The organism is Marinobacter sp., from assembly GCF_041984545.1.
GTDB lineage: Bacteria > Pseudomonadota > Gammaproteobacteria > Pseudomonadales > Oleiphilaceae > Marinobacter.
Map to the genome: position 1 here is coordinate 55,411 of NZ_JBHIXV010000009.1, position 55,709 is coordinate 111,119.

Annotated in this window: 57 protein-coding genes (2 of these 57 only partly in view); 24 read left to right on the top strand and 33 right to left on the bottom strand. The window is 60.6% G+C overall.

From position 1 onward, the window contains the following. A protein-coding gene (gene putA / locus ACFC20_RS06285) for a bifunctional proline dehydrogenase/L-glutamate gamma-semialdehyde dehydrogenase PutA (protein ID WP_375192253.1) crosses the window boundary here: on the bottom strand, nt 1-2,653 show its 5' portion. The gene continues 977 nt to the left of window position 1, outside the view; only the first 2,653 of its 3,630 coding nucleotides appear in the window; the start codon lies at nt 2,651-2,653; its stop codon lies beyond the left edge, outside the window. 167 nt (nt 2,654-2,820) lie between these two features. Then, on the bottom strand, nt 2,821-6,324 hold the full coding sequence (locus ACFC20_RS06290; RefSeq protein WP_375192254.1) for an NAD-glutamate dehydrogenase: 3,504 nt from the start codon (nt 6,322-6,324) through the stop codon (nt 2,821-2,823). Between the two features lie 157 nt (nt 6,325-6,481). Here ACFC20_RS06290 and ACFC20_RS06295 point away from each other — a divergent pair, with 157 nt between their 5' ends. After that, complete coding sequence (locus tag ACFC20_RS06295; protein ID WP_091987203.1) at nt 6,482-6,934, top strand: Lrp/AsnC ligand binding domain-containing protein; 453 nt, start codon at nt 6,482-6,484, stop codon at nt 6,932-6,934. Here the strand turns inward: ACFC20_RS06295 and ACFC20_RS06300 are convergent, their stop codons facing one another. Further along, the gene (locus tag ACFC20_RS06300; RefSeq protein ID WP_375183326.1) at nt 6,935-8,113 is read right to left on the bottom strand and encodes a YbfB/YjiJ family MFS transporter; all 1,179 of its coding nucleotides are present in this window, start codon (nt 8,111-8,113) and stop codon (nt 6,935-6,937) included. Nucleotides 8,114-8,159: 46 nt separating this feature from the next. Next, nucleotides 8,160-8,726: an elongation factor P-like protein YeiP gene (gene yeiP / locus ACFC20_RS06305; RefSeq protein WP_375192255.1), complete on the bottom strand. Its 567-nt coding sequence runs from the start codon at nt 8,724-8,726 to the stop codon at nt 8,160-8,162. Between the two features lie 165 nt (nt 8,727-8,891). Here yeiP and ACFC20_RS06310 point away from each other — a divergent pair, with 165 nt between their 5' ends. The 11 genes from ACFC20_RS06310 (at nt 8,892) to ACFC20_RS06360 (ending at nt 19,518) form a co-directional block, all read left to right on the top strand. Continuing rightward, entirely contained in the window at nt 8,892-9,815 is a 924-nt protein-coding gene (locus ACFC20_RS06310; RefSeq protein ID WP_375192256.1) for a LysR family transcriptional regulator, read from the top strand. 96 nt (nt 9,816-9,911) lie between these two features. Then, nucleotides 9,912-10,715 (top strand): putative hydro-lyase, encoded by an 804-nt coding sequence (locus ACFC20_RS06315; protein ID WP_091987211.1) that lies wholly within the window; start codon nt 9,912-9,914, stop codon nt 10,713-10,715. 39 nt (nt 10,716-10,754) lie between these two features. Next, nucleotides 10,755-11,819, top strand: coding sequence for a TRAP transporter substrate-binding protein (locus tag ACFC20_RS06320; protein WP_375192257.1), 1,065 nt, complete (start codon nt 10,755-10,757; stop codon nt 11,817-11,819). A 63-nt stretch (nt 11,820-11,882) separates the two neighbouring features. After that, the gene (locus tag ACFC20_RS06325) at nt 11,883-12,479 is read left to right on the top strand and encodes a TRAP transporter small permease subunit (protein WP_375192258.1); all 597 of its coding nucleotides are present in this window, start codon (nt 11,883-11,885) and stop codon (nt 12,477-12,479) included. Then, the gene (locus tag ACFC20_RS06330; protein WP_375192259.1) at nt 12,476-13,762 is read left to right on the top strand and encodes a TRAP transporter large permease; all 1,287 of its coding nucleotides are present in this window, start codon (nt 12,476-12,478) and stop codon (nt 13,760-13,762) included. Before ACFC20_RS06325 ends, ACFC20_RS06330 begins: the two co-directional genes overlap by 4 nt. A 49-nt stretch (nt 13,763-13,811) precedes the next feature. Then, nucleotides 13,812-14,489: a DUF2848 domain-containing protein gene (locus tag ACFC20_RS06335; RefSeq protein WP_375192260.1), complete on the top strand. Its 678-nt coding sequence runs from the start codon at nt 13,812-13,814 to the stop codon at nt 14,487-14,489. Beyond that, nucleotides 14,486-15,817 carry an amidase gene (locus ACFC20_RS06340; RefSeq protein ID WP_375192261.1) on the top strand — a complete coding sequence of 444 codons (1,332 nt, stop codon included), beginning with the start codon at nt 14,486-14,488 and terminating at the stop codon, nt 15,815-15,817. The genes ACFC20_RS06335 and ACFC20_RS06340 overlap by 4 nt, the downstream gene beginning before the upstream one ends. Before the next feature lie 157 nt (nt 15,818-15,974). Beyond that, complete coding sequence (locus ACFC20_RS06345) at nt 15,975-17,042, top strand: NADH:flavin oxidoreductase/NADH oxidase (protein ID WP_375192321.1); 1,068 nt, start codon at nt 15,975-15,977, stop codon at nt 17,040-17,042. 39 nt (nt 17,043-17,081) lie between these two features. After that, a complete protein-coding gene (locus ACFC20_RS06350; protein WP_375192262.1) occupies nt 17,082-17,837 on the top strand; it encodes a 5-oxoprolinase subunit PxpA in 756 nt (251 codons plus the stop codon). A gap of 5 nt (nt 17,838-17,842) precedes the next feature. Then, nucleotides 17,843-18,568, top strand: a complete 726-nt coding sequence (pxpB, locus tag ACFC20_RS06355) for a 5-oxoprolinase subunit PxpB (RefSeq protein WP_375192263.1) — start codon at nt 17,843-17,845, stop codon at nt 18,566-18,568. Further along, nucleotides 18,565-19,518, top strand: a complete 954-nt coding sequence (locus tag ACFC20_RS06360; protein ID WP_375192264.1) for a biotin-dependent carboxyltransferase family protein — start codon at nt 18,565-18,567, stop codon at nt 19,516-19,518. Before pxpB ends, ACFC20_RS06360 begins: the two co-directional genes overlap by 4 nt. Here ACFC20_RS06360 and ACFC20_RS06365 read toward each other — a convergent pair. Further along, entirely contained in the window at nt 19,515-20,567 is a 1,053-nt protein-coding gene (locus ACFC20_RS06365; RefSeq protein ID WP_375192265.1) for a threonine aldolase family protein, read from the bottom strand. The genes ACFC20_RS06360 and ACFC20_RS06365 overlap by 4 nt on opposite strands. Before the next feature lie 149 nt (nt 20,568-20,716). On the opposite strand from ACFC20_RS06365, the gene ACFC20_RS06370 reads away from it, so the two are divergent. Continuing rightward, the gene (locus ACFC20_RS06370) at nt 20,717-22,915 is read left to right on the top strand and encodes a LemA family protein (RefSeq protein WP_375192266.1); all 2,199 of its coding nucleotides are present in this window, start codon (nt 20,717-20,719) and stop codon (nt 22,913-22,915) included. Nucleotide 22,916: 1 nt separating this feature from the next. Here the strand turns inward: ACFC20_RS06370 and ACFC20_RS06375 are convergent, their stop codons facing one another. From ACFC20_RS06375 to ACFC20_RS06410, 8 genes are all read right to left on the bottom strand, one after another. After that, nucleotides 22,917-23,615, bottom strand: coding sequence for a crotonase/enoyl-CoA hydratase family protein (locus tag ACFC20_RS06375; RefSeq protein ID WP_375192267.1), 699 nt, complete (start codon nt 23,613-23,615; stop codon nt 22,917-22,919). 144 nt (nt 23,616-23,759) lie between these two features. Then, entirely contained in the window at nt 23,760-23,996 is a 237-nt protein-coding gene (brnA, locus tag ACFC20_RS06380; protein ID WP_375192268.1) for a type II toxin-antitoxin system BrnA family antitoxin, read from the bottom strand. Continuing rightward, the gene (locus ACFC20_RS06385) at nt 23,986-24,249 is read right to left on the bottom strand and encodes a BrnT family toxin (RefSeq protein ID WP_375192269.1); all 264 of its coding nucleotides are present in this window, start codon (nt 24,247-24,249) and stop codon (nt 23,986-23,988) included. The genes brnA and ACFC20_RS06385 overlap by 11 nt, the downstream gene beginning before the upstream one ends. A 235-nt stretch (nt 24,250-24,484) precedes the next feature. Then, nucleotides 24,485-24,925 carry a thioredoxin TrxC gene (gene trxC, locus ACFC20_RS06390; protein ID WP_375192270.1) on the bottom strand — a complete coding sequence of 147 codons (441 nt, stop codon included), beginning with the start codon at nt 24,923-24,925 and terminating at the stop codon, nt 24,485-24,487. Nucleotides 24,926-24,990: 65 nt separating this feature from the next. Then, complete coding sequence (locus tag ACFC20_RS06395) at nt 24,991-25,374, bottom strand: DUF2750 domain-containing protein (protein WP_375192271.1); 384 nt, start codon at nt 25,372-25,374, stop codon at nt 24,991-24,993. A gap of 19 nt (nt 25,375-25,393) precedes the next feature. Next, on the bottom strand, nt 25,394-26,188 hold the full coding sequence (locus ACFC20_RS06400; protein ID WP_375192272.1) for an SDR family oxidoreductase: 795 nt from the start codon (nt 26,186-26,188) through the stop codon (nt 25,394-25,396). Between the two features lie 18 nt (nt 26,189-26,206). Continuing rightward, complete coding sequence (locus ACFC20_RS06405) at nt 26,207-27,256, bottom strand: mechanosensitive ion channel family protein (RefSeq protein ID WP_375192273.1); 1,050 nt, start codon at nt 27,254-27,256, stop codon at nt 26,207-26,209. Between the two features lie 140 nt (nt 27,257-27,396). Continuing rightward, entirely contained in the window at nt 27,397-29,991 is a 2,595-nt protein-coding gene (locus ACFC20_RS06410) for an EAL domain-containing protein (RefSeq protein WP_375192274.1), read from the bottom strand. 219 nt (nt 29,992-30,210) lie between these two features. Here ACFC20_RS06410 and ACFC20_RS06415 point away from each other — a divergent pair, with 219 nt between their 5' ends. After that, nucleotides 30,211-30,702, top strand: a complete 492-nt coding sequence (locus ACFC20_RS06415) for a nucleoside deaminase (RefSeq protein ID WP_375192275.1) — start codon at nt 30,211-30,213, stop codon at nt 30,700-30,702. Here ACFC20_RS06415 and ACFC20_RS06420 read toward each other — a convergent pair. Next, the gene (locus ACFC20_RS06420; protein WP_375192276.1) at nt 30,672-31,538 is read right to left on the bottom strand and encodes a DMT family transporter; all 867 of its coding nucleotides are present in this window, start codon (nt 31,536-31,538) and stop codon (nt 30,672-30,674) included. The two genes, ACFC20_RS06415 and ACFC20_RS06420, sit on opposite strands and share 31 nt — an antisense overlap. Before the next feature lie 120 nt (nt 31,539-31,658). Here ACFC20_RS06420 and ACFC20_RS06425 point away from each other — a divergent pair, with 120 nt between their 5' ends. Further along, complete coding sequence (locus ACFC20_RS06425; RefSeq protein WP_375192277.1) at nt 31,659-32,570, top strand: helix-turn-helix domain-containing protein; 912 nt, start codon at nt 31,659-31,661, stop codon at nt 32,568-32,570. Between the two features lie 36 nt (nt 32,571-32,606). Here ACFC20_RS06425 and ACFC20_RS06430 read toward each other — a convergent pair whose 3' ends face one another. Next, nucleotides 32,607-32,981 carry a hypothetical protein gene (locus ACFC20_RS06430; RefSeq protein WP_375192278.1) on the bottom strand — a complete coding sequence of 125 codons (375 nt, stop codon included), beginning with the start codon at nt 32,979-32,981 and terminating at the stop codon, nt 32,607-32,609. A gap of 145 nt (nt 32,982-33,126) precedes the next feature. Here ACFC20_RS06430 and ACFC20_RS06435 point away from each other — a divergent pair, with 145 nt between their 5' ends. Further along, nucleotides 33,127-33,696 (top strand): NnrU family protein, encoded by a 570-nt coding sequence (locus ACFC20_RS06435; protein WP_375192279.1) that lies wholly within the window; start codon nt 33,127-33,129, stop codon nt 33,694-33,696. Nucleotides 33,697-33,719: 23 nt separating this feature from the next. Here the strand turns inward: ACFC20_RS06435 and ACFC20_RS06440 are convergent, their stop codons facing one another. From ACFC20_RS06440 to ACFC20_RS06450, 3 genes are all read right to left on the bottom strand, one after another. Next, a complete protein-coding gene (locus ACFC20_RS06440) occupies nt 33,720-35,435 on the bottom strand; it encodes a BamA/TamA family outer membrane protein (RefSeq protein WP_375192280.1) in 1,716 nt (571 codons plus the stop codon). Nucleotides 35,436-35,483: 48 nt separating this feature from the next. After that, nucleotides 35,484-37,367 carry a monovalent cation:proton antiporter-2 (CPA2) family protein gene (locus ACFC20_RS06445; RefSeq protein ID WP_375192281.1) on the bottom strand — a complete coding sequence of 628 codons (1,884 nt, stop codon included), beginning with the start codon at nt 37,365-37,367 and terminating at the stop codon, nt 35,484-35,486. Nucleotides 37,368-37,434: 67 nt separating this feature from the next. Then, nucleotides 37,435-38,295, bottom strand: a complete 861-nt coding sequence (locus tag ACFC20_RS06450; protein ID WP_375192282.1) for a LysR substrate-binding domain-containing protein — start codon at nt 38,293-38,295, stop codon at nt 37,435-37,437. A 187-nt stretch (nt 38,296-38,482) separates the two neighbouring features. Here ACFC20_RS06450 and ACFC20_RS06455 point away from each other — a divergent pair, with 187 nt between their 5' ends. Next, nucleotides 38,483-38,773, top strand: a complete 291-nt coding sequence (locus ACFC20_RS06455; RefSeq protein WP_375192283.1) for a hypothetical protein — start codon at nt 38,483-38,485, stop codon at nt 38,771-38,773. 100 nt (nt 38,774-38,873) lie between these two features. On the opposite strand, the gene ACFC20_RS06460 is transcribed toward ACFC20_RS06455, so the two are convergent. After that, nucleotides 38,874-39,197 carry a hypothetical protein gene (locus tag ACFC20_RS06460; RefSeq protein ID WP_375192284.1) on the bottom strand — a complete coding sequence of 108 codons (324 nt, stop codon included), beginning with the start codon at nt 39,195-39,197 and terminating at the stop codon, nt 38,874-38,876. Between the two features lie 265 nt (nt 39,198-39,462). Then, complete coding sequence (locus ACFC20_RS06465; protein ID WP_375192285.1) at nt 39,463-40,131, bottom strand: pyridoxamine 5'-phosphate oxidase family protein; 669 nt, start codon at nt 40,129-40,131, stop codon at nt 39,463-39,465. A gap of 52 nt (nt 40,132-40,183) precedes the next feature. On the opposite strand from ACFC20_RS06465, the gene ACFC20_RS06470 reads away from it, so the two are divergent. After that, entirely contained in the window at nt 40,184-41,611 is a 1,428-nt protein-coding gene (locus tag ACFC20_RS06470; protein ID WP_375192286.1) for a PLP-dependent aminotransferase family protein, read from the top strand. A 34-nt stretch (nt 41,612-41,645) separates the two neighbouring features. Here ACFC20_RS06470 and ACFC20_RS06475 read toward each other — a convergent pair whose 3' ends face one another. Beyond that, on the bottom strand, nt 41,646-42,041 hold the full coding sequence (locus tag ACFC20_RS06475) for a DUF2784 domain-containing protein (RefSeq protein ID WP_375192287.1): 396 nt from the start codon (nt 42,039-42,041) through the stop codon (nt 41,646-41,648). A 61-nt stretch (nt 42,042-42,102) separates the two neighbouring features. Here ACFC20_RS06475 and ACFC20_RS06480 point away from each other — a divergent pair, with 61 nt between their 5' ends. Then, complete coding sequence (locus tag ACFC20_RS06480) at nt 42,103-42,861, top strand: maleate cis-trans isomerase (RefSeq protein WP_375192288.1); 759 nt, start codon at nt 42,103-42,105, stop codon at nt 42,859-42,861. Nucleotides 42,862-42,867: 6 nt separating this feature from the next. On the opposite strand, the gene ACFC20_RS06485 is transcribed toward ACFC20_RS06480, so the two are convergent. The 3 genes from ACFC20_RS06485 to mtgA form a co-directional block, all read right to left on the bottom strand. Beyond that, on the bottom strand, nt 42,868-44,157 hold the full coding sequence (locus ACFC20_RS06485) for an MFS transporter (RefSeq protein WP_375192289.1): 1,290 nt from the start codon (nt 44,155-44,157) through the stop codon (nt 42,868-42,870). Nucleotides 44,158-44,241: 84 nt separating this feature from the next. After that, nucleotides 44,242-44,886 carry a DsbA family oxidoreductase gene (locus ACFC20_RS06490; RefSeq protein WP_375192290.1) on the bottom strand — a complete coding sequence of 215 codons (645 nt, stop codon included), beginning with the start codon at nt 44,884-44,886 and terminating at the stop codon, nt 44,242-44,244. Nucleotides 44,887-44,929: 43 nt separating this feature from the next. Further along, nucleotides 44,930-45,622 carry a monofunctional biosynthetic peptidoglycan transglycosylase gene (gene mtgA / locus ACFC20_RS06495; protein ID WP_375192291.1) on the bottom strand — a complete coding sequence of 231 codons (693 nt, stop codon included), beginning with the start codon at nt 45,620-45,622 and terminating at the stop codon, nt 44,930-44,932. A 113-nt stretch (nt 45,623-45,735) separates the two neighbouring features. Between mtgA and ACFC20_RS06500 the strand changes: the two genes are divergently transcribed. Continuing rightward, nucleotides 45,736-46,038, top strand: coding sequence for a 2OG-Fe(II) oxygenase (locus tag ACFC20_RS06500; RefSeq protein WP_375192292.1), 303 nt, complete (start codon nt 45,736-45,738; stop codon nt 46,036-46,038). Nucleotides 46,039-46,051: 13 nt separating this feature from the next. On the opposite strand, the gene ACFC20_RS06505 is transcribed toward ACFC20_RS06500, so the two are convergent. Further along, nucleotides 46,052-46,783, bottom strand: coding sequence for a DnaJ domain-containing protein (locus tag ACFC20_RS06505; protein ID WP_375192293.1), 732 nt, complete (start codon nt 46,781-46,783; stop codon nt 46,052-46,054). 46 nt (nt 46,784-46,829) lie between these two features. Beyond that, the gene (locus tag ACFC20_RS06510) at nt 46,830-47,525 is read right to left on the bottom strand and encodes a VWA domain-containing protein (RefSeq protein ID WP_375192294.1); all 696 of its coding nucleotides are present in this window, start codon (nt 47,523-47,525) and stop codon (nt 46,830-46,832) included. A 216-nt stretch (nt 47,526-47,741) separates the two neighbouring features. Here ACFC20_RS06510 and ACFC20_RS06515 point away from each other — a divergent pair, with 216 nt between their 5' ends. Then, complete coding sequence (locus ACFC20_RS06515) at nt 47,742-48,866, top strand: hypothetical protein (RefSeq protein WP_375192295.1); 1,125 nt, start codon at nt 47,742-47,744, stop codon at nt 48,864-48,866. 63 nt (nt 48,867-48,929) lie between these two features. On the opposite strand, the gene ACFC20_RS06520 is transcribed toward ACFC20_RS06515, so the two are convergent. The 4 genes from ACFC20_RS06520 to ACFC20_RS06535 form a co-directional block, all read right to left on the bottom strand. Beyond that, on the bottom strand, nt 48,930-50,855 hold the full coding sequence (locus ACFC20_RS06520; RefSeq protein ID WP_375192296.1) for a CocE/NonD family hydrolase: 1,926 nt from the start codon (nt 50,853-50,855) through the stop codon (nt 48,930-48,932). Between the two features lie 215 nt (nt 50,856-51,070). Then, nucleotides 51,071-51,499, bottom strand: coding sequence for an organic hydroperoxide resistance protein (locus ACFC20_RS06525; protein ID WP_375192297.1), 429 nt, complete (start codon nt 51,497-51,499; stop codon nt 51,071-51,073). Between the two features lie 79 nt (nt 51,500-51,578). After that, nucleotides 51,579-52,088, bottom strand: a complete 510-nt coding sequence (locus ACFC20_RS06530) for a MarR family winged helix-turn-helix transcriptional regulator (protein ID WP_375192298.1) — start codon at nt 52,086-52,088, stop codon at nt 51,579-51,581. Between the two features lie 96 nt (nt 52,089-52,184). After that, entirely contained in the window at nt 52,185-52,640 is a 456-nt protein-coding gene (locus ACFC20_RS06535) for a GatB/YqeY domain-containing protein (RefSeq protein ID WP_375192299.1), read from the bottom strand. Nucleotides 52,641-52,828: 188 nt separating this feature from the next. On the opposite strand from ACFC20_RS06535, the gene ACFC20_RS06540 reads away from it, so the two are divergent. After that, on the top strand, nt 52,829-53,497 hold the full coding sequence (locus ACFC20_RS06540; RefSeq protein ID WP_375192300.1) for a glutathione S-transferase family protein: 669 nt from the start codon (nt 52,829-52,831) through the stop codon (nt 53,495-53,497). A 77-nt stretch (nt 53,498-53,574) separates the two neighbouring features. On the opposite strand, the gene ACFC20_RS06545 is transcribed toward ACFC20_RS06540, so the two are convergent. Continuing rightward, on the bottom strand, nt 53,575-53,952 hold the full coding sequence (locus tag ACFC20_RS06545; RefSeq protein ID WP_375192301.1) for a nuclear transport factor 2 family protein: 378 nt from the start codon (nt 53,950-53,952) through the stop codon (nt 53,575-53,577). A 107-nt stretch (nt 53,953-54,059) separates the two neighbouring features. On the opposite strand from ACFC20_RS06545, the gene ACFC20_RS06550 reads away from it, so the two are divergent. Then, complete coding sequence (locus ACFC20_RS06550) at nt 54,060-54,263, top strand: hypothetical protein (RefSeq protein WP_375192302.1); 204 nt, start codon at nt 54,060-54,062, stop codon at nt 54,261-54,263. A 26-nt stretch (nt 54,264-54,289) separates the two neighbouring features. On the opposite strand, the gene ACFC20_RS06555 is transcribed toward ACFC20_RS06550, so the two are convergent. Next, on the bottom strand, nt 54,290-54,580 hold the full coding sequence (locus ACFC20_RS06555) for a type VI secretion system PAAR protein (RefSeq protein ID WP_091987325.1): 291 nt from the start codon (nt 54,578-54,580) through the stop codon (nt 54,290-54,292). 171 nt (nt 54,581-54,751) lie between these two features. On the opposite strand from ACFC20_RS06555, the gene ACFC20_RS06560 reads away from it, so the two are divergent. Beyond that, entirely contained in the window at nt 54,752-54,955 is a 204-nt protein-coding gene (locus ACFC20_RS06560; protein ID WP_375192303.1) for a DUF3185 family protein, read from the top strand. A 69-nt stretch (nt 54,956-55,024) separates the two neighbouring features. Here the strand turns inward: ACFC20_RS06560 and ACFC20_RS06565 are convergent, their stop codons facing one another. Then, nucleotides 55,025-55,709, bottom strand: partial view of a DUF3857 domain-containing protein gene (locus tag ACFC20_RS06565; RefSeq protein WP_375192304.1) — the end only. It continues 1,205 nt past the right edge of the window; 685 of the gene's 1,890 nt are visible here — the last part of the coding sequence; the start codon falls outside the window, past its right edge — the gene reads right to left on this strand; it ends in the stop codon at nt 55,025-55,027.

The window sequence follows — 55,709 nt, forward strand, 5'->3', positions numbered from 1 at the left end:
TCAGGAGCTTGCCGTTACGCTCGAACTTGTCGCAGTGATCGACAATCTTCTTGCGCGCGTTCTCGTCGATCACTGGCCCCACGTCGGTAGACAGCAACCAGGGATCGCCAATGCCCAGTTCGTCCATGGCGCCGTACAGCATTTCCAGCAGACCGTCGGCAATGTCTTTCTGCACATAGAGCATGCGCAGAGCGGAGCACCGCTGGCCGGCGCTCTGGAACGAGGAGGCCAGCACATCACGCACCACCTGCTCCGGCAGCGCGGTGGAATCCACGATCATGGCGTTCAGGCCACCGGTTTCGGCCACCAGCGGCGCATCCGGCGCCATGTTCTCGGTCATCACCTTGTTGATGCGCTGGGCGGTTGCGGTGGAGCCGGTGAAGCAAACACCGCTTACGCGGGAGTCCGAGGTAAGCGCGGCACCCACGGTGGCACCGGTACCGGGCAGCAACTGGATGGCATCTTTGGGGATGCCGGCCTCGTGCATCAGTTCCACGGCACGCACCGCCAGCAGGGAGGTCTGTTCAGCCGGCTTGGCAACGACGGTATTGCCCGCCGCCAGGTTGGCCGCGATCTGGCCGGTGAAGATGGCCAGCGGGAAGTTCCAGGGCGAGATACAGCACATCACGCCGCGGGCATCGCCGCTGTCCTTGTAGCGGATGGCTTCGTTGGCGTAGTACTGGGTGAAGTCCACCGCCTCACGGATCTCCGCCACGGCATCCAGCAGGGATTTACCGGCCTCTCGGGTGGTCAGCGCGAACAGCTCGTGGGCATGTTCCTCGTAGATGTCACCGATCTTGCGCACCAGCGCAGCACGCTCTTCCGCCGGCGTCTTTGACCAGCTTTCAAAGCCCTTCACAGCGGCGCCAATCGCGGTGTCGACATCGGCATCGGAGGCCTGGGTCACGTGACCCACCAGGTCGTCCGGATCGGCGGGATTGCGCACCACCTGAACTTCCGAGCCGGCCACCTCGCCCACGATCACAGGGCCGCCCTTCCAGCGATAATCCTTGTAGGCGCCCCGGCCCTCTTCAATGGTGTTGACGGTCACCGGATCAGTGATATCCCAGCCCTTGGAGTTACGGCGCTGATCCCCAAACAGCTTGAACGGATGCACGATGGCCTTGCTGGAAATGTTGTTGCCCATTTCCTCGACGCTGAGAATCGGATCCTTGGCGATTTCCTCAGGAGTAATGCGCTTGTCGACAATCTGGTTCACGAAGGAGCTGTTGGCACCATTCTCCAGCAGTCGACGCACCAGGTAAGCCAGCAGGTCCTTGTGAGGGCCCACCGGCGCGTAGATCCGGCAGGGTACGCCGCTAACCCGCAGCACCTCGTTGTGCAAGGACTCGCCCATGCCGTGCAAACGCTGGAATTCGTAGTTGTCCACACCCTTGGTCTTGGCCATTTCCAGAATGGCCGACACCGAATGCGCGTTGTGGGTGGCAAACTGCGGGTAAATGCGGTTGGTCATGTTCAGCAGCTTGGTGGCACAGGACAGGAACGACACATCGCTGCACGCCTTGCGGGTAAACACGGGGAAGCCGCTGAGGCCCATCACCTGGGCCCGCTTGATCTCGGCATCCCAGTAGGCGCCTTTCACCAGCCGGACCATGAATTTACGGTCGTATTTCTCGGCCAGCCCGTACAGCCAGTCGATCACGAACGACGAACGCTTGCCGTAGGCCTGAACCACAACCCCGAAGCCTTCCCAATCCGCCAGCTCGGGATCGGACACCAGTGCTTCGATCACATCCAGCGACAGGTCCAGCCGCTCCTGTTCCTCGGCATCAATGTTGAAGCCCATGTTGGCGGCGGCAGCCTTTTTCACCAGGGTACGGGCCCTGGGCAGCAGCTCGTTCATCACCCGTTCCTTATTGCCATACTCGTAGCGGGCAAGGAGCGCCGAGAGCTTCACGGAAATGCCGGGGTTCTTGCGAACGTCGCCTTCGTTGGCCTTGGCAATGCTGTCGATGGCATTGGAATAGGCTTCGTAGTAGCGCTTGGCGTCATCGTCAGTGCGAGCGGCCTCGCCCAGCATGTCGTAGGAGTAGGTGTAGCCCTTGGCCATGTATTCCTTGGCTTCATCCTGGGCTTCTTCAATGTCGCGGCCCAGCACGAACTGCCGGCCCATCTCCTTCATGGCCTGGTTCGCCACCGTGCGGATCACCGGCTCACCAAAGCGCTTGAGCAGCTTACGGAGGGTGTCGCCCACCGTGTTGCGCTCGGAATCCTTGAGCAGGTTACTGGTCATCAGCAACGCCACGGTGGCGGTGTTGATCAGCGATGAGGATGCCTTGCCCACGTGGGTACCCCAGGCGCCCGAGGTAATCTTGTCTTCGATCAGCGCGTGGATGGTGGTGTTGTCGGGCACGCGCAGGAGTGCCTCGGCGAGGCACATGAGGGCCACCCCCTCCTTGGTGGTCAGGCCGTATTCCGCAAGAAATTTTTCCATGATGGTGGACCTGGCGTTCTTGCGAACGTTACGCACCAGCTCGGCCGCACGGGCGGAAATGGCATCGCGCTCAGCCTGGGTCAACTGGGCACCGGCAATCATCTCGTGGATGACCTTGTGCTCGTCCGCGAGATAATAATCACGAATCGCCTGCCGGCTATCGACAAGCTCAGGCGTCACTGATTGCTGCGGTCTCATAGTTGTACCCTCTTAGTTGTTTGTCTCTCCGGCATTCTACCCAGATCAACAAAGACTATTTGTCTATAAATTTTGGCCTGGCACCTCGTTACGTCTTTTTTGACGACTCACTACAACCCAAGTTTATTTCCTGAATTTAATTTTTGGGCAATTTGGCTTCCAGGCCTCTACCCGGCTTTGGCTGCCAGTTCCCTCAGCACCCCGTGGGCCACCGAGAAAACAGCACAATCCACTTCGTTGGCAGCCTGCATGTCACTCAGCATGCGTTGCCACCGGCTCAGGGCCATGCGCTTGTCCTGACGCCAGGCCTCCAGCCGGGCCTGTGGTACGCCCTCACCCGACACTGGCTCGGAAAACACACTGAATGTCAGGTTCCGTAGCTGGTGGTCCAGCTCATCCCGGAAATGGATGGTTGCCAGAACCTGCCAGTGGCCATTGGCCCGGAAGCTTCGCATCTGTCGATCAAGCCAGGTCAGGTTCAGGCTCTCACCGAGCGTGAAGTAGACCCAGGCCACGGATGCCAGCTCCTCGTTCAGCTGCCGGGCAATTTCCACCATATCCATCAGCCAGTAGCGGCTTTCAGCGGAGGCACACCAGAGCGACAAAGCATCCGGAACCTGCCTCTTACCATATTCAGCATAGCGTTCCTGCCAGCGACTTGCAGGAATCACCGATTCCAGTTGGCTCTTTGAGGTCAGAACGTCGGCCAATGCGCCCCGGTAAGCGGCAACACAATCTACCGGGTCCAGGGCCTGTTTCCGGTTCTGCAGCAGCCAGCTGGCACTGCGCGTGACCAGGCGAATGGCATCGGCGTACAGATCCGCCTGCACGCTCGCGTCCACCTGTCCATCAAGCGCTTCAATGGCCTTCCATTGGGCGTCTACGTCGTGTATCCGCAGGGAGATCAGATAGGCGGCGGCAATCCGGCCGGCGTCGGCACCGGTGGTGCTGCGCATTCGATCAAACCAGGTGATGCCCATGCGATTGACGATGTCGTTGGCAATCTGTGTGGCCGATACCTCGGCCCTCAACGGATGGCTGTTGATCTCATCCGGAAAGGCGGCAAGCAGGGATGGCGGGAACGCCGAATGCAGCGCGCCACTGAACCCTGGTTGCCGAACAATGTCGGATACGGCCAGCGCCTGCTTGAGTTCGATCTTGGCGTAGGACACCAGTACCGCCAGTTCCGGCCGGGTAAGCCCCTCGCCCCGTTCGCGCCGGGCCTCCAGCTCTTCATCCGAGGGCAGGAACTCCAGGCCGCGATCCAGGCGTCCCTCGCTCTCCAGGCGCCGCATCAGGCGTTCGTACTGGTCCAGATGGGCAACCGCAGGATTGACCGCCAGACTCAGGGCCATGGCCTGCCGGTAGTTATTGGCCAGCACCAGCCCGGCGACCTCGTCGGTCATGGCCCGGAGCATGTGATTGCGCTCGGCCAGAGTCATTCGCTGCTGATGCACCAGGTCGTTCATCAGGATCTTGATGTTCACTTCGTGGTCGGAGCAGTCCACGCCCCCGGCGTTATCGATGAAATCGCTGTTGGCGGCACCGCCGCGGCGGGCAAACTCGATGCGGCCTTTCTGGGTAACACCGAGGTTGCCACCCTCGCCCAGTACCTTGCAGCGCAATTCCGGGCTGTCGATGCGAAGCCCGTCGTTGGCCTTGTCGCCAACCTGTTCGTGGGTTTCCGAAGCGGCCTTGACGTAAGTACCGATGCCGCCATTCCACAGCAGGTCTACCGGCGCCCGCAGGATAGCCCGGATCAATTCGTTGGGCGTAACCGCCCGGTCGCGGATTCCCAGAGCCCGGGCCATGGCGTCCGAGACAGGAATGGACTTCATGGAGCGGGCAAACACGCCACCGCCCTCGCTGATCAGGCTTCGGTCGTAATCGGCCCAGCTGGAACCGGGCAGATTGAACAGCCGCTGGCGTTCCCGGAACGACGGCCCGGCTTGCGGATCGGGGTCGATAAAAATATGCCGGTGGTTGAAGGCGGCCACCAGCCGGATACGATCCGACAGCAGCATGCCGTTGCCAAAGACATCGCCGGCCATGTCACCAATGCCGACCACCGTGAACTCATCGGTCTGGGTATCCACGCCCAGTTCCAGAAAATGCCGCCGGACCGATTCCCAGGCGCCCCGGGCGGTGATGCCCATTTTCTTGTGGTCGTAGCCCTCGCTGCCGCCGGAGGCGAACGCATCCCCCAGCCAGAAACCGTATTCCCCGGCCAGCAGGTTGGCGATGTCGGAGAAGGTCGCCGTGCCCTTGTCGGCCGCAACCACCAGGTAGGGGTCGTCGCCGTCGTGACGCACCACCCTCTGAGGGGCAATGACCCGGCCTTCCTCAAGGTTATCGGTGATGTCCAGCAGCCCTCGGATAAAGGTCTGGTAGCAGGCTACGCCTTCGGCACGCACCTGCTCGGGGGTGGCCTCCGGTGAGTGCTGTTTCACCACGAAACCGCCCTTGGCGCCGGCCGGCACAATCACCGAGTTCTTGACCTGCTGGGCCTTTACCAGCCCGAGCACCTCGGTGCGGTAATCCTCAACCCGGTCCGACCAGCGGATACCGCCCCGCGCCACAGGCCCGGCCCTCAGGTGCACGCCCTCCACCCGGGGTGAATAGACAAACACCTCGAACCTGGGGCGCGGCTGCGGAATGTCCGGTATGTCGGCGGGCGCGAGCTTCAGGGACAGGTATGCCAGAGGCTCGCCATGCACCCCGCGCTGGAAATAGTTGGTGCGCAGGGTGGCCCTGATCAGCACAAAAAAGCGCTGCAGGATGCGATCGTCGTCCAGGGTTTCAACCGATTCCAGGGCCTGCTGGATACCCACCTCGATTTCCCGGCAACGCCCGGTGCGATGATCAGGGTCGTCGATATCGGGATCAAAACGGGCATGGAACAGGGCCACCAGACGACCGGTCAGGTCCGGGTAGCGGGCCAGGGTTTCGGCAATAAAGGGCTGACTGAACCCAAAACGCAGCTGTTTGATGTAGCGAGCGTAGGCCCGCAGCAGGGCCACTTCCCGCCAGCCCATGTTGCACAGCAGGATCAGCTGGTTGAAGTCATCGTTCTCGGCAAAGCCGTTCCAGATTTCCCGGAAGGCCGCCTGGATGCGATCCCGGGCCGCTTCGAGATCGCCGCCCCGGCAGCGCTCGTGCAATTCCACGGAAAAATCACTGACTCCGAAGGTTTCGCCATCTCGCCGGCGAATCCGATAGGGATGCTCACCCAGCACCCGCATGCCCAGATTCTCGACGATCGGAATCACATCCGAAAGCACCGCCGGCTGGCCACCACTGTAAAGCTTGAAATGAAACCCGCCTTCGGCCGGATCCCTGGGCTGATAGAAGCGCATGGGCACGTCGGTGCTGACGGCAATGGACTGGATCTGTTCGATGTCGGCCAGGGCTTCTGCGACGTTGAACCGGGCCCGGTAGGCCGAGGGAAAACTGCCGCTGAACACCTGTCCGTAGCGACCACCGTGGGTTTCACCGAAGCGTCGAATCAGTGCCGCATGCAGGTCATCATCCCAGGAGCGCGACTCCTCCACCATCCGGGCGACCAGTTCCCGCAATTCAAGGGAGCCGGCATCACCGTCGCTCTGGTTTTCGAGCACATCGGCCAGTTGTTCAAGCAGGGTTTGTTGTTGTAATGGGCGGGAATCGGTCATCAATCTTCTCCGGGCTGCAAGCGTGACACGTGGGCGGATTCCACATCCAGTATACGCAAGCACCCAAAGTCGCTTTGACCATAAAGTTTCGCCAGGAAGGAGTTTCGATTATATTTGCAGAAGGATTTAGCCGTTAATCCAGCCCGGAGCCCGAACCATGGCCGATTTGGATAGAATTGATCAATCAATTATCCGCGAACTGCAGAAGAACTCCCGGATTACGGTAACCGAGCTTGCCTCTCGGGTCGGGCTCTCCAAGACGCCCTGCCAGGTGCGAATGCGCCGGCTCGAGGAGCAGGGATTCATCACCGGGTACACCGCGCTGGTCAACCAGACCAAACTGGGCCTGAGTCACATCGCGTTCGCCCAGGTCACCCTGAACGACACCAGCAGCGCCGCCCTCACCGCCTTCAACCATGCGGTCAAGGACCTGGCAGCGGTGGAACAGTGCCACATGATTGCCGGCAACTTTGATTACCTGTTGAAAGTGCGCACCCGTAACATGCACGAATACCGACAGGTGCTGGGGGAGGAAATCTCGGCCCTGCCCCATGTGCTCCAGACCAGCACTTTCGTGGTCATGGAGAACGTGAAGGACGCCGGCATGTAATCAGACGGCCAGCGCCGCCTGTGCGTCCTTGGCCCGCCGGGCCAGGTGCAGCACCACCACGCCAAGCGCCATCACCACCAGTGTGAGCCACAGCCCGCTGGTGTAATTACCCTCTACATCGGCCAGGTAACCCACCACGGCTGGCGCCAGCATCTGGGCAATACCATAGCTGAAGGTCAGCCGGCTCATGGGCCGGGACGGATTTTCCGGGAACACCCGCCCCACCATCGCCAGCATCATGCTGACAATCCCAATAAAGCTGGCGCCATAGATCACCGAACTGAGCATCACGCTGGCAAGGCTGGTATTCACGAGCAGCATCAGGATACTGACCGAATTCAGGGCATAGGCCAGATACAGCGCCAGCCACTGGCCCCAGCGCCGGGAGAACACATCCCACAACCAGCAGGCGGGGGTAGCGGCGACACCCGCAATCAGCCACACCAGCCAGCCCTGACCTTCAAGCCGGGGCATGGACTCGGCAATCGCCACCAGAAAGGTGGCCGTTACCACATAGCCCACGCCGGCGCAGAAGTAGGCCAGCTGCAACAACCGTATAAACCGGCTGCGTTCGTTAGCGGAACCGGCGGCGCCGGTTCGTGGCAGAGCGCAGGTGCGGTAATCCGGCATCCAGCACCAGGCCGGCACCAGAAGCGCCAGGGCCACCAGCCCGTAGATCACCCACTGCTGATCCCAGGCGTAAGGTTCCTTGATCAGCTCGGCCACCACGGCGGTGAGCACAATGCCAAGACCAATGCCCGAGAAGAACACCCCAAGCTCCGACTTCTGGTTGTGTTTGATCAACCAGCTCATCAGCAGGCCGGCGCCCAGCAACATACCTGCAGAGGTGCTCAGCCCGGAGATAAAGCGCAGCAGACTCCACAGCCACACGTTGGTGGTGTACCCCATGAGCGCAGTGGACACCACCGCGACCACCAGCCCCAGCTGGTATAGCCGATACTTCAGGGCGAGATCGCTGATTCGGGTAATCAGAACCGCGCCGGTGAGATAGCCGGCATAGTTAACGGTGGCCAGAAGCCCGACCACCGATTTGCTCAGGCCGAGGGCCGCGACCATTTCCGGGATCATCGGGGTGTAGGCAAACCGCGCTATCCCGACCATCACCACCACGGAAATGACGCTGGCCACCAGTACCTTTACAGTGTCTACAGCTTTCAAGGGGTATCCCTGTTCTGGTGCGTTGTGGTTCCGGTGCTATGCAGGGTCAGGCACGACCCAGGAATTTGCGCTCCTCAACGTTGATGCGGATGCGATCGCCGGTGGAGATGTGTTCCGGCACCTGCACCACCAGACCGGTGTTAAAGCGCGCGGGTTTGGTTCGCGCCGTTGCTGAGCCGCCTTTCACGGAAGGATCTGTCTCATCGATCACCAGCTCAACAGTGGGCGGGAGTGCCAGCGCAACCGGCGCGTCCTTGAGCAGGATCACCATGACGCCCTGGGTGTCCTCGCTGATAAACAGAAGCTCCTCTGCGATGGCTTCGCGGTTCAGGCTGTACTGGGTGAAATCCTCGGTGTCCATGAACACATACTCGTCACCGTCGGCGTAGGAGAAGGTCACTTCCCGGCGGGTCAGGTCCGCCAGGTTGAGCATGTCCGAATCCTTGAAGGTCTCATCGAGCTTCTGGCCGGTGACCACGTCGTACATGCGCATCCGGTAGAGGCTGCCGCCAGCGCGACCCTGGGGCACGGAACGCTCGATATCCTTGACAAAATAAACGCGGCCGTCGTATTCCACCGCGGAGTTCTTCTTGATTTCACTGGCTCTTGGCATGTTGGCAACTTCCGGACTGATTGGGCTGTTACAGAATGATCGTTAGGAACAAAACTTTCCGACCGCTGGTATACCATGAACTCGGTCCACTTGCGATACGCTGTTTTGGCAGGGCGGGGCCGCCTGCCCTATCCTCCGTATAAACCCTGGCTGCCCGGTAGACTCATGAACATTCGAACCCTGGAAACCTTCATCTGGATTGCCCGGCTGGGCAGTTTCCGGGCGGCAGCGAACCGGGTCTATGCGTCGCAGCCGTCGGTTTCCGCGCGAATCGCCGGGCTGGAGGACCAGCTGGGTGTGGAGCTGTTCGATCGCTCGGGCCGACAGATCACACTCACGGCCAAGGGCCGCGAGTTCCTGATCTACGCGGAAAAGATGCTCAGCCTGCATGGGGAAATGCTGCAGGCGGTGGCCAAGCCTTCCTCCATTCAGGGAACCATTCGCCTGGCCGTTTCGGAGACCATCGCCCACACCTGGCTGCCGCAACTGATCGAGCGAGTCAGCGAGGCGTATCCTGCCATCAATCTGGAGCTTGATGTCGACATCTCCGTCAATCTTGCGGAGAAACTGGTGAATCATGAAATCGACATCGCCTTTCTGATGGGCGGCGTCAACCAGCCGGGTATCATCAACCGGAAACTCTGCCGCTATTCGCTGATCTGGGTGGCCAGCCCGAAACTCGATCTACCAAAGCGCCCCCTGTCTCTGGAGGAACTGTCCACCTGGCCCATCGTGACCTACCCCAGAAAAAGCGAACCGTACATGGCGATCCGCTCGCTGGTGGACCCGATGAACCATTCCACCCGCATCCATTCCAGCTCCTCACTTTCGACCATCATCCGCATGACCGTCGACGGCCTGGGCGTCAGCGCACTGCCACGGGAAATCCTGCAACGGGAACTCAGCGCCGGCACTCTCAGGCGGTTTGAGGTTGCGGCCAGGGTGCCGGACCTGGCGTTCAGCGCCGCGTTCCGTTCCGGGCCGGGTGGCAATGTGGTTCAGGCCATTGCGGAATTGGCACTGGCCATCGCCGAAACCCGGGCACCCTCCGGCCAGAAAGTCCCGCCAACGCCCGGCACCGCTGACTGATCAGGTTTTTCGATCAAAACTGATCCTATCTTTCGAATTGTATTTATCAGCGCCTCTGACTTAAATGTAAAAATCATCCATTTTTGAGGCAGCACCATGTCAGCGTCATCTTCTCTCAACGCGCAATCCACACCCACCGCGGTGCGCCAGGCGGCGCGTGACGGGCTGCTCAAAGGACCCACCTCCGGACTGGCCAGCGGCTATGTGCAGGTCAACCTGGTGATCCTGCCCGAATCGGAGGCGGCCGGGTTCCTGCGTTTCTGCCAGGCGAACCCCAAGCCATGTCCTCTGCTGGCTGTTAGCGAGCCCGGCGCCCGCACCTGCCATGCGCTGGCCAACGATCTCGACATTGCCCGCGATGTGCCCGCCTACCGCATCTACCGCGATGGCACCGCCACCGACACGGTCGCCGACGTAGCCGATTACTGGCGGGACGATCTGGTGACCTTTGCTCTGGGCTGCTCGTTTACCTTCGAGCACGCTCTGATCCAGTCAGGCCTGCGCGTCCGGCACATCGACCAGGGCCGGAACGTGCCCATGTACCAGACATCAGTGGCGCTGACTCCCGCCGGCGGCTTCTCGGGCAACCTGGTGGTGTCCATGCGGCCGTTCAACGCCGCCGACGTAATTCGCGCCATCCAGATCACCACCCGCTACCCCCAGGTGCACGGTGCGCCAGTCCATCTGGGCAACCCGGGGCTCATTGGCATCTCCGAGCTGCACGCACCCGACTACGGCGATCCTGTTTCAGTACAGGACGATGAAATTCCGGTGTTCTGGGCCTGCGGCGTCACCCCGCAGCAGGTTCTGATTGATTCGGGTGTGTCCTTCGCCATCACCCACAGCCCGGGCCACATGCTGGTAACGGACATCCCGGACCGCGACCTGGCCCTTTTCTAAACAAACCGAGCAAGACCATCGAAGAAAGAGGAAACAACCATGACGACAAGAAATCCCCTCGCCACCGCTACCGTCATTGCTCTTGCCATGGCAGGCACCAGCGTCCATGCCCAGGAGCTCGACGACACCAGCATCAATTACGTGGGAAGCTGGAGCAGCCTGTCGCTGTACCAGAACTTCGAGCGTCCGTTCTGGCAGGAACATGTGCCCGAAGCCTCCGGCGGCCAGATCAGCACCGAGGTCACCACCTTTGACCAGATGGGCCTGGGCGGTGGCGAAGTCTTCCGACTGATGGCTCGTAATGTTCTGGAAGTGGGCTCTACGGTGGCCGACTATGCGGTTGAGGATGCGCCGGAGCTGGAAGGCCTGGACATGCCGATGATTGCCCCCGATGTCGAGACCGCACGCAAAGTGGCCGAGGCCTATCGCCCGGTGCTGGCCGATGCCTTCAGGCAGCGTTACAAGGGTGCCCAGCTGCTGGCCGTGGTGCCCTATCCGTCGCAGATGGTGTTCTGTAATGCGGAGATTGATGGCCTGCAGGACCTGAAGGGCAAGAAAGTGCGCGCCAGTGGCCGAACCACCGCCGAGTTCCTGCAGGCGCTGGGCGCCGAAGGCATCACCCTGAACTTCAGTGAGGTTCCCGGCGCCCTCCAGCGCGGCGTTATTGACTGCGCCGTAACCGGCTCGCTGTCCGGTTACAGCTCCGGCTGGCACGAAGTATCGACCCACCTTTACCCGCTGCCAGTGGGCGGCTGGGACCACGTCGTCACCGCCATGAACGGCAAGAAGTGGAACTCCCTGTCCGAGCAAACCCGGCAATGGCTGATGGCGGAAATCAAGGAAAACTACGAGGACCCGGTGTGGGCGTCTGCGGTTGAGGAAACCCGCGAAGGTATCGCCTGCCTGACCGGCAACGGCGACTGCTCCCGCGGCGAGCCCGGCGACATGGTTCTGGTGAAGGCCACGGACAACGACTTCTCCGAGGCTTCACGCCACCTGGAAGAAACCCTGTTGCCGAACTGGGCACAGCGCGTTGACCAGAAGTGGGTGGACCGCTGGAACGAGACCATTGGCGCCGTTACCGGCCTTGAGGCCTCCAAGTAAGCCATCGTACAACCGACCTGGTGCCCGGGCGTCGCTACACGCCCGGGCACCCTGGAGAACGACATGTTTCACCAGGTGAATTCCTTTCTCGACCGGGTACTGGCAGGTGTCCAGACCGGCTCACTCTGGCTGGCCCGGGCTGGCGGGGTGCTGATCCTGCTCACGGTGGTCCTGGTGACCATCGAAGTGCTGTCCCGGCAGTTCATGGGTCGCTCGGCGGTTCATGCCACGGAACTGATCGGTTACATCATGGCGATCAGCGCCAGCTGGTCCTTCGCCTACACCCTGATGTGCAAGGCGCACATTCGCATTGACGCCCTGTACCTGAACTTTCCCATGAAAGTGCGCGGAGCCCTTGATCTGGTGGCACTCCTGGCCATGGCGATGTTCTCCATTCTGGTAGTGGATGCGGTTTACGAAGTGATCAGTGCCTCCTACAGCGGCGGCTCCACCGCCAATACCCCGCTGGGCACACCGCTCTGGATGCCCCAGGCCCTGTGGATGATTGGCCTGGTCTGGTTTGGTTTCGCGGTTTGCGTGATGTCCCTGAGAGTCCTGTTTGCCCTGCTCGGCGGTCAGTCTGACCGTGTGCAGGAACTGGCAGGCAGCCCGACCATGGACGAGCAGATCAAAGAAGAAAACAGAGAGGCACACTCATGATTATTACTGCGCTGCTGATTCTGCTGGCCCTGTTGCTGCTGAGTGTGCCTGTTGCCGCCACGCTGATTGCCCTGGCGCTGCTGCTGGCCGAACTCTTTTCGCCGTTCCCCCTGATCAACGCCATGGGGGACGTGCTCTGGTCGGCCTCGGACAAATACCTGCTGATAGCTATTCCCCTCTTCATTCTGCTGGGGGAGATCCTCGTACGCACCGGTATTGCCCGCGGTACTTACCGGGCCCTGGAAAGCTGGCTCTCCTGGCTGCCGGGCGGGCTTTTGCACGCCAACGTCGGCACCGCCACCCTGTTCTCTGCCACCTCCGGCTCCAGCGTTGCCACCGCCGCGACCATCGGTACGGTGGCGTTGCCCCAGGGCCGGGACATGGGCTACGACCCGAAGCTGTTTACCGGCTCCATTGCCGCCGGTGGCACCCTGGGCATCATGATTCCGCCGTCCATCAACCTGATTGTCTATGGTTTTCTCACGGAAACGTCGATCCCGCAGCTGTTTGCCGCCGGCCTGATCCCCGGTCTCCTGCTTGCCCTGATGTTCATCGTGGGCACCGCGCTGATCTGCATCTGGAAACCCAGCCTGGGCGGGCCCAGCGTCTCACACAGCTGGGGCGAGCGGATCTCCGGCCTGCGGCATCTGGTGCCGGTACTGGCGCTGTTCGGGATCGTTGTGGGTTCCATCTATACCGGTCTGGCAACGCCAACCGAAGCCGCCTCCCTCGGCGTGCTCGGTGCCCTGGCCATCGCCGCATTCATGAAGAAGTTGTCCGTCGGCATCATTGTCGAGGCCCTGGACGGCACCATGAAGACCACTGGCATGATCATCCTCATCATCATCGCCTCCTACTTCCTGAACTTCGTGCTGGCGTCGGCGGGCATTACCCGGGAGCTGACCAGCTTCCTGGAAGGCGCCGGCATGGGCCCCTATTCCACCCTCATGCTCGCCATACTGCTATACATCATCCTGGGTTTCTTCATTGAAACGCTGTCGCTGATGGTGATTACCATCCCGATTGTAGCCCCGATCATCATCGGCATGGGCTTTGACCCGGTGTGGCTGGGCATCCTGATTATCCTGCTGATCGAGATGGCCCTGATCACCCCGCCGGTCGGCCTGAACCTGTATGTGGTGCAGGGCGTTCGCGAAGGCGGTCCGTTCAGCGACGTGATGAAGGGTGCCATGCCCTACGTGGGCATCATGTTCCTGATGGCGCTGGTGCTTGTCCTGTTCCCGCAGCTGGCCACCTTCCTGCCCGAACTGATGAAGAATTAATGAAGAATTGATCAAGAGAAACCATGCCTGAAACCAGTGGAGTCACCCGATGACAACGTTTTACCTTGCCAACACCGGAGAGAGCCTGGATATCGACATCCACCAGCTGGTCATCGCTGGCTGGGCGGGCCGGGTGCAGGCCGCCATTGATGAACACATTGAAGAACTGAAAGCCATCGGCGTTACTCCGCCCTCGGCAACGCCGCTGTTCTACCGGGTAGCGGCCAACCAGCTGACCACCGCGCCGACCATTCAGGTGCTGGGTGGGCAGACCAGTGGCGAAGTGGAAGTGGTGCTGATTGGCAGCACCGAGGGAACCCTTGTGGGTATCGGCTCGGATCATACCGATCGCGAAGCGGAAGCCTGGTCGGTGGCCCACTCCAAGCAGGTCTGCGCCAAGCCCGTTGGTGCGCAGGTCTGGCGCCTGGACCAGGTAATCGATCACTGGGACGATCTACAGATGGCCTCCTATGCGACGATTGATGGCGAGGAAGCACTCTACCAGGAAGGGCCGGTGACCGGTTTGCTGCACCCGGCCGAACTGTTGAAACGTTTCGGTCTCGACAAACCCGAGCTGGCGCCAGGCCAGGCCATGCTCTGTGGCACCCTGCCGGTGATTGGCGAACTGCGCCCCGCGGATGCCTTCCGCATGGTGCTGAAGGACCCGGTGACCGGGCTGGAGCTTCAGCACCGGTACGATATCCAGACCCTGCCGGTGATCGCATGAACCCGATGACCCCGCTCGCAAGCCTGCTGGATGAACTGGCCAGCGGCAGCCACAACGCCCGCGATCTGCTGGCGAGCTGTTACAGCCAGGCTGACCTTGAGGACAAGGCCGACGCCTGCATTTACACCCGGCGTTTCGAGCAGACCGCCCGGGCCGAGGCAGAGGCCGTCGATCGGTTACGCACAGCCGGGCTTTCCGGAGGCCAGCTAGCCGGACTGCCCATCGCCCTGAAAGTTCTGTTCGATGTGAGGGGCGAGGTTACCCACGCCGGCTCCCGGGGTTGGCAGCCTCCGGCCAGCCGTGACGCGCGGATCGTTTCCCGGTTGCGCCGCGAAGGGGCCGTACTCACCGGCCACACCAACATGACCGAATTTGCCTATTCCGGGCTTGGCCTGAACCCGCATTACGGTACGCCAGAGAACCCGCTGGCACCGGGCCGGATTCCCGGTGGTTCCTCCTCCGGCGCGGCCGTGGCGGTGGCACGGGGCATGGCCGCCGGCGCCATTGGCAGCGATACCGGTGGCTCGGTGCGCATACCAGCGGCGTTTTGCGGTCTGACCGGATTCAAACCAAGCCAGTCCCGGGTACCACGGGATGGCACTTTCCCGCTGTCTGACACCCTGGATTCCATTGGGCCAATCGCACCAACGGTCGATTGCTGCGCCCGTCTGGATGCGGTGCTGTCCGGCCATGCCTACCGGCCGATCCGTTTCCTCTCGCTGAAAGGCCTGCGCTTCGTTGTGCCCAAGGACTATATGCTGGATGGGATGGACGACACCGTTGCCTACGCCTTCGAACGGCGTCTGAAAACCCTGCGCGATGCCGGCGCAACCCTTATTGAGGCGCCGGCACCGGTGCTCGCTGCCATACCGGAGTTAATGGAAGGTGGTGGCTTCACGGCCGCCGAGAGCTACTTTGTCCACAGGCGATCGCTGGAACAGCACGGAGACCAGTACGACCCGCGCGTGAGCAGTCGGATCAAGCGAGGTGCCAGCATCAATGCCGCGGATTACCTTGAGCTCTGCCGGCGACGGCAGGCCAGAAAACAGGAAGCGGACCAGTGGCTGCAGGACTACGACGGCCTGCTGGCACCAACCGTGCCCATCGTGCCACCCACCTTTGAGGAGCTGGCAGCCGACGACGACTACGCCCGCCTGAACCTGCTGGTTCTGCGCAACCCGACCGTGGCCAACATGCTGGACCTGTGCGCCATCAGCCTGCCGAACCATGCCCAGGGCGAATTGCCCAGCGGGCTAATGCTGATCGGCCGAAACGGTTCGGACGACACTCTGCTGCGCCTGGCACTGGCCATCGAAAGCGCCAGGTAACCACCGTGTTGACCACCCGGATGACCACTTACTCCAACAACAACGTGGAATCTACGCGATGACTGACCAAACACAGGAATCAAGCCCCCCGGTTACCGACTCACGCTCCGGCGGTGAAAACGCCCGCCGGATCCTGAGGCGGGATCCGAACCCGCACATGTTCCGGCCGATCCAGTTTCGCTCTGTAACGGCCCGGAACCGGATCATGCTCTCACCCATGTGCCAGTATTCCGGCCAGGACGGCCTGTCCAACGACTGGCACTATGTGCACCTTGGGGCACGGGCGGCAGGCGGCGCCGGCTGGGTATTCACCGAAGCGGTGCATATTGAACCGCGGGGGCGGATCACGCCCTTCTGCCTGGGTCTTTGGAACGATGAACAGCGCGATCGGCTGGCCCGCATCGCCCGCTTTGTCTCCGAGCAGGGCGCCGTGCCCGGCATCCAGCTTGGCCACGCCGGGCGTAAAGCGTCGGTAGGTCGACCCTGGGAGGGCTCGCACCCGCTGCGGGCGGATACCGGAGGCTGGGAGGACCTGGTATCGGCCTCGGCCGTGCCCTACGCCAGCCAGTGGCAGGTACCCCAGGCCATGTCCCGGGAGCAGATTGCCGATTCACTGGAGTCGCTTCGCTCCGCCACCCGGCGGGCGCGGGAGGCGGGGTTCCAGGCCCTGGAACTGCACGGAGCCCACGGCTATCTCATTCATCAGTTCCTGTCACCGCTGAGCAATCAGCGCACCGATGAGTACGGTGGCTCGTTCGAGAACCGGATCCGTTTCCTCCAGGACTCCATCAGGGTGGTGCGCCAGGAGTGGCCAGACGATCTGCCCCTGTTCCTTCGTCTGTCCTGTACCGACTGGGTAGACGGCGGCTGGACCCTCGAAGACACGGTTCGTCTCGCCACCTTGCTGCGCTTCCAGGGCGATGTTGACCTGATAGACTGTTCCTCAGGCGGTAATGATCCACGCCAGCAAATACCTATCCATCCCGGATACCAGATACCGCTGGCGCAGGCGGTGCGAACACAGGCCGACATTGCCACCGGCGCCGTCGGACTGATTCACAGCCCGGATCTTGCCGAATCGGTGATTGCCAACGGCCAGGCCGACCTGGTGATTCTGGGCAGGGCGCTGCTGGCCGATCCGGCCTGGCCACTGCGGGCTGCGGCTGCCCTCAAGGCACAAAACGTGGAATGGCCCAAACAGTATGAGCGGTCAAACATCTTCTAAGCCAACGCATACGCCTCCGAGAGAGGCAACGAGGTAACTATGGCAACCTTGAAGCTGAACGCCGATATGGGCGAGAGCTTCGGCCCCTGGGTGATGGGGCTGGACCATGAAGTCATGCCCCATGTCGACCTGGCCAATATCGCCTGCGGGTTTCACGCCTCCGATCCGGACGTGATGCGCAAAACCGTGCGCCTGGCAAAACGCCACGGGGTGGGTATCGGCGCTCATCCCGCCTACCCGGATCTGGTTGGCTTTGGCCGGCGTTCCATGGCCTGTTCCCCGGAGGAAATCGAAAACCTGGTGTTGTATCAACTGGGTGCTCTGCAAGGCATCTGTCGGGCCGAAGGCACCAGCCTTTGCTATGTGAAACCCCACGGCGCCCTGTACAACGACATGGCCCGTGATCCGGAGCGGTTCGCCGCGGTCGCACGGGCGGTTCGTGCCTTTGATCCCGAGCTGCCATTGATGACGCTGGCCATGCGCGATACCTCCGCACTCAAAGAGCAGGCCGAAGAGCAGGGCGTGACCCTGTGGTTTGAAGCCTTCGCCGACCGGGCCTACGACAGTGATGGCAGGCTGGTGCCCCGTTCCCGACCCGGCGCGGTTCATCATGATCCGGAAACCATCATCGATCAGGCACGCCGGATCGCCACCGGCCAGCCGCTGACCGCCAGCGACGGCAGCGACCTGGTGCTGCGGGCCGACACCCTGTGCGTACACGGTGACAACGAGGAATCCATTGCCGCTGTCCGCCGCATTCGGGAGATGCTGACCACCCTGGAGCAAGCCTCGTGACACACATGGCGTTACCCAGACTGGAGCCCGCCGGCATCGACAGCTGGATGGTGCGCCTGTTCGACACCATCGAGGAAAACAACCTGTTATGGCTGGCGGCGCTGACCCACGACTGCGAGGCGGCATTTGGCGAAACACTGGTGGATCTGGTGCCCTCCTACACCACCCTGCTGGTAACCTTCGACCCCATGCGCATCAGTGCCTGGCGTGCCCGTGAGAAGCTGTCTCAGGTACTGGCTAATCTGGTACCGGACGACGCCGGCGGCGAGGGTGAGCAGCATGAGATTGCCACCTGGTACGATCCTTCCGTGGGCCCCGACCTTGATCGCGTGGCCAGACTCTCCGGAATGTCGGTGGACGATGTGATCAAGACCCACAGTTTTCAGGAGTACCGGGTGTTCGCCCTGGGGTTCTCCCCCGGCTTTGCCTTCATGGGACTTCTGGACGACAGCCTCAAATGCCCCCGCATGGACACGCCGCGCCAGAAAGTGCCGGCGGGCAGCGTCGCGATCGCAGGTCACCAAACCGCCGCGTACCCGGCGGTTACCCCAGGTGGCTGGAACCTGATTGGGCGCACCGCTGCCCGCCTGTTTGACCGAAACCGCGAGGGCTTCAGCCTGCTGAAAGTAGGTGACCGGGTGCGCTTTGTATCGGTTGACCGCCAGACCTTCGAGAATGAGGGCGGCGATGTGACGCCTGCGGAACCGGCCAGAGAGGAGAAAACGTCATGACCCCCGCCACCACCAGCGGGTTCCGGGTCACCCGCGCAGGACCGCTGGCCCTGCTCCAGGACGCAGGCCGCTTCGGCGTACGCCACCTGGGCGTCACCCAGGGCGGCCCGGCGGACATCCATGCCTGGGCCTGGGCCAACCGGCTGGCGGGTAACCGCTGGGGCAGCCCGGTACTGGAGATCACCTTTGGAGGCCTGGAACTGCAGGCCGAGGCGGATCTGACCGTCGCCGTCACCGGTGCCGACCTGTCGGCAAAGCACGACAATCAGCCGCTGCCGATGTGGCGCCAGTTCCGGATTGGAAAGGGCGAACGCCTCGTGTTCGGCTCACCCGCCAAAGGCCTGCGAGCCTACCTGGCGGTGGCGGGGGGATTTTCGGCGGAACCTGCGCTGGGCAGTGTCGCCTGTGTGGTCCGGGAACACCTGGGGGGCTTCGATGGCCAGGGTCGTCGGCTGGCCGCCAATGATCGACTCACCGTTGCTGCTCCCGACCCCGTGCACTCGGAAATGGTGGAAGCGCCGCCGGAAGAACAACCCGATTACTCGACGCCGGCCTTGCTGGACCTGTTACCGGGCGCCCAGATTGCTGACTTTACCGGGCGCAGCCTCTACGACGCCTTCAACGCCGAGTGGCGGGTAGACGATCGCGCCGACCGCATGGGCGTGCGCCTGCTGGGGCCGTCATTGCATTGCCGGATCGAATCCATGGTGTCTGAGGGCATATCTCTCGGTGCGGTACAGGTACCGCCGGATGGCCAGCCCATCGCCCTGCTCAATGATCGGCAGACCATCGGCGGTTATCCGCGCCTGGGCAATCTGACGCCGCTCTCGGCCTCGCGCCTTGCGCAGTGCGTGCCCGGGCAAACGGTGCGACTGAGACCCGCGGGTATGGAACGAGCCAGCCGAGAACACCAGGCCTTTATCCGGAAGATGACGGCCAGCCAGACCTAACCGGCCAGTGATCGTACGTCGGCCAGGAAGCGGTCTATCTGGTCGTGGCTGGTTGACCAGGAACACATGAGCCGTGCGCTGCCGCCAATGAAGTTGTAGAAGCGCCAGCCCCGGTTCCGCAGTTCGGTCTGCATCGGCTCAGGCAACTCCACAAACACCCCGTTCACCTCTCGCGGGTAGCGCAGGTGAATGCCGGGCAGGCCCTCCAGCCCCTTTTCCAGACGCTCGGCACAGGCGTTGGCGTGGCGGGCGTTCTGAAGCCAGACATTATCTTCAAGCAGACCGCACCAGGGCGCGGAAATATAACGCATTTTCGAGGCCAGCTGGCCCGCCTGCTTGCAGCGCCACTCGAAATCCTCGGCCAGCGAACGATTAAAGAATACCACCGCCTCACCCAGGGCCAGGCCATTCTTGGTGCCGGAAAAGCACAGCACATCCACGCCCGCCTTCCAGGTAATCTCCGAGGGATGCACGTCCAGGGCCGCCACCGCGTTGGCGAAGCGGGCGCCATCCATGTGGATGTGCAATTTGTGGCGATCCGCCACGGCCCGGATCCGATGAAGCTCTTCGGGGGTGTATACGGTGCCCACCTCGGTGGCCTGGGTCAGGCTCAGGGCCTTGGGTTTGGGGTAATGGATGTCCGTGCGCTTGGTCACCAGATGCTCGATGCTCTCGGGCGTGAGCTTGCCATTCTCGCCCTCGCCCAACAGCAGCTTGGCACCGTTGGAGGCGTATTCGGGGCCGCCGCATTCGTCGGTTTCAATGTGGGCAAGCTCATGGCAGATCACGCTGTGAAACGACTGGCCAATAGAGGCCAGTGCCAGGGAATTGGCCGCGGTACCGTTGAACACGAAATAGACATCGCAGTCGGTATCAAAGAGCGAGCGCAAGCCGTCCGCAGCGCGCTGGGTCCAGCTGTCCTCGCCGTAGGCGGGCTCGTCGGTGGTGTTTGCGGCTGCCATGGCGTCCCAGGCTTCCGGACACACCCCACTATAGTTGTCACTGGCAAACTGTTCGGACCGGGACACAAGGCTCTCCTGAAGGTTCATCTTTAAACCAGACCAACGTTATACCAGGCGTCTCGCCGTGCCTATTCGCCAATTCGCCTATGCCTGCTCCAATGGGCTCACAGAATCAAACTGCCGGATCCCCTATACTGGCGCAACTCCATGCAAGCGGAACAGGAATTTCCCGTCTCATGAGGCGCTTCAATATCGCCAGTCTACCTGGCAGAACCTTACTCGCAATCATCGGACTGGCGTGCCTCGCCGGTAGCTATTACGCCATGACCACCGGCCTTGCCCAGTTGGCAGAGGCCCGCCAGCTCGAACGCCTCCCGGAAACACCCCTGGCCGCCCTGACCACAGGGCCCTATGCCGTCAGCGGTGAAGTCTCGGGGGCCGAGGGAACGATCACTACGCCCTACTCCAGCACCCAGGCGGTGTACTTCCGCTACAAACTGGAGGAGGAGTACCGGGATTCAGACGGCGACCTGAGAACCCGAACATTGGAATCCGGCACCCGTGCCACCGACTTTATACTGAAGGATGCCAGTGGTTCGGTCACGGTGGCTGCGGTCGTCGATCCTGACGCAGCCCAGTGGAACCTGTCCCGCACCTATCACCAGCAATCCGGACGCAGGATCTACTCCGAGTGGGCGCTCACCCCGGGACATACCGCACGGGTGATCGGCCAGTTCAACCCGGGCTCTCACATCATCACCTTCAACGGCCTCGACTCCTATAGCCTGCCCGCCCTGGTATCCCGGAACACCCTGGCCGCGGACAGCGGCGAGAGCTTCTTCGAGGCCGGTATCCGCATCTCCCTCGCGACCGGGCTTCTGGCTCTGGGCATTGCCTTGCTGCTGCCGGCTGTGAAAGTCCATCGGTTCTGGATTTACGTTCTGGTCATGACCGTCGCGGTGTCCGGTACGCTCACGGTGCTGGGCATCAGCAAGCTCCGCCAGGAGTGGTCGGCCATTGCCGCACTCTATGAGGCCCGCTACCAACAGCTGGACCAGACCGAAAGCCCGCTGGTACTGGCAGACGTGGCCGCCCTGCAACAGCTGATCCGGCAAAGCACCAGTGGCCTGCTCGACCGCTGGATGTTCAGCCGTGTGGTCGAGCACCGGCTGCCAATGGCGGAGCTGGACGACCAGACCGCCAGCCTGGCCCGGGACATTGTCGACAGCCAGCCCGAGGGCCGGTACCCCCATGCCTGGACCAGCCGTGCGCTGTCAGCGGCTGCGCTCGTGGGCGCCCTGCTGTTGCTCTGGTTGTCGATCCGCACGGTCAAGTTCAAGCGCCTGATCGAGGCCGTACCCACCAGCAGCACCCGAGGGCTCAGCTTCGGCCTCTCGGAGCTGAAAGCCATGGTGGACGTGGACGAGGACCACCCGCCCCTGCGGGACCCGCTGCAACACGAGAAATGCGTGGCGTACGACTACAAGGTGGAAGAGAAGCGCGGCTCGGGCAAGAACGAGAAATGGCGCGTGATCGAGCACCGGGAGGAGCGGGTGCCGTTCTGGCTGGATGACAATGCCGGGCGGGTTCTGGTGCGCCCCGACGGCGCAAAGATCGAATACCCCCGCTCTCATGTCGAGCACCTTGGCGACCGACGCTACACCGTCCGTTTCCTGGACACCTTCGTGAACGTCTACTGCCTGGGCTTTGCCGGCCTTGATCGGGAGCAGCCAGACCGGCTGACTATCCAGCAGGACGACAATTCCCCGTTTCTGATCAGCGGCAACGAGGAAGAGAACATTGTTCTGGACCGCGGCGCCCGGGGATTTGCCGGCATTGCGCTGGTGCTGGGCCTGTTCCTGTTCGCCACCACCAGCCTGTTTGCCGCCGATGGCAGCTTCAGCCCCGACAATCTGATTCTGTCTGCGCTGGCCGTGCCCCTGGTGCTGCTGGGCTACCTGGCCATTCTTCACTACAACGACATGGTCTTCCTGAAGAACCGGGTGGACCGGGCTACCGCCAACATCGACACCATCCTGCAGCAGCGGCACGATCTATGGCCCAACCTCGAAAAGGTGGTGAAGGCCTCCCTGGCCCATGAAAAACAGTTGCTGAAAGCCATCGCCCAACTGCGCAATGCCAACCCGACCGAGATGCGGGCCCAGGGCCAGACGGAGAAACTGATCGGGTTTGAGAAGAAAGTGGCGGGTGCGCTTCAGGCGCGGATAGAAGGCTATCCCGACCTGAAGAACAACGAGGTGGTTCAGTCGTTCATGTCGATAATGGCAGAGACCGAGAACTACCTGGCGTTACTGAGGGACAGCTACTCCGAGAGCGCCCGGATCTACAACACCCGGATCCAGTCGTTCCCGGACCTTATCCTGGCCAGACTGTTCCGGTTCGCCGAGGCGCCCCAGTTCCGCGCGGAGGGCTGAATCAGCCATTCAGGCCCAGGTGCTCGGCATCCTGCTCGATGCAGCGATCCAGCAACGCCAGGTAGTCGGCCTTGGCCTTTACCTTGGTTTCCCTGTGCGCGCGCATGTTCAGGGTCTTGAAATGCTGGGCCAGTTCGTTGGCCCGCTCAACCAGCGAGTCCTGGGCGACCACCTCATCCAGGAAGCCAGCCTCGACTGCGCCAGCGGGATTATAGATCTCGGCATTCACCACCGACCGATAGAAATGCGCCGGCGCCAGCCGATGACGGGCAATCTCGATTCCCGCGTGGTGCATGGTCATGCCAATCGCCACTTCATTCAGCCCCAGCTTGAACGGACCCTCGATACCGATGCGGTGGTCCACCGACAACAGGATGAACGCGCCCTTGGCAATGGCGTGGCCACTGCAGGCACCGATCACCGGCAGCGGGAAAGCGGCCAATCGACGGGTAAATGTAGAGCCGGTTTTTACCAGTGCGGCGGCTTCCTTAGGGCCCTTCTGCATTTCCTTCAGGTCGTAGCCAGCAGAGAACACGCCTGGCTGACCGGTGAGGATGACCACTGCCTTGTCCTGCTCCGCCTTGTCCAGCGCCGCGTTCAAACCTTCAAACACCTCGTGGCTCAGGGCGTTGGCCTTGCCGTTCTGGATGGCGATGGTCGCAACGCCGTCGTTCAACTCGTAACTTACCAGCTCGGTCACCTGTACTACCTCTCTCGCAAAATTAAAGTGAGCGTTTGTTTACTTCCCTGAGCCTGATTGTGTGTTAGGCGGGCCTGAGTTTCAATAGCGGGAGGATATTCGTCTCAGCCAGCGGTGAGACATAAAATGGCGCTGGCGACACAGTCACTTGTTAGCAGATTCTGCCTGAAGACGCTCAACCAGCCACACCTTAATGATCGATTGACGGGTAACGCCAATGCGCGCGGCCTCACGATCTAAAGACTCTACGACCCAAGCTGGAAAATCGACGTTGATTCGCTTTTGTTCCTGTTTAACGCGGCGAGCGGAAGACAGGTCCAAGTCATCAACAATATCTTCCTGACCATCCTCAAATTTTTTCTCAAAGTCTTTAGCTTTCATAGAGCTCAACCTCCTTCTTGCGGGAACGCCTGACTGAAATCAGGCGAGTACGACCTTCCCTATAGGTGACGACAGCCGACCAGTGCTTTTCACCAATCTTGCCGATCAACAAAAACCTTGGCTCGTCCTCTGCTTTTGCGCGGATTTCCAAGAGATATGGATCTCTCCACAGCGCTTGGGCAGCCACGAAGTCGATACCGTGTTTGTCCAGGTTCGCTTGGCTTTTAACTTCGTCGAATTCACACTCATCCATGAGTAAAAATTATATCCTTTTTGGTGATTCTGTAAAATATGGAAGGAAACCGAACCTGCAGCCCTCAGTTAAGCGAATTTCAGCTACAAGATCTGCTTTTTGCAACGTGACCTTTACCCACAAAAACTGTGGATAACTTTGTGGGAACTGCTCGGATAGCTGCGCTCAGCCCTGCAACCACAGGGCCTGAGCCAATGTGGCGTTTAAATGACCGACGCGCAAAACCTCTGTGACTCTAACGAAATCCCTTCGACTGAAGCCACTGGCTGATCTGCGCCTGATTCATGGCACCGCTCTGGCGGGCCACTTCGCGGCCGTTCTGGAACAGGATAAGCGTGGGAATGCTGCGAATGCCGTACTGGCCTGCCGTGCCCTGGGCCTGTTCGGTATTTAGCTTGGCGAAACGCACCTTGCCCCGCCAGTCCTTCGCCGCCTGCTCGAACTGGGGCGCCATCATCTTGCAGGGGCCGCACCAGCTGGCCCAGAAATCCACCAGCACCGGAACATCGCTACGTCCGGTGTGGTTAGCGAAGGTCTGGTCGGTCAGCTCCAGAATTCTATCGGGCCACAGGGGCTGCTTGCAGGCGCCGCAGTTTCCGCCAGAGGAAAGCTTCTCGGCGGGCACGCGGTTGAGCTTGTGGCAGTGGGGACAAACCAGGTGTCGGGTGTCTGTCATGATCTCTAGGCCTGTGTTTCATTGTTCACCGAAACGTCGGGGCGGCGAAGGGAAATTCAAGTGGATCAGAAATCAGACATCACATCCTGAAGATCCCGCTTGAGCTCCTCCGGCTCGGTGAGCCAGACCGTGCCGTCTGCGCCCGGGAACACGCCCACTTCCAGGCCGTCACCGGTCAGCCCGGGCACCCACTTCCGGAAGAAATCCGGCAGTGCAACGCTGCGGGGCGTCAGCGCGTCCTCGCCTTTGGCATACGCGGCGGCAAGCCCGGAATCCGGCCAGACCGGCAGGTATTCCACATCGCCGTCGTCCGAGGCAATCTTGAGGAACTGGCTGTTGCCGTTGACCAGAATCCAGACCTCCCGGCTCTCCGCTACCTGGTCCAGAAAGTACTCATACCGGTCCTCGCCATCCATGTCGCTGACCCGGTTCAGTTCATTGATGCTCATGGTATTGTCCTTCAAGGGTTCACGCCCTGGCCTTCGTCATGCGAAACAGCGCCTCGGGCGCAATACGCTTGAGCCAGAGGGCCGCCATTTCCTTGCCCTTGCCTACCGGGATCTCCCGCTTTTTCGCCCTGAGGCCCTTGAACACCACTTGGGCGCATTCATCCACATTCATGCCACCGGCAATGTCCTCATCCTCACGACCGTAAGCGGACCCATCACCCACGAGGGCGTTGCGCGAAATGTCGGTGCGTATGAACCCAGGTGTGATGGTGGACACGCTGATGCCCTGCCCTTCCACTTCCGCCCGAAGCGCATCAAAAAAGCCCATCACCGCGTGCTTGGCCGCGCAATAACCGGTGCGCATGGGCACACCAACCTTGCCGGCGACGCTGGAGGTAACCGCCAGGTGGCCGACACCCCGCTCCAGCATGTGCGGAAGCACAGCCTTGGTGAGGGCAATCTGACCCATCACGTCGACGTCCATCAGCTTCTGGTACACGGCCATGTCGGTGTCCTTGCACAGAGAGCGTTGGGATAGGCCGGCGTTGTTCACCAGCAGATCAATATGGCCGAACTGCTCAAGCACCGCCTGGACCTTCCCGGGCAGGGCAGCCCAGTCAGTCACATCGAGGGGCAGTACCAGCACGTCGTCCTCGGCCAGGCCGGCTTCGTGACAGCGCCGGGCCACGCGCTGCAACTCGTCTTCCCGGCGGGCCGACAGCACCAGGCGGGCGTGGTCTTTGGCATACTGGAGGGCAAGGGCTTCACCGATGCCGGAGGAGGCGCCGGTAATCCAGACAGTTTTCTGGCTCATGAAAGATCCTTCGAAGTCTCAGTTTTCCACTACCCGCGCCCTCAGTCTCGGGAGCTGTGCCGGGTAATGTTGCTGGATGAAGGTTACCATGGCCTCTCGAACGGCACACCTGAGGTCCCAGTTGCGGCTTGAATCCGAGGCACTCATCAGAAAGCGTATCTGGATCGCCTGGTCGCTGGAATCGGTGACCTGGACCGAGGAAAAACTGCCGTCCCAGAGTTTTGATTCGTTGAGCACACGGTCGAATTCCTGCCGGAGCGGTTCCACCGGCATGGTGTAATCCACCCAGATAAACACAGCCCCGAGCAGGTCGGAGGTGTTCCGGGACCAGTTCTGGAAGGGGTTCTCGATAAACCACTGCAGGGGCACCACCAGACGCCGAAGGTCCCACACGCGGAGCACCACGTAGGTGGCCGTCACCTCCTCCACCCAGCACCACTCGCCCTGCACGTGCAGGACATCGTCGATGCGGAACGGTTGAGTGAGGGCAATCTGCATGCCCGCCAGCAGGTTGCTTAGCACCGGGCGCGCAGCAAAGCCCAGAATCAACCCGCCCAGGCCGGCAGAGGCCAGCAGGCTGGCGCCCATGTGTTGGACCGATTCGAAGGTCATCAGGGCGGCGCCCAGCCCGATAATCACAATGAGAATATTAAGGGCCCGCACCAGGAAGCGGGTCTGGGTTTCCACTTTGCGGGCCCGCTTCCACTGGCCCTCGAGCACCGGGTTCAGGGCGACGATCACCTCGCCAATGGCTGATGTCAGTCGCACTGCCGCCCAGGTAATAGCGAGCACCAGAAGAAGGGTGGTGATCTGTTGAATGGCGGCCATCAGCGGCAGGTCCGGGGGCGCGGCTTTCAACATCCCGGTTAGCGTGAGCAGGCAGAGAACCACCCCCAGGGCCCTGGCGGCGGCGTCGAGAAAAAGACGCAATACGGTTCTCGACGCGGAAAAATGCCGGAACACAGCCAGCGCCAGCCGGTAGACGACGTAGGTGGCCAACACCGCAAGAACCGCCGAAAAGCCCGGCCACAACCAGGCCGTCAACCCGGCCTCAAACGACTCCAGCATCCGCCCTCCGGTCGCCCCATTCAGAAAATCGGGCAGTCGGACGCGCGTTGCTTCGCCCCTTACCCTTGCCTTCATGAAAGCCTAGACCAGCCCGGAGGCACGTGCCATTGCCCAGGACCGGAGGCGAGCCTGGTCCGTTGCTACTCGGCTCTCATACCGTCGGTTACCGGCTGGTCTGAGAGCCAGGCGACCAGGTCCTCGAGAGGCATGGGTCTGGCAACCCAGAATCCCTGGAGCCGATCGCATCCGAGATCCGTCAGCACCCGGGCGGTCTGTTCACTCTCGACGCCCTCGGCAACAACCTCGTAGCCAAGGTTGTGGGCCATGGTTACCGCTGTACCGACAATCAGGCGGGCGCTTTCACTGGTGTCAATATCCTCGAGCAGCGAGCGATCCAGCTTGAGCTCGGTTGCCGGCAACTGCTTCAGGTAGGAGAGCGACGAATAGCCGCTGCCGAAGTCGTCGATGGAAATCCTGATGCCGATATCCGCCAGCGCTTTGAGGGCGCCAAGGCCTTTCTCCGGATCGTCCATGGCGGCGGTCTCGGTCAGTTCCAGTGTGAGCTTTTCAGCAGCGACCTGATACTGCTCGAGCACCCAGGTAATCCAGCCCTTCAGGCCAACGGAACCGAGGTCCCGGGCGGAAATGTTGATGGAAAGGGTAAGCTCGGGGTGCCTGTTCAGTAGCCTCGCCAGTTCCCGAACCCCTCGCTCCACCGCCCAGCGCGTCAGCTGATTGACCACACCCGTTTCCTCGGCGAGGGGAATGAAATCGGTGGGCCCGACCCAGCCCCGCTGCGGGTGATTCCAGCGTACGAGGGCTTCCAGCCCGGTCACACTCCGGCTGTTCAGGCAGAACTTGGGCTGGTAATAGAGTTCTGCCCGGTCCTCCAGCAAGGCCTCCCGCAGATCGGACATCAGGGTTAACCGGCTCTCGCTGTAGATGTCGTATTCCTGCGAATAGAAACCGGTTTCATAGGGCCCGTGCGGGGTGATCTCCATGCCCACATGGGCATTGCGGATCAGTTGGGCGGCACTGCTGCCATGGGCGGGGTAGCTGGCTGCCCCGAATCGGGGGTGCAGCTCAATGGCCAGGCTGTCCAGCACCACCGGTTCGGACAGTTGCCTGAGTACGGCGTTGAGCTGGCTGAAGTTATCGTTCACCTGGCTGGCATCCACCAACAGCCCGAAAGTGTCTCCGGACAACTGATAAACCAGCTCCTCGCGACCAAGGGAGTCGTGCACCCGCAGGATGTAAGGCAGGTTGCGGGCAAGTTCGGTCATCTGGCCAGCAAGACGTTGCAGCAAGCGCTCACTACGATTGAGGCCGAGGGTACGGTTAATCTCATCCAGACGGGTGATACGGGCAACCCCCACCATGTAATGGCCGTGCGGATCCTTCTCGAACTGATCGTTGACCATCCGCTCAAACCGGTTCCGGTTGGGCAGGCCGGTTACCGCGTCGTGGGTGAGCGCCTCGTTCAGGCTGTTCTGGGCCTCATTCCGGGCCTTCTCGATACGCAGCGCCTCGGCCTGCGCCCGGATCTTCTCTTCCCGCTCGCGGTACAGGCGATCTGCAAGGGCAAGGGTAAGAATGAACGCTTCCAGGCCAGAACCAATCTGCATGGCATGTTCGGTCATGAAGTTTTCCGGAAAGAAACCCAGGGCCCTGCCGGCCGTGGCCAGAACGCCGATGGTCAGTGGTGTCCAGGCAATGGTGAAGAAGGCCCCGGCGCGAACACCGGCCGCCCAGGTGATGGGCCCGGCCACAAACAGCAGGGAAAAGAAAAACAGCGCCGATATCGAGGACAGGATAATTGCCAGGTTGTAATCCAGGGTAAGTGCTGCGACGAAATTGATGATTTCGAACCCGATCATGGCCCTTATGGCCACATCCAGTTTGGGGCTGTGCGAGGGGATTCTCAGCAACTGCCGGCAGAACAGCACCGAGAACAGCGCAAGCACCGGCATGGACACCAGCAGGGCTCGGGCATGAATCTCCGGTGCGTCCGGGTACAGGAGCTGGAAGCTGTACCCCTTGATGGACGCGAAAAACAGCAGATAGCCCGAAATGGCGAGCGCGTAATAGAGATACAGCTTTTCTCTCAGCGTAAGGAACACCGCCAGGTTGATCAGGATGATCACCGTAAGGCTGCCGTAGTAGAAAAAGTGCAGCTTCTGCTCGTTGGAGGCGGCGGCAAAAAACTCGTCTGCGCGCCAGAGGTTGAGCGGCAGGATCATTGAGCCTGCGGTTTCAACCCGGATGTACACCGTCTTGCGCTGACCGGGCGACAGATCAAACCGCAACAGCATGTTCGGATGGTCGACCTGGCGTGGGTAGAAGGCGCGACCGTCCCCGGTCTCGAACCGCTGCTCCACCTTCCCGTTCGCGAGAACGTGAAAAACAACGTCGTCCAGCTGTGAGTAGGCCAGCTCTGCAATGAGGTTGAGGCTTTCGTCCGATTGGTTCTGCAGGGCGAACCGCAACCAGTAAACCGACGAGGTAATGCCAAAAGTGGCGCTGCCCGATGGCAACGCCTGCCAGTTCGCCCTGGCAAGCTGCCTTACTTCGTCCAGGGTGGCTGTACCGGCGGTGTCTTCCCAAGCCTCAAACCGGGAGGGCACGGGCGATGAGGCAGTCACCGGAATAGTGACAGGCTCGGCGGAAACGGCGGTGCACGCCAGAACCATCAGCAGGACCGCAACAACACAACCGACAGTTTTGGACGTCAACATGACCAGCTACCCACGGCGTTGGTCATCAAGAAGGCCTCTTATTTTTTTATGTTTTATCCTGCCCAATCCTAGCGTCTGGCCATCCTCTGACCGAAACGTTTTCGTGTATTAAATTGTGAACTCTTCAACCAAAATCATAATCAATGGGCTGGAGGAGCACAAAAAAGCCGCACCCTCTGGATGTACTACCCTGTCCCTGACAGCTGTGAAGGAGGTCCTGTGATCAACGAAACCGATATGAAACACCTCGGCCGCTGCGTGGAGCTTGCGAGAATGGCTGTAGACAGCGGCAACCCACCGTTCGGCTCAGTGCTGGTTGATGGCACCGGCGCGGTGCGGTTCGAGGGACACAATGAAACGGCCGGCGGCGACGAGACCCGCCACCCGGAATTCGCGATTGCCCGCTGGGCCGCCGAGAACATGACTCCGGACGAGCGCACTGCGGCCACCGTCTACACCTCTGGCGAGCATTGCCCCATGTGCGCTGCCGCCCACGGCTGGGTCGGGCTGGGTCGTATCGTTTACGCCAGTTCTTCGGAACAGCTTTCGCAGTGGCTGGATGAGCTGCATGTCACGCCGCCACCAGTTGCCACCCTGCCGATTCATCAGGTGGTACCCGGCGTTCCGACAGAAGGTCCGTTTCCGGCGCTTGCGGAAGCGATTTTCGAATTGCACCGGCGCTACGCCCGGGCCGACCGGAACAGGACGTAATTGCCAAGCAGCGCGAGGAAGGCGCCAAGTACCGCTGTCGCGGTCCACTCAAAACCCTCGAGCCAGGTTGATACGCTCAGCGCAACAACAGGGAACAGCACCGTGGCGTAACCGGCCTTGTCGGCGCCCAGGGTCTGGATGACCGTGATGTAGCTGTAGAACGCGATGATTGAGCCGGGCACGGCAAGGAACACCGTTGCCCCCCAGAACGTGGCTGCCGTAGGCACCACCCACTCCACGCCCTGAATCAGGCACCAGATTCCCAGAATCAGCGCGCCGTACACCATGGCCCAGGCGTTGGCGAGAAATAACGGTACCTTGGACATTCGCACCTTGATACTGACCAGGTTACCCATTGAGAACCAGAAAGTACCAGCCATGGCGAACAGAATGCTGGCAGCGGTTGCATTGCCCAGCTGCAGATCGTGCCAGAACAGCAGGGCCACCCCGCTGATACCCAGAGCCACCGCCGGATACAACCGCGCGGTCGGCTTCAGGCGCAACCAGAGCCAGCCATTCAACGCATTGAACAGAGCGGCCAGTGAGAACACCACCGCCAGCAGGCCGCTGGTCATGGACTCGGCGGCACGGTAGATCAGCAGGAAGTTCACGCTGTAGAGGGTTGCTCCCTGAAGAACGAGCCAGCCATGCTGCTGGAGCGTCAGTTTCTCAAGCCTGCGCACCAGAGCAAGAACCACCAACGCCACGGCAGAGGCCATGACGAACCGATAAAAAACGGAAAGATCCACCGGAGCTGTTTCAACCTGGAGACGAATCGCGGTCCAGGTGAGGCCCCAGATCAGTACCGTCAAACCGTAATGAACAGAAATTGGCATACCACTGCGTCCTTCCACACTTTGTGACTATCACCAACGGCTGATCAGAGTACGACTGGAGTGACCCCGGAAGCTTGTCAGATCCTGCTGAACCATGGATGATTCCTGCGGAGGTCCTTTATGCAGACTGATCCCGAACCCCTGACAGAACGTCCGTCCAACCGAGATATTGTTGACACCTTGCGCACCGCAGGCGTCGCCCCCAAACGGATTCTGGAACTCGGCCAGGGGCGTGCGCTGGCTCAATGGCAGAACCATCAGGGCGAAGTGCGTTACGAGCGGCCACGGCACCACGCCCTGAGCATTTACACCGACAACGGCCAACAAGCCAGCCGAATAGTGAACGGCAAAGTGGTCAGTCATGGCTTTCCCGGGGCCGTTTGCTTATTTCCCGCTGGCAGCCGCTCCCGCTGGAAAATCGAGGGTCACTTTGAGTTCTTCCATTTCTATTTCAGTGACCTCGATGTTGCACGGTGCGCGGAGCAGACGCTGGATGTCGACCCCGACAAGTGCCAGCTTTCCGAGCTCTACCACGGTGAGGATCCGGTCCTCGCGCAAGCGGGCAAACTCCTCGCGCTGAGCGACTGGCAGATGGCCGGCCAAACCCTGGCCATGGACCATATCGCGCAATGGCTTTTGCTTCACATCGTCAGCCGCCATTCTGACGTTCCACAGAGACTGCCAGAGGTAACAGGACAGCTGGCACTTCACCACCGGCGCCTGCTACAACAACGCATAAACGATCATCTCAGCGAGCCATTGACACTCTCAGGCATGGCCAGTTGGGTGAATTTGAGTCCCTATCACTTTGCCAGGCTTTTCAGGGCGACGTTCGGTTGTGCACCGTACCAATACGTTCAGGAGCAGCGATTACTGCGCAGCCGTGACTTGCTGCGTACCAGCCGACTCAAAATCACTGCCGTCGCGCTCACCTGCGGATTCAATGATTCCAGCCAGTTCAGTCGAGCGTTCCGGGCAAGATTCGGGCTCACGCCGTCAGCCTACCGAAGCGCAGCTAATAACGGCCATTAACGTTGGAGCAGACAAGGCGGGCAGGGAGGACAGTGGTTACTGAACAAGGCCTGAACGGGGAACCAGGCATTCCATGGCCGTCAGGGTGATATCACGAAATACCGCTTCAGTGGCAACAGGGTCCGGAAAACGTTCATAGAGCATCCGCCGGCAGGAGGAGGTTCGGGCCTCAGCGGCGCTGACACACGCCTGGCGATGTTTCGCCTGCTCACCCGCGCCACCCGCGTCCCGGCAAAACTTCGGAATCTGGTCGAAAAGCCAGTCCACCGCCTGCGCCAATTCAACCGGGTTGGCCTGCAGGTTAGCCAGGCGGCTGGCATCAACTGGTTCGGGTTGTTCACGGTTCTGATCCCAAAGAACAAATAGCACTGCGGCAGTGACCAGTACAACGGTGACCTTCGGAAACTTCATGGCGCCCTGTGAATTCGATGAGTTGGACGCCGATCATAAACGTTCAGGCATCGTCTGTCCCGGCTTCCTGTACTATCCTTCGTTTCACACAGCCCGGGGTTCCGGGCTCACTGACACTGACCTACAGGCGAAAGGAGTTCTGCCCATGACCACATTGATCGTCGGTCTGATCCTGTTTTTTGGCGTTCATTCGCTATCGATTATCAACGAACCGTTCAGAAACCGACTCAACTCCGCCATGGGCGAAGGCCCCTTCAAGGGCCTCTATTCACTCGTATCCCTGGCGGGCCTGGTGCTGATCGCCTGGGGCTACGGCGCCGCGCGCATGGATCCGACCGTAATCTACACGCCACCGGGCTGGCTCAAGCATGTGGCGTTCCTGCTTCTGCTTCCGGTCTTTCCCCTGCTGTTCGCCACCTATTTCCCGGGCAGGATCAAGGCAAAGCTGGGCCACCCGATGCTGGTTGCAGTGAAACTCTGGGCACTGGCACACCTGCTGGCGAACGGCATGCTCTACGATCTTCTGCTGTTCGGCGCGTTCCTGGCCTGGGCCGTTGCCGACCGTATATCCATGAAGCGCCGAACCCAGCGCAACATCCCCACCCTGCCAAGCAGCAAGGCCAACGACATAATCGCCGTTGCCGGGGGCCTTGCGGTTTATGTTGTCATGGTGCTGTGGGCGCACCAATGGTTGTTTGGTGTGGCGCCGGCCTGAACAAACCGGCGCGGCCGCGCCACTCAAAACTGGCTACGACCGCGCACCAGAATCTGAACCTCATCGATGCTGTCGTCGCCGTCGATTGGAAAGGCGAAATCCAGGTGCAGCATCCGTTGCACCTCGATGCGGCTGGAGGCCAGTCTAAACCCGAAGCCTACGTCACGGAGTATGCCCTCGTCCGGGCCGCTGTTGCGACCATCTGTAAACCAGGCGCGGCCGACATCGGTGAAGATCAGGCCACCAAGGCGAAACAGCTTGAACGGGTGCCAGTCCGGAAAGTAACGCCGCTCCAGGGTCCAGAGCACGCGCCGATTGCCCTGCTGGTACTCGCTCGGGTACCCGCGCAGGCCGTTGTCACCGCCGATCAGCAACTGTTGATCAGCAGTCAGGTTATGGGCCGCGGTGAAGGTGAGATTGGTGTACCAGCTGTTCCATTGCTCGGAGCCACCGTGAAAATACTCAAGCCCGAGGGTTCCGGACAGGTTCTCCACGCGATCCTCGTCCATCCGGTAGGTGCCACTCTGGGCAAGGGAATAGCGGGCGTAATTGGTTTCGGTTGCCAGCAGGGCATCCTGGAAGTCCATATTGAGCACCACGCGGTCTTCGGTAGCACCCAGGCCGGAGCCGGAATATCCCAGTTCCGTTCGCCACACAAAACCGTCCCGAACGTCTTCCACCCGCTGTAATCGGGTCAGGTTGGTCATTTCCCGAAACCGGTTCTGGCGATAGTCAAACCCCACCCAGGGGTAGCTCAGGGTGCGGTCTTCCGGAAGTACATCCAGGTTGGGTTCCTCCGGCAGGCGTTCGAACTCCAGGGCATCGTACCGGTAACCGGCCAACAGTCGGAGTTGGCGGCTGCCACGCTCCGCAAGGCGCCAGCCTCCGTCTATACTGAACTGCTCCTGCTTGCGCCGATAATCCGCAATCGCCTCGGCACCGACATAGCGGGATTCCTCCCGGGTATCGTCCAGGCCGCTGATACCAAAGCGCCAGGGCGTCGCCTCACTGAAAAACGGGCGCTCGAGGTAAAGGCTCCGGCCACGCCCGTCGCTGCGCTCTTCAAACGAGAAACCGGACTGCCAGTGCGAGCCAAATACGTTTGGGTCGTCAAAAAACACGCTGGTTTCGGTACGGTCGGGATCCTTCTCATAGGAGATGCCGACGTTCTTGCCAGACCCGATGAAATTCGGATCCGAGAGACCGATATTGGACGTATTCTCACCGCCCGAGCGGGATAGTCCGACACTGGGCAGCAGGGTCCAGGTGTCCCGGGTAAGTACGCTGACCTCCACTTCGTCACCGCAGACCCGTGTAACGCCCACCCAGGCCGCCGTGAGATACTCCCGCTGCCGGAGCACACGCTCAGATTCGGAAATCAGCCCGGGTTGGTAAAGATCGCCTTCCTCAAACACCAGCTGCGAACGCAAGGCCGATGTCCAGGTGGGCGTATTCAGTGTGTTCAGGGTCCGGTACAGAAAGTTGTCCTGGTCCGGGTCGCTGGTATCGAAGATCGGGCGCCGGAGTGTTCGGATCTCGCCGATACGGGCGCCCTCGGGTATCACCAGATCGCTCTGGCGGGCCAGCTGATCCCTGGGTTTGTCCAGATCAATGGCTTCTGGCTGTACCTCGCTGGCGACGCAGTTACCGCGATTGGTCTCGGGCTCTGCGGCCAGACAGCTCTCCGCCAGGGCGGACAGAGCCAACCCGGAAACAACAAGGGTTTTGCCGAATACCATACAGACCTCTCAAGCCGAATTGATGACCTAGCCCCCAAACGCCACGCATCAATGGGAGGGCGGCCGCCACACCGGCACGTCCTCCTGCTTCGGCTCTTCCCAGTCCTGCTGCATCGCGCTGCTCAAGGATTCCTCCAGCTTCATGAACAGCTCGCCGTATCGGGGACTGAAACGAATGCCTTCCTCAATGTCTTTCCACGCCTCAAACAGCTCATCTTCATGGGCCTTTTCGTTGTCCAGGAAGGCCCAGGTCATCTGTCTGGCCCGCATGGGGTGCACGCCCATGGCGGTCAGGGCATGGCCGCCCAGCTCCAGCGCGGAGTGATAGGTTTCGCTCACCACATCGTCCGCCCCGGCCTGGCGCAGCCGGTAACCGTGGCCCCGGTCGAAGGCACGGGCCAGCACCCAGACACCCGGGAAAAACTGTTTTACATGCTCCACCATCTGCACAGACCGGTCCCGGTCGTCGATTGCAACCACCAGCAGCCGGGCCTGTTCAATGCCGGCGGTTTCCAGAAGGTCCGGGCGGCTGGCATCGCCGAAGAAACTCTTGATATGGATTTGCCTGAGGTTCTCAATCTGCTCAATCTCGTGGTCCAGTGCCACAATCGGAATGTTGTTGGCCCGCAACAGGCGGCAGACGATCTGGCCGAACCGACCTACCCCGGCCACAATCACCGGCGCCTGCTCATCAATGGCATCGGCATCACGGTCATCGTTCTTCGAGCTCCGGTAACGGGGCAATACCACCCGGTCGTAGGCAATGAACAGCAGAGGCGTGAGGAACATCGACAGCGCCACCACCAGTGAGAGTAGCTGGGAAACCTCTGTGGAAATTACATGGTTCTGAACGCTGTAGGTGAGCAGCACAAAGCCGAATTCACCGGCCTGCGCCAGGCCAAGGGTGAACAGCCAGCCGTTGCTGCCGCGCACCCGGAAGACCAGGGCCAGAACCAGCAGGATGGCCGCCTTGACCAGGATAACGGCAACCGCCAGGGATACCACCGTGCCCCACCGTTCACCCAGCACCGCGAAGTCGATCCCGGCACCCACGGTAATGAAAAACAGCCCCAGCAGGAGCCCCTTGAACGGCTCAATGTTGGCTTCCAGCTCGTGCCGGAATTCACTGTTGGCCAGCACCACACCGGCCAGGAACGCACCGAGGGCCGGCGACAGGTTCACCAGGCTCATCAGGGCGGCGATACCGATCACCAGCATAAGGGCCGTAGCGGTAAACACCTCCCGCAAGCCGGACTGGACCACATAACGAAACAGCGGGCGGCTCAGGTAATGGCCGCCAACGATCACCGCCCCAATGGCTGCAACGACAACCAGGCCATGGGCCCATCCCGGCAAAGACGCGACCAGACTCATATGACCGCCATGGCTGTCGGGCGTGGCGGTCGCGTCCATCAGTTCAGGGAGGGCCAGAAGGGGAATCAGGGCAAGCATGGGGATGACCGCGATATCCTGGAACAGGAGAACCGAGAAGGCACTGCGACCACCCTCGGTTTTTACCAGGCCCTTTTCATTCAAGGTTTGCAGCACGATGGCAGTAGACGACAGCGCAAAAATCAGCCCGACTGCCAGTGCCGTTTGCCACTGCAGGCCCAGCCAGGAAGCCACCGCCATTCCGGCCCCGGTGGTCAGCACCACCTGCAGGCCACCGAGCCCCACCAGGCGAACCCGCATGGCCCAGAGTGCCTTGGGGTCGAGCTCCATGCCCACCAGAAACAGCATCATCACCACCCCGAACTCGGCAAAATGCTGGATGGTGGTGGCCTCCTGCCCCACCAGCCCCGCCACCGGTCCAATCAGTACCCCGGCCACGAGGTAGCCCAGCACCGAGCCCAGGCCGAAGCGTTGAGCCAGAGGCACCGCGATCACGGCGGCAATCAGGTAGATAAAGGCGTGAACAAAATACTCGGTCATGAGGGGTTATCCTGGTTCGCAATGGGCCCGGAATTGGCAGCGAAAGACGGGCCGGGGACAGTTCAGTTCAGCGTAGACCCTGCAGGGCCTCTTTTACATGCGAGGCGAGGGCGTCGTTGAGCGGATTGGATCCGCGACGTACCAGGGCCAGCTGATAGGAGCCGATTGCCGGCAGCGCCTCGCCTGTTATCTCACGAAGCGGCGGTTTCACCAGGCTCTTCGGGAACGGAGCGATGGCAAGATCGGCGAGCATGGCCGCCTCCTGGCCGGAACAGTGCTCGCAAGTGTAGGCAATCCGATACGCGATACCGGCACGATCCAGAGCGCGCAGCGTCATCCGGCGCCAGGCGCAGCCCTCGTGGGCCATGGCCAGGGGCAAGGGCGAGCGCTGGAACGCCGAAGCTCCCTCCCGACCGGCCCACACCAGTGGTTCCTGATGCACAATCTCACCACGGCTGATGCCGGCTTCGTCCGCCACTGTTACCAGAGTCATATCCAGTTCCCCGGCATCCAGCCGTGCCAGATTCTGTTTACTTGAGCCCACTACCACATCCACCTGAACGGCGGGGTAGCTCCTGGCAAACTCCGCCAGCACTTCCGGCAGGATGCGGGTACCGATGTCATCGGAGGTGCCGATGCCGACCTTGCCCTCAAGGGTTGGCGCGATGAAATGCTGGACGGCTTCTTCGTTCAAACGTAACAGGCGCCGCCCGTAATCGAGCAGGACCTCTCCCTCTGCTGTCAACGTGACCTGCCTGGGCTCCCGGATAAACAGCGTTTTTCCGAGATTTTTTTCAAGCTGTTTGATCTGCATGCTCAGGGCAGAGGGTGTCCGGTGTACCGCCTTCGCGGCACTGGTGAAGGTGCCACACTCGGCGATAGCCACGAAGCTTCTGAGGACATCGCTGTCCAGCAATGGAATTTTCACGAAAGCGCTCCCCGTATCCACGTGCACCTGGACTGTGCCTTAAGCATAGTTGAACGAGACCTTAAATTCTTTTCGTTTGATTGAAAGCAACGTCACTTCCAGAATGGAGGATGCAGTTAGCCACTGTCGAGCCAGACTGCTTCGCGGCCAGCACCGCGGACCATTCACCAACTGTTGGGGCGTTACCATGCTCAAGACCACGGAACACCGTGCAACGGCTGCCTTGCATCCCCTTGCAGCGATGTGGGAACGGTACTCCAGACGCCAGCAGTTCCGCCGCATGGCGAGGCACCTGCTCAGGGAAAAGGACGACACACTGTTGGATCTGGGCTACGACCGCCATGACCTGGAAGGCGCCCTGCGCTTGCCCGTCAGCACGGACGCCATGCAATACATCGAGAGGCAGCGATCCAGGCACGCCGAGGAAGCCCGCCGCCGGCATGGCCGATCAGCAGATCTACGAAGAGCGGTCGAGTAACGCTGAGAGACGCAGCGTGTCCGGAACTGCTCGCGTCGGAAGAATCGGAACCGGAACCTCACCCAGTCATGACTTCAGAGCGGCCCTGAGTCTGCACAAGTCAACCAAAATACTCCTGAATCCACCCGAACAGTTTGGTGGTCGTCATGTCGCCGAGCGCTAACTGCTGAAAGTCACTCCCTACCTCATCCTCAATGGTCACAAACTGGTACAGAAGCACGCCTGGCTGTTCATCATGCAAGATCAGCGTAATCCTTCGGCGGGTGCGCAGGCAGTCAATGGTCATCACATCTGCCGGTATACCGGCATCACGCATGCCACGGCGAACCTCCACCACCGGATTGATGTGCTGGTGGGCTGCCTGGATGCGGGCATGGGCATCGCCGGCAATGTCGGAAAGGGTTTTCAGGGGATCTTCAGACATTGGGTTCGAGTCGCTCCGGGTGTTGGCATGTTTAACTGGTCAGGTTACCAGAGAATGGGCAATCCTTAAGCGAAATCAGGCTCTCCCGGGCGTAGCCTGCGCCCGAATCGATCAATGCTGAGGGTTAAACAATATGATCAACATGCTGGCCGGAAATCTCTATTATCCCGTTGCTATCATTGTGAGTACCGCTCTGCTACTGGCTGCATTGGGCGTATTTCTTAAAATGGCGCCAAATGACCAGACTGGCCCCTGAGAAACGTCGTCAGCCGGCTGGCAGCGTCCCATGCCAGACCGGCAACCCCAGATCCTCCGGATCGTCATTTGGACCACCGGTGCGGCTTTTGAATGCCCCTTCTTCAATCGGTATCCGGAACAACGCCGTTGCCTTTCGTTCTTTGTCATTCGGCGCCCTGACCTGGTCCCAACGCCCTGGCTCTAGCTGGTTGATAATCTCGCGGAACGCGGCATCAAACGTGTCATCGTCATTTACCGGCTCTGCCCGACCAAAAAGCACCAGTGACTCATAGTTTGCGCTGTGATGAAACGCCGACTTAGTCATCACCCATTCATTCGTCACTGCGAACGAGATGCAAAGTAACGCTCCAGAGCCCAGGCGCCGTGACAAGCGTCCGCCGTTCAAGGTATGTACATAAAGATCATCAGCTAGCCGCCACATGGTGATCGGAATGATGCGCGGCTCGCCGTCCTCCACAAAGCCAACGTGGGCGGTTTTCAGCCGGTCAATCAGGGCGTAGGCACTTTGGCGGTCGTAGCGGGCCCGTTTTGCGGCGCGCTGCACCTGGCTGCGGGGACAGGTTGTCAGCGGTGAATCGGTTATTTCTGGGGTGTCTGTCGTGGTCATCATCAACTCCTGGGCATCTCTGACAGCAGTGTTTCTGAAAGCAGAAATTGCCTGCTTATTGAACGCCACTTCTGATACCCTCAAAAGATCCAGATTGTGACTTTTGATGGGACCAGTTGCCGTGATTGATGACCTCCGGCTCGACAGCTCGAAACCGCTTCAGCACCAGCTGTATCAGAGGCTGTCCGAACGCATCCTGGACCGGCGTTACCTGCCCGGGCGGCAACTGCCCTCCAGCCGGCAGATGGCAGCGGATCTGGGGATCAGTCGCAACACTGTGAACGCCGTTTACGAACAGCTCAAAGCCGAAGGCTTCCTGCAGAGCCGGCCTGGCAAAGGTGTGTTCGTTCACGAGGACATACGGGCCGCCATCAAACCCGCCGGCGATGGTCTTGCGCAACCGCTGAATCGGGGCATGGCCCTGCCCTCGCTTCCTGAGCTGCCCCGGGCGCGCCCGACCCGAGAGGAAGACGCCAACCTGCCGTTCCAGCCGGGCCTGCCGGATCTTGATGCCTTCCCCATCCGCAGCTGGAACCGCATCCTGCACCATCAGGAAAGCCGTCGTTCACTGCGTGGCTACGACAGTATCCAGGGCTTCCGGCCCCTGAGGCGGGCCATTGCCAGCTACCTGCGTACCTCCCGGGGCGTGCGCTGCGAGGAGCACCAGGTGATCATCACCCAAGGCGCCCAGCAGGCGCTGTCACTCATCGCCGAGGTGTTCCTGCGGTCCGGCGACCATATCCTGTGTGAAAATCCCGGTTACCGGGGCGCCCGCAACGCGCTGGGGCGCTTCGGCCATCCGCTGCGCCCCATACCACTCAAGAACCAGGTGTTGGATGTCGACGCCCTGCCTGGCCTCGGTGCCGCCCGTCTGCTGTTCTGTACGCCCACGCACCAGTACCCCATGGGCGGGATCCTTGATCTCTCCCAGCGTATGGCCCTGGTCCAGTGGGCGCAGCAAAACGACGGCTGGATTATCGAGGACGACTACGACAGCGAGTTCCACTTCTTCAACAAACCCTTCGCTGCCATTCAGGGCCTGTTCGAGAACGCCCCGGTGCTGTACATGGGCAGCTTCAGCAAAACCCTGCTGCCAGCCCTGCGAGTAGGTTATCTTGTGGTGCCGGAGGAAGTGGTTGAGCCTATGCTCTGGGCGAAGCAGATCAGCGGCGGCGAATCGCCCCTGCTTGTGCAGGCCACCATTGCCGAGTTTATCGACAGTGGCCAGTTCACCCGCCACCTGAGGCGGATGCGGCAGCTGTACCGGGGCAAGTGGCAGCACTTCCAGCAAGCGGTTACTGGCAGGCTTGGTGACAGCGTGCGACCGGTGGCCGAAAGCGCGGGCATGCACCTGGTACTGGAAGGAGATTTTGACGACATGGCCCTGAGCCAGTGGCTTCGGAAACAGGGATTCGGCAGCACGCCCCTTAGCGCGCATTTTATTGGAGAGAACGCCCGAACCGGCCTGGTGATGGGGTTTGCCAGCGCCAGCGAACGTGAGATAAACGCCTGCGTGGACGTTTTGCACAGGAGGCTGACAGCACTATGAGCCCGAACCTACAGGCGGAGCAACTGGCTAATGCCTATCGCCGCCCGGGCTTGACCACAAACCAGCTGGCCAGGATCAGAGCCCCGAAAACGGTGTAGGTAAGGATAAACACCCAGTCCGGCGCGCTGTAATACAGAATGGATTGCAGCCAGTGCTGGATGAACGAGCCCTCGTATCCGGCCTGGCCGGCCTTTGCCCGCAGCGCCATTTCCCAGGAGGTGAGCGGGCAGACCACTCCGAGCCAGGCCTGCAGAACAACCACGGCAATCACCAGGAGGTGCGCCATCCGGAACCAGACGTTGCGCACCCATTGCCACCCTCGAAAATAACCCACAAACGTGGCTACCAGCCCAAGAATGACAAACGCGACCAGCAAGGTGTGAAGTATCAGCAGCGCATCGGCAAAAATCAGGAACCACTGGTTATCCATCGGCGGTCTCCAGAGACTGCATTGCACCCAGTTTTTGTCTATTGTGGGAGCAGGTCAACCCATGTCAGCGAGGGCGCGAACGATGAACCGCACGGCACCTCCCGCCAGACTCGGCTTTCTCTACCCCGGCCACGCGGCCGAGGACGACTATCCGCTGATGGCCAACATGATAGAGCCGCCTGCGGAGATTAACCTCGTTCACACACAGTTTGTTGAAGACGCCCATACCGTCGAGGCGCTGAGCGAGATGGGCAGCGTCCGTCGGCTTGCCGAAGGCGCCGAGGCCCTTGTTGGATCCGGGATTGAATCGGTGATGTGGACATCCACCAGCGCCAGCTTTGTGCTTGGCCTGGACGGCATCCGACAGCAGATCGATACCCTGGAGAAAGCCCTGGGGGTGCCTGCGTCGACAACGGCCATGGCCTTCGCCCGGGCCATCAAGGCCCTCGATGCCGACAGAGTGGCGATTGCGGCTACCTATCCTGAAGACATCGCCCAGCGTTTCCGGGCTTTTCTGGGGCATTTCGATATCGAGGTGGTGCATCTGGCCAGCCGGGGCATCGTCACCGCCGCCGAGGTTGGACACCTGGGCAAGGCCGATGTCATCGACTTTGCCGTGGCCAATACCCGGCCGGAGGCTGAGGTACTGCTGATTCCAGACACCGCGCTGCATTCCGCTGCCTGGCTTGGGGATCTGGAGCGGGCCTGCGGGATGCCAGTGCTGACCGCCAATCAGGTCAGTTTCTGGGAAGCCCTCCGCCTGTGCGGCAAGCTCACGCCACAAGCCAGGATGGGGCGACTGTTTGAATCCACCCCCTGAACGCGCCTAATCCGGAACCTTCGCTTCCGTCGCAGGCACCTTGAGCATCAGCACAAAGCCAATCAACAAAAACACCAGAATGGTGCTCATGCCCCAGCGCTGGCTGTCGGTCATTGCGGTCACCCAACCCACCAGCAAAGGACCTGCAAACGCCGTGGCCTTGCCGGAAAAAGCAAACAGGCCAAACATCTGAGTTTGCAGGTGCGGTGGGGCCACGCGCGCCAGATGGGAGCGACTGGCCGATTGCAGCGGGCCCACGAAGATGCCCAGAATCATGCCCCACACCCAGAAGACGGTTGAGCTATCTACCACGAGAATGGCCAGAGCACTGCTGCCAAGGCCAACCAGCGCCAGCAGAATGGTGTTCCGTCCGCCCAGGGCGTCATCAATCCAGGCAAAGCCCAGGGCCCCGAGGCCCGCGGTTACGTTCAGCGCGATGGCGAACTGCAGCACCTCGGTTGGGCTCATGTTGAAGGTGCCAGCCGCGTAGACGCCACCAAAAGTAAAAATGGTTGCCAACCCGTCGGTGTACAGCATTCGGGCAATCAGGAATCGCACGATATCGCGGTACTGGCGTACGTGGGCGATGGACTCTTTGAGCTGGGCGAAACCCGCACGAGTGGCTGCCGCCAGGCTCAGTCCCGTCTTCGGACGATCCGGTATAAACAGGAAGGCGGGCAGTGAGAACACCAGATACCAGATGGCCACCAGCACAAAGGTGGCACGAACGTGTTCCGCGGCGTCCCGATCCAGGCCAAACAGATCGGCATCGGCTTCGATAAAGCCGTACAGGGCAATCACCAGGCTGGCGATACCACCCACGTAGCCAAGTCCCCAGGCCCATCCCGACCAACGCCCGGTGCGTTCTGGCCTGGCCAGATCCGGCAGCATGGCGTTGTAGAAGATGAACGCGAACTCGGCGCCCAGGGTGCCAAGCCCCACCCAGAACGCGGCCTTCCAGAACTGGTTGGTCTCCGGCATTACCGTCCAGAGCATGGCCGAGGACAGCACACACAGCAGCGTGAAACTGATCAGCCAGGGCTTGCGCCGCCCGGACTGATCGGCAATGGCCCCGAGGATTGGCGCCAGAATGGCGATGAACACGCCGGAGATACCAACAATATTGCCCCAGGCGTTGGTGCCCGCCACCTCGTCCTGTACCACCGAGGTGCTGAAGTACTGGGCAAACACGAACGTGAGGATGATCGTAAAGAAGGCGCTGTTGGCCCAGTCATACACCGCCCAGGACCAGAGCGCGCGCCTGTTTTCCGGGGCTGTGGGGCTGTGCAGTGGCATGTTCGACTCGGCTCCTGATCCATGCGGGATGCTTTCGAGCAGTGATTGTCACCGTTATGCCGGCAAATGCCCAGTCAAACGCGATTACGAGTTGGTGACAATTTCCTCAAACGCCTGCACCAGCGTCTCGGGCTCCTGCGCCCCGGAAATCAGGTATTTCCCGTTTACGATGAACGCGGGCACCGCCGAGACACCCGCCTGCTGATAGGTGGCTTCGTCCTTGCGGACCACATCGGCGTATTCATCCCCCTGGAGAATGTCGCCAGCCCGGGCCGTATCCAGGCCAACATGTTCGACACAGCGCAGAAGTACCGGGTGCTCAGACACATCTTCCGCCCGGCCGAAATACGCCTCGAACAGCGCCTGTTTCATTTCCGTTGCCCGGCCATGCTCGTCGGCCCATTTCACCAACCGGTGCGCGTCGAAGGTATTGCAGGTAAATCGCTGCTGCATCTTGTCGAAGTTCAGGCCCAGATCCCGGGCGATGGTCATCATCTGATCCTGGTTGGCCCGCATTTCTTCCTCACTGCGGCCATACTTCCTGGCCAGGGCCGGGAGAATAGGTTCACCCTGGCCCTCATGGGCCGGGTTCAGTTCGAAGGCGTGCCAGGCGACCGAGAACGCGTACTTGTCCGCCACTTTCGCCATGGCCTGCTCCAGTCGGGCGTAGCCAATGGCACACCAGGGGCAGGCGATGTCGGAAACTATATCAATTCGGATGTCTGTCATAAGAACCACCGGTCTTTCTTGATGTCAGAAACGTGAACGCTACTCATAAGTTCGCAAGATAGCCTCGGCCCAGTTGAGCCATCTGCCCGAGTATCCAATCAACACGGTCCTGTACGTACGACGAGGGCGAGCGGACGCTCAGCACTTTGGGGTTGGGCAACACTGCCGCCAGGCTTGCGGCCTCGTAGGCCGAAAGACTCCGCGCAGACTTGCCAAAATACGCACGACTGGCGGCCTCGACACCGTATATCCCCGGCCCGAATTCGGCGATATTGAGGTACACCTCCAGCACTCTCTGTTTCGGCCAAAACGCATCAATGACCAGCGCGAACCCTGCTTCAAGGCCCTTGCGGACAAAACTGCGGTCGTTCCAGAGAAACAGGTTTTTCGCTGTCTGCTGGGTGATGGTGCTGGCGCCGCGAAGCCCCTCGCCGGCCCGGTACTCGGAGACTGCCTGACGAATGGCCTGAAAATCGACGCCCCAATGCTCCGGAAAACGCTGATCCTCGCTCGCTACGACCGCCAGGGGCATCCAGGACGAAATCCCGGAAAGGGGAACCCAGTGGTGGGCGATCGGGGTTGCGCCTCTCTGCATCTGATAACCCACCATGAACGCAGAGGTTGGCGGATTAACGAACCGGAACAACAGAATTACCAGCAGGCAGAGGGTGATCAGAACTGCCACGGCAATCGACACCCAACGCAGAACCCGCATTCCCACCGATTTCCTGGCCATCAGAGCGCTCTCACCTCCCGGTCTGAAAGGGACCGAACTTGGACACCAGGGCGCCTGTTCCGGCAAACTGGCATCTTCAGGCAACCAAGCTCAGATCCGACGAGAACCCTGCTATGCCCGGAAAGGTAAAAACGCGGATCCTGTTCCGCTCGAAACGCCTGAACGTCTATCTGGTTCGCTACCCGCAGGGTCATAGGGTGGTCCCGCATGTGGACATGGTTGCCGAAGGCCGTTTGTACAAGCTCAATCTGGTTGTCATCAAACCCCGAGCAGGCGGCCACTTTCTCTGTGAGCGCAACCTGTTCAATCTACGAGGCAGAGCCTACCTCTTTCGCCCCGACCTGTACCAGCATCAGGTTTCACGCATCGAAAAAGGCAATCGCTGGCTACTGAGCTTTGCGCTGACCATGCCCTGATCAGGGGCGAGCGCTACCCCAACAGGCACTCCTTCGCCTCGTTGATGCGCGCCGCCAGGTAGTTACTGCCGCCATGGTCTGGATGCAGCTTCTGCATCATCCGCCGATGAGCCTTGATGATCTCATCTCGGCTGGCACCTGGCTCCAGCCCCAGGATATCCAGGGCCTCGCTCTCGGTAAGCGGCCCGCCGGCGCTGCTTGCCGGGCCTGCCCCCTGGCCCGATTCCTGGCCCTCAGTCTGGTCATCGGCGCGCCATGAATCACCAAATCGACGATCCAGATAGGTCTCCAGCAAACGGGCGGAATCCGCGTCGTTGGCCCGGCAATAGCGGAGCAGTTCAAGAAATTCCTGCTCACTCAAGTCGTCCAGTTCCCGACCTTCCATTGGCCCCTTGATAACACGGCCACTCATGGTGCCGCTGTCATGATCCAGGCTCATTTCCAGAATCTCACCCGAGACCCGGGACTGGTTGCCGGCACTGGCCCTCGCTCCACCACCGCCGGTCTTGCCGGCCATCAGGCCACCCAGCAGCGAGGGCAGCAGGCGCCTCAACAGCGGGTAAAGGAAAGCGAGGAACGCAAACAGGAAATGCAGGCGACCTGTCACCGCGAGTACCAGAAGAATGAGAGTTCCAACCAGCAGGGCCAGTTTGAGGATTGCCTGGGGACGCTGGGCGGGCGGCTGGCGCCTCAGCCACACAACGGCGACAACAGCGGCAACAATGGCGATAAACGTTAACGGCACCTGTCGACTCCGGGCCTTCCGGCCCAACTGAAACGGTTCAAATCGGTTATCGGATCTGCTCGGTCAGGCGTTTCACCTCCGCCGAGCTGCGGCTGGAAAAATCCTGCAGGGCCCTGGCGCCCCCGGAAGCATAGACCGCCACAGCGGCCATAAGATCCTTCAGAACCTGGGGACTGTTACGATCGAAGGGCGCATAGGCGCCACCGGAGAGTTTGCTTACCTGCTGGAAGACGGCCCGGGCATGGGCATCGTGCCCCTCGTGGAACATAAACACTGGTGTGCGAAGCAGACCCAGCTCACCGGCACAGTGGCAAAGCTCGTCCACCGGTTCTTCGCAGCAGTCGCCGATAAACACCACTGCTTTCACCGGCTTGGCCCGGGTTTCGCGGACAGCATGAGCCAGCACGCGACCGATCTGTGTGCGCCCACCCAGGCAGGAAACGCCATTCATCAGATTGAGTAACTGACCGGTCTCAGTCACGAACGTCGTGGCCTTGAATTCGCCGAAACCCCGATAATAAGCCAACTGGATGGCCAGGCCGCCAAGGTCCCGGGTGGCCATGAACAGCTCACTTTGCAAATGGCAGGCCTGATCCCAGGTCGCCTCGCGACTGGCCGTGGCATCCAGTGCGAAAATCAGCCGGCCTTGCCCGCCGCCCTGCTTTGGCAGGGTGCGGACTTCATTGATGAACTGGTCGATGGCCTGCTTATCAGACCGGGTTCGAACCTGCTTATCTGACATGACACCGCCCCATGAAAACGCCGTCTCGCTCCAAGGTTAGGGTAAGCCCGGCTATGAATACAAACCGACAAATTTCCAATGTTTTCAAGCTCTAAAAATGGCTGACCGTTCACTTTTACCACTCGAAAGGTCTGCTATGTTGGCGTTCGGGCTACTGGCCCGATCACACAACAACAATACAGGTTTGCAATTATGCTCAGGACATATCGATCCCTGTTGTCAGCACTTCTGGCAGCAGTGCTGCTCATGCCGTTATCGGCCTTTGCAGTCGAGGATACCCTTGATTATGGTCTCTACTGGTTCGATGGCAATAACCAGTCGGTTAAAGCCGTCGAGGCCGATGGCACTGTCAATAACGTTCCCCGCCGCTTTTACGACCCGTCCAAACCCACCATCATTCACTTCCATGGCTGGCAACCCGGTTCCGCGACGCGCGGCGATGGCTACGATCGCGAGGATTTTCGCTTCGTGTGGGGTAACGAAGATGTGATCACCTCAACGGCCTGGAAGAACAAGGGCTGGAACATCGCGTATTTCTACTGGGACCAGTTCGCCGATGAATCCGAGGTCAAGGACGCCGAGGCCAAGATGTGGAGCGCGAACGGCCCCCGAGGCATGCGCTATCGCCTGAGCGATGGCAGCTACAGCACCCAGTACTCGCCGAACAAATCGGTCGGCCAGATTGCCTTTGAACAGGTAACCGCGGCCCTGGCAGGCAACACCTCCTATTACGTCCGCTTTTCCGGGCACTCCCTGGGTAACCAGCTGGCAACTATCGTGGCAAAGAAAATCAGCGATGCGATCTATGCCGGTACCGCCGGAACCAACGTGATGGTGGATCGGCTGGAACTGCTGGACCCGTTCTGGTCCCAGGACGGCAAGGGCTATCTGGGTGACGCCAATGGCGACGGCGCCAATGACTGGGTTGGCGAGCGCACACGCTGGACGATTCAGGAGCTTATCCAACGCCACAACACCCCTGTCACCTGGTACAAGTCCTCCGGCATCCAGGATGTCTGGATCGGGGACAAGAATACCGAGCTTGAGGGTATTGTTACCTTCATCCATAACCGCTTCTGGTACCTGGCGTCCGCCGATTACCTGAACAAGCACAACCACGTGGTGCCCTGGTACTTCCGCTCCATGGCGTCTGCTGCGCCGGAGGAAGTAACCATTAACTGGTGGGGAGGCAGAACGCTCACCGGGCAGAACGCCGCCAGTGCTTCCACCGATGACGGCAGAATCAACGCCATGATGGGCGATCAGTACCATTGGGATCAGGTTGAAGGCCGTTACACCGCCGATCCGGTGGACGACCAGTTTGAACGGAAAAACTACTGAGTGAGTAACCGGCGGGCGCCAGAACCGGGCGCCCGCCACCTCAACCTCTACAATCCTCCGGCATCACAGAACCGGATCGAGGCTTCCTTCCAGAATCGGCAACTGCACGGCACCCGCCAGGTTCACGAACGGTACCAGCGCATCCCGGGACCAGCTTGCCGGGTATTGCGGGTGGAAACCGTAAACCAGCAGCGCCACTTCATCACCGGGGGCCAGTGCCTCGGCAATCCCAACCAGCTCCACCGTGGCATCGGTCTTCAGGCCGCGCACAGGTTTGATCTGATCGTCAATCAGCTGCCAGCGACTCTCGCCCTCCCCCCGTTTGCCGAGGCCGATGAACACGATGGGGTCGCAGCCGGGTGCAAAGGGATCGAGCTCAGCTTCACAGGAAGACCGGCCCGCAAGATCGGACACCGTCACCATGGCCGTGGGAATGCCACCTAGCGTGGCACCACCCTCGCCTGCCCGTCCCAGAACCAGGGCAGCCGGGGGCTGGGTCGCGGTTGCGGCCGCTTCATAGCCGGAGGCAACCGGCGCTGCGGTAGCAAAGGTGCGCTCAACGGCAAACTCACCTTGCAGCAGCCCGCCGTCTGATGCCGGGGCCGGGAACACTTCCATGGGCACGCGCACTGCCTTGCCATCTTCCAGGGAAAGGCACACCTCGGAATCGGTACCTTCAAAAGTGGACGCCAGCGGCCGGCCCATCAGGTGGTGTTCCAGCCAGTTCAGGGTGGCGTCAGAAATGGAGAGCTCTCCGCACGCAAACTGTCCGCCTGCGGCCTGGAACCCCGGGAGTTCCAGCAAATCGGCGGTCGGATCAACATACTCGCCGGGCTGCGCTTCCTCGGGCGGCTCTACAGGAAGAATGTGGCCGGTTTCGTGGGTCAGCAGACGAACATCGCCGCCGCTTGCGCGCAGGCACTCGAAATTGCGCCAGGCCTCATTGAAGTTGAACAGGGTGTCCCGCATGCCCTGGGTCAGCAGTACGTCGATCTTTCTGAAAGGCGCAGGAGGAACATCGTAGGCCGGCGGATTGATCTGGTAACTCAGCAGCTCCGGATTCTCCGGGACCGACACCGGCTCACCCGAGCAGCGGTAGGCCGGGCTGTGATAGTAGAAGAAATCCAGACCGGTTTCGGGGAACCGATTCATCGCCGCGCCCTGGGCCAGGGTTTCACGAATGATCGGGTCCAGGCCATCGTTGCCCTGACCGGTCGAACCGTTCTCGCCGCCTGCCACCAGGAACAGATCCCAGCCGGTCTTGATCACGTTACCGGGGTTGAGGCTGTACCGAAGATCATGCCAGGTGATGTCCGGCACCAACGCATCCAGCCGCTGCTGCGGGTCCAGGCCCTGAAGCAAAAGCTGGTAACCGCCACCGTAACTGCCGCCTATGGCGCCTGCCACCAGGTTCGGATTCAGCTCAGCGGCCAAGTCCGGTTCATTTCGGTAGCGCAGATAGTCGAGATTGGCCTCGGCCCAGTCCAGAATCTGGATAAGATCCTCACCCTCGAATTCCGGATCCATCACCCGAACGGTGCCGGTGCTCTCACCAAAGCCTCGCTGGTCAATGGAAATCACCACAAAGCCGGCGTCCCGATAATTCTGGAAACCCTCGGTGGTCCGGGAACCGCCAAAGCCGTGGCCATGCAGCACCAGCGGGTGACCTTGCCGGCAATCGAGGGTGCCGGACGGCTCCAGAACCTGGAAGGTGATGGTTTCCCCGCTGGCCGAAGGCAGCGACACCGGATAGCTCGCGCCTCTTTCGACAGGCGTTTCGCCGTTGCAGGAGACAGGCGGCGGAGTGACACACTGAGGCCTCGCGCCGTTACCAGGGTTGTCGCAGGCCTGGCCCGGGGCCTCAGCCGAAGCTTCAGCACCCGGCGATGCGTCCTCGGCGGAGCCGCCACCGCAGCCCGTTAAAACCAGGGAAAGTGCCAGGCACGTCGACAGGGCGAACCCTGCGTTATGGGATTTAGTTTCAGGCATTGTTATTGTCCTTGTTGTGTTTGGGATAACTCGACAACAAGCAACGGAAGCGACGCTCGAAATGTTCCGCCTGAGCGTGAATGAGGCCCGAAAGGACAATTTAGGGGGAGGGGGTTAGGAACTTACGAGGACGACCCTGGAGGGAAAGGGGACGAGAAGCTTCGGCGTGGCAAGAAACCCGTGCCCGGTCTACGGCACCGGACACGGGCATCTCATCAGGCAACCCGCTTGAGGGTTACATCGATGTTGCCACGGGTCGCGTTGGAGTATGGGCACACCTTGTGAGCTTCGTCGATCAGCTTCTTGGCCTCGGCGTCGTCCATACCTGGCAGGCTGATGCGCAGCTCTACTTCAATACCAAAACCGGCCGGAATCTGGCCGATACCCACAACGCCTTCGATGGACGCATCTTCCGGCATATCCAGCTTGTCGCGACCGGCGACAAACTTCATGGCACCGATGAAGCACGCGGAGTAGCCGGCGGCGAATAACTGCTCGGGGTTGGTGCCCTTGCCGCCAGCGCCACCGAGTTCTTTCGGGGTGGTCAGCTCAACGTCGAGGATACCGTCTGAGGAAATGGCACGGCCATCCCGACCGCCGGTTGCTTCTGCGGATGCGCGATACAGCACTTGTTCAATAGACATAACACATTCCTCTCTTGCTTACTTGCTCAGGCCTTCGTGGCCCGGCGTGGGTTTGCTTGCTTCTCTGGAGAACGCCCGCTCAGGCGCTCTCCTCCAGTTGATTGCCCAGCTTGCTGTGCAGGCGGTTGCGGAGCGCAAGGAGCTGGTTCTTGAGATCCTCCAGTTCCGCCAGTGAGCAGCCCGATGCGGACGCTACCTGTTCCGGAATCTGGCCCGCCTCTGCTCTCACGGCACGGCCCTCTTCGGTCAGGCGAACGATCACCTGTCGCTCATCCTCGGGAGAGCGCTGGCGAATCAGCAATCCGCGCGCCTCCAGCCGCTTGATCAGTGGCGTCAGGGTGCCGTAGTCCAGATAGAGCCGTTCCTTCAAGCCGGACACCCGGATCCCGTCACGCTCCCAAAGCACCAGCATGACCAGATATTGGGGATAGGTCAGGTCAAGCTTCGACAACAGCGGCTTGTAAAGCTTGGTCATTGCCAGAGACGCGGAGTACAGCGCAAAACACATCTGCCGATCGAGTGTCAGCAGGTCGTCGGCCGGCGCCGCAAACTGCCTGGGTTTCAGATCTCGGGTTTCAGAATCCGCCATATAACTCGCTCACGATTACCTTGTGCACGATTTAAATTAGCGCAGCACATTGGGATATGCAACCCCGGCGGACTCATCCACCGGGACAACTCACCCTCACCCGGCGAGAGCGGAACGCACCTTCTTGCTCAGATGGCCCATATCAACGCGCCCGAGTACCTGGGGTTTCAACTCGTTCATGACCTTCCCCATATCCTGCATGCCCTGGGCGTCGGTGGCACTGATAGCCAGCCGAATCAGGCCATCCAGATCATCCTCGCTGAGCGCGGCCGGCATGAATTCCTCGATGATCACCATTTCCGCACGTTCCTTGTCACCCAGCTCCTCGCGGCCGGCCGCATCGTACTGGCTGGCCGCATCGCGACGCTGCTTGAGCATCTTGTCCAGCACCTTCAGAACGTCCTCGTCATCCAGCTCCCGGCGCTCGTCGATCTCGATCTGTTTGACCGCAGACTGTGCCATCCGCAGGGTTACGAGGCGCGTCTTGTCCTTGTTCCGCATCGCTTCCTTTACTGCATTGTTCAGGGTTTCCTTAAGGGGCGGTGCCGTCATGGTCATCCTCCTGTTCATGGGCTTGCATGAGGTTTATGGGGGCAAAAGTGGAAGAATGCAAAGGGGCTTCCTTTTACCGAAGAGCCTGGCCTGTACAATGCGGGCTTTCCTGCGGCCCGGAGTGAACCAAAAGCCGTTTTTCGGACTACCTTCCACACCACCCGAACCAAATGCACAGGGAGTTGCCCATGATTACTGTCCACCACCTGAACAATTCACGCTCGCAGCGTATCCTCTGGATGCTCGAAGAGTTGGGCGTACCCTATGAAATCCAGCGCTACGAGCGCGACCCCAAAACCATGCTGGCACCGGCAAGCCTGAAGAAGGTCCACCCGCTCGGCAAATCCCCGGTGATCACCGATGGTGATCTGGTGGTGGCGGAATCCGGCGCCATCATTGAGTACCTGGCGCACACCTACGGCAAGGACACCATGCTGCCCGAGGCCGGTGGCCAGGCATGGCTGGACTACACTTACTGGCTGCACTACGCCGAAGGCTCACTGATGCCACCCCTGGTGATGCGACTGGTGTTCGAGAAGGTCAAGACCAGCCCCATGCCATTCTTTGTCAAGCCAGTTGCCAAGGGCATTTCCGACAAGACCAACGAGATCTTCATCGGGCCGATGATCAAGACCCACCTGGATTTCGTGGAGAACCACCTGGCCAACAACACCTGGTTCCTGGGGGACAACCTCAGTGCAGCGGACATCCAGATGAGTTTTCCGCTGGAGGCCTCCGTGGCCCGGGGCATCGTTGGCAAGGGACGCCCTCACATCACCGACTGGGTGCAGAGGATCCACGCCAGACCGGCCTACAAGAGGGCGCTTGAGAAAGGTGGGGATTACGACTTCGCCTGAAGCAAAGCCAAACAAATAGCCAGTGCGTGGGCTGGAGACAGCTCCGGGCACTGGCAGCATTGCATCTGAGGGATGAGTCAGTTCGCCGGTGGCAGACTCCCACCCAGCATGTTCTCGACAACCGCCGCGTTGTAGAAAGTTTCCATCACCTGAATCCTGCCGTCCCGGACCCGGAACCAGATAGCCAGACGAACATCCCCGATGGGCTCGAAATAAGTGCGGTAATCCAGGATCGCAAACACATGCTCGCCATCGGCACTGAGCTGGCGCAGAACCAGGTCCTTCTGGATGGCGAACATGCCGAACTGGTACCCCAGCATGTCCTCCCGGCTCAGGAAGCGCATGTTCGGGCCAACATACTCAAAACCCTCATCCGCGAGCAGGTCCTTGGCTTCATCCAGACGCTGCGCACGGATATTCTCGATAAACTGAGCCACAATGTCCTTGGGCGTCATTGGCATTCTCCCTGATCAGGAGCGGGTGCTCTCGCACGCCAGCCGCTCCTTGCTTGCGGGGTGTTACGACCGAACCATACGATCCATGCTAGCCGAGGAGGTCACCCATGGAAACTGCCAACATTATCCTGGCGCTGATTTTCGGGTGCATCGGCCTGGCCTATTTCATGTACGGTCGGCGCCAGAAGCACATGGTGGCTCGTTACTGTGGCATTGGCATGGCCCTCTATCCCTACCTGGCCAGCAGTCCCTGGGAAATGCTGGCCGTCGGGTTGGTACTGATGCTGGTGCCGCGCTTTGTGGAAGTTTGACGGCCAATTGGAAACCCGGCCAATGATCAGTCGCCAATAACCACGCTGCCGCTGCCAATCGTGACGCCACCGCAGGAGATGGCCCCGCCGGTCACTGCTGCTGGAATACCATTGATCAGCACCGTGCCGGAGCCTGCGGCAATGCTGCGTGGATGGGGCGGGTGCTTGGGTTTGGAGTGCGGGGCGAGAGGATCGCCAACACGGGCAACGGGCTTGCCATCAATCAGAACATCGGGTGAACCGGCTATCACCGGGGTAGGCGGAAAGCCCTCGTGATCGGACCCCAGATCACCCAACAGCACAACGCTCTTACTCATTGTCCTACTCCTTCATTCCTTGAAGAATCGTTCCTCTGGACGGGCGTCTCCCGTCCGCGTTTTGCAGGCCCATGTTAAACAAACCGCCTGTCATTTACGAGGTGAATCGCCGATACTGTCCTCCGAACCTCAATCAGGAAGCTTCCTCAAACGCACAGAAAGGAGAGTTACATGGCAGGTCCGAAATTGGTCGGAATCGTGTTGTTGGTCGTCGGAATCGGATTGCTCTATTTCGGCTACCAGTCAACGCAGTCGATCGGGAATCAGTTGACCGAAACCGTCACCGGCCGATTTACCGATGAAACCATGTGGTATCTGATTGGTGGCGCTGCCGCAGCCGCAGCAGGGGCTTTTCTGACGTTTTTCCGGAAATAGCCACAACGAAGCCTGAGCGAATCAGACTTCCGGGAAATGAATCCTGTGCGAAGTCTGGTCGCCGCCGTCCTAGAGCGCTTTCCCGGCAAACCTGATTTTCGATTCCCGAACCATAAGATCCAGAAACCCATTGAACTGCCCGATGTCGGTTTTTCGGACCCTTTGCCTGGGAATCTTCAGTTCTGTCACCAGTTGCAGCCGATCGTCCTTCAGGCGTTCAACTCGTCGGGTCATGCTACCGAACGCATGGGAAAACTCTAATTCGGGTGTAAGCGCCGTCAGTGACCAGGCCGGCCCGACATCAAAGCGATGCGTCGTTGTGACATGGAGCCCCGGAAACTGCTCATCACGACCCGCGTCCTCCAGGTACAGACTGTAGATTTCCTGGGTCAGCCAGGCGCTGTACTCAAAATAAGAGAGAGGTTCACCAGGAGATAACAGCTGACCATATTGGGCCGAGGAGCTGATCGTCATTTCCGGCCCAAGAGTATCGGCACCTTCGAACTCGAAGACCGGCTCAACCAGATCAGAGACTTGCCCCTGATAGTCCTCCACTGCCCACGCGAGACGCTCGCTGTCGTCCATGCGAGATAAGAAGTTCCGCATGGTGCCAGCGTATTCTCCAATGTAGGTGCGTTTCTGCCGTTCTTCGGCACCGCCTTCAGGATTGAAATCCATCGAGCTCTCAACCGCAATCTTCCAACGGAACACTGCGGGTTCGATTACGGTCGGGCGGGCCCCGGGACTAAGGTCG

Coding starts and splice junctions, on each gene's coding strand:
- ACFC20_RS06335 (WP_375192260.1), top strand. CDS start 13,812: ATGACAACGTTTTACCTTGCCAACACCGGAGAGAGCCTGGATATCGAC.
- pxpB (WP_375192263.1), top strand. CDS start 17,843: ATGGCGTTACCCAGACTGGAGCCCGCCGGCATCGACAGCTGGATGGTG.
- ACFC20_RS06360 (WP_375192264.1), top strand. CDS start 18,565: ATGACCCCCGCCACCACCAGCGGGTTCCGGGTCACCCGCGCAGGACCG.
- ACFC20_RS06295 (WP_091987203.1), top strand. CDS start 6,482: ATGGCCGATTTGGATAGAATTGATCAATCAATTATCCGCGAACTGCAG.
- ACFC20_RS06530 (WP_375192298.1), bottom strand. CDS start 52,088: ATGGCGGATTCTGAAACCCGAGATCTGAAACCCAGGCAGTTTGCGGCG.
- ACFC20_RS06455 (WP_375192283.1), top strand. CDS start 38,483: ATGCTCAAGACCACGGAACACCGTGCAACGGCTGCCTTGCATCCCCTT.
- ACFC20_RS06345 (WP_375192321.1), top strand. CDS start 15,975: ATGTTCCGGCCGATCCAGTTTCGCTCTGTAACGGCCCGGAACCGGATC.
- ACFC20_RS06460 (WP_375192284.1), bottom strand. CDS start 39,197: ATGTCTGAAGATCCCCTGAAAACCCTTTCCGACATTGCCGGCGATGCC.
- ACFC20_RS06395 (WP_375192271.1), bottom strand. CDS start 25,374: ATGAGCATCAATGAACTGAACCGGGTCAGCGACATGGATGGCGAGGAC.
- ACFC20_RS06405 (WP_375192273.1), bottom strand. CDS start 27,256: ATGCTGGAGTCGTTTGAGGCCGGGTTGACGGCCTGGTTGTGGCCGGGC.
- ACFC20_RS06490 (WP_375192290.1), bottom strand. CDS start 44,886: ATGACAGACATCCGAATTGATATAGTTTCCGACATCGCCTGCCCCTGG.
- ACFC20_RS06310 (WP_375192256.1), top strand. CDS start 8,892: ATGAACATTCGAACCCTGGAAACCTTCATCTGGATTGCCCGGCTGGGC.
- ACFC20_RS06475 (WP_375192287.1), bottom strand. CDS start 42,041: ATGGATAACCAGTGGTTCCTGATTTTTGCCGATGCGCTGCTGATACTT.
- ACFC20_RS06445 (WP_375192281.1), bottom strand. CDS start 37,367: ATGACCGAGTATTTTGTTCACGCCTTTATCTACCTGATTGCCGCCGTG.
- ACFC20_RS06320 (WP_375192257.1), top strand. CDS start 10,755: ATGACGACAAGAAATCCCCTCGCCACCGCTACCGTCATTGCTCTTGCC.
- ACFC20_RS06385 (WP_375192269.1), bottom strand. CDS start 24,249: ATGGATGAGTGTGAATTCGACGAAGTTAAAAGCCAAGCGAACCTGGAC.
- ACFC20_RS06400 (WP_375192272.1), bottom strand. CDS start 26,188: ATGAGCCAGAAAACTGTCTGGATTACCGGCGCCTCCTCCGGCATCGGT.
- ACFC20_RS06485 (WP_375192289.1), bottom strand. CDS start 44,157: ATGCCACTGCACAGCCCCACAGCCCCGGAAAACAGGCGCGCGCTCTGG.
- ACFC20_RS06350 (WP_375192262.1), top strand. CDS start 17,082: ATGGCAACCTTGAAGCTGAACGCCGATATGGGCGAGAGCTTCGGCCCC.
- ACFC20_RS06510 (WP_375192294.1), bottom strand. CDS start 47,525: ATGTCAGATAAGCAGGTTCGAACCCGGTCTGATAAGCAGGCCATCGAC.
- ACFC20_RS06520 (WP_375192296.1), bottom strand. CDS start 50,855: ATGCCTGAAACTAAATCCCATAACGCAGGGTTCGCCCTGTCGACGTGC.
- ACFC20_RS06340 (WP_375192261.1), top strand. CDS start 14,486: ATGAACCCGATGACCCCGCTCGCAAGCCTGCTGGATGAACTGGCCAGC.
- ACFC20_RS06410 (WP_375192274.1), bottom strand. CDS start 29,991: ATGTTGACGTCCAAAACTGTCGGTTGTGTTGTTGCGGTCCTGCTGATG.
- ACFC20_RS06435 (WP_375192279.1), top strand. CDS start 33,127: ATGACCACATTGATCGTCGGTCTGATCCTGTTTTTTGGCGTTCATTCG.
- ACFC20_RS06330 (WP_375192259.1), top strand. CDS start 12,476: ATGATTATTACTGCGCTGCTGATTCTGCTGGCCCTGTTGCTGCTGAGT.
- ACFC20_RS06315 (WP_091987211.1), top strand. CDS start 9,912: ATGTCAGCGTCATCTTCTCTCAACGCGCAATCCACACCCACCGCGGTG.
- ACFC20_RS06370 (WP_375192266.1), top strand. CDS start 20,717: ATGAGGCGCTTCAATATCGCCAGTCTACCTGGCAGAACCTTACTCGCA.
- ACFC20_RS06555 (WP_091987325.1), bottom strand. CDS start 54,580: ATGAGTAAGAGCGTTGTGCTGTTGGGTGATCTGGGGTCCGATCACGAG.
- mtgA (WP_375192291.1), bottom strand. CDS start 45,622: ATGGCCAGGAAATCGGTGGGAATGCGGGTTCTGCGTTGGGTGTCGATT.
- ACFC20_RS06365 (WP_375192265.1), bottom strand. CDS start 20,567: ATGAACCTTCAGGAGAGCCTTGTGTCCCGGTCCGAACAGTTTGCCAGT.
- ACFC20_RS06540 (WP_375192300.1), top strand. CDS start 52,829: ATGATTACTGTCCACCACCTGAACAATTCACGCTCGCAGCGTATCCTC.
- brnA (WP_375192268.1), bottom strand. CDS start 23,996: ATGAAAGCTAAAGACTTTGAGAAAAAATTTGAGGATGGTCAGGAAGAT.
- ACFC20_RS06525 (WP_375192297.1), bottom strand. CDS start 51,499: ATGTCTATTGAACAAGTGCTGTATCGCGCATCCGCAGAAGCAACCGGC.
- ACFC20_RS06420 (WP_375192276.1), bottom strand. CDS start 31,538: ATGCCAATTTCTGTTCATTACGGTTTGACGGTACTGATCTGGGGCCTC.
- ACFC20_RS06480 (WP_375192288.1), top strand. CDS start 42,103: ATGTCAGCGAGGGCGCGAACGATGAACCGCACGGCACCTCCCGCCAGA.
- ACFC20_RS06560 (WP_375192303.1), top strand. CDS start 54,752: ATGGCAGGTCCGAAATTGGTCGGAATCGTGTTGTTGGTCGTCGGAATC.
- ACFC20_RS06550 (WP_375192302.1), top strand. CDS start 54,060: ATGGAAACTGCCAACATTATCCTGGCGCTGATTTTCGGGTGCATCGGC.
- ACFC20_RS06545 (WP_375192301.1), bottom strand. CDS start 53,952: ATGACGCCCAAGGACATTGTGGCTCAGTTTATCGAGAATATCCGTGCG.
- ACFC20_RS06425 (WP_375192277.1), top strand. CDS start 31,659: ATGCAGACTGATCCCGAACCCCTGACAGAACGTCCGTCCAACCGAGAT.
- ACFC20_RS06325 (WP_375192258.1), top strand. CDS start 11,883: ATGTTTCACCAGGTGAATTCCTTTCTCGACCGGGTACTGGCAGGTGTC.
- ACFC20_RS06290 (WP_375192254.1), bottom strand. CDS start 6,324: ATGACCGATTCCCGCCCATTACAACAACAAACCCTGCTTGAACAACTG.
- trxC (WP_375192270.1), bottom strand. CDS start 24,925: ATGACAGACACCCGACACCTGGTTTGTCCCCACTGCCACAAGCTCAAC.
- ACFC20_RS06430 (WP_375192278.1), bottom strand. CDS start 32,981: ATGAAGTTTCCGAAGGTCACCGTTGTACTGGTCACTGCCGCAGTGCTA.
- ACFC20_RS06535 (WP_375192299.1), bottom strand. CDS start 52,640: ATGACGGCACCGCCCCTTAAGGAAACCCTGAACAATGCAGTAAAGGAA.
- yeiP (WP_375192255.1), bottom strand. CDS start 8,726: ATGCCAAGAGCCAGTGAAATCAAGAAGAACTCCGCGGTGGAATACGAC.
- ACFC20_RS06500 (WP_375192292.1), top strand. CDS start 45,736: ATGCCCGGAAAGGTAAAAACGCGGATCCTGTTCCGCTCGAAACGCCTG.
- ACFC20_RS06440 (WP_375192280.1), bottom strand. CDS start 35,435: ATGGTATTCGGCAAAACCCTTGTTGTTTCCGGGTTGGCTCTGTCCGCC.